Here is a 54,979-nt window from a genome sequence, read left to right as displayed (position 1 = left end):
ATTCAGCCGGTCGAAATCGACCAGCCGCAGCAGCGTGTCGCGCAGCGGGCTGGTGTCGTAAAAGCTGGTGGCGGCGTCGCCGGCGAAGGGCGACAGGTAAGGCGGCGGGAAGCGCGGCTTGAAGAAGCCGGGCTGGCCCTGGAACAGCGCCCGCATTGCCGCCGCGGCGTTGTGCACCGAGCGCGTGTCGAAGGCGAAGGGCAGCGCCTCCGCCAGGCCCTCGCTCGACGGCCACTCGACCGGGACGGCGCAGATCGTTTCCCAGAACTCGCGCAGCCGGTCCACCCGCTGCGCCTCGGGCGAGCCGGCGATGATCGCGGTGTTGAGCGCGCCGATCGAGATGCCGGCCAGCCAGGTCGGCCGGATGCCGGCCTCGTGCAGCCCCTCATAGACGCCGGCCTGATAGGCACCGAGGGCGCCGCCGCCCTGCAGCACCAGGGCGACGACGTCGTAGGGCGGCACCTCGATATGGCCGGGGGCGCTGCGCGCCTGCTTCCGTTTCACGCCACGCATTCAGCCTTCTCCTCCCGCCTGTCAGGCGAGGTAATCGTGCACGACGGTGCCGAGGCCGAGCGTCAGGTCGGCGACGAGATGCTTGGCCGACAGCACCTCCAGCACCGGCAGCTCGGCGATCGGCGCCAAGGCGTGCGGATAGAGGTCCAGCGCCGCCGGGCCGGTCCAGGCGCCCTTCACGGTCACGTCCTCGAGATAATAGCGCACCAGCTCGCAGATCCGCGGGCTGCCGTCGACATGCGGTATGATCTTGAGCAGGAAGTTCGGCGCGCCCAGCCCCTTGGCCTCGGCGGCCAAATCCAGGGTGCGGTGCTTGTAGCCCATGGTGCCGGTGGCGATGCGGATCGAGCCGTAGTTCAGCGTGCCGACCAGCGTATCGGTCTCGACCGCGAGCGTCGGCTGGGCCAGCTTCTTCGGAAAGCCCCACAGCTCGCGCCCGCCGGCGATCGGGGGATGGTCGTTCAGGAACATCTGGTGGGTGTAGCCGCCGGTCTGGCCCTGGTAGCGCACCGGGATCACCTGGCCGCTCTCGGTGTAGTCGCCGAAGCCGGTCGAATCCGGCATGCGGATGAACTCGTAGCTCACCACCGGCTCGATGATCTCCAGCGGCTCCGGCACCACCCGGCGCAGCGCCTCGGGGTCGGTGCGGTAGCGGATGATGAAGTACTGGCGGTCGACGAAGCGGTACGGGCCCGGCGGGAAGGCCGGGCTGGTCAGCGGCATGGCGAAGGCGGTCTTCCGCACGGTCTCGGCATCCATTGCCTGCATCCTCGCTGTTGTGCGCTGCACAAGACTAGCCGAGCGAAGCGGTGGAAGGAGTCGGAAACCGTCGCGTTAAGGAAATTTCACGTCCGTGACGCGGCGGATTGCACAGGGCGACCGATTGTCCCGCATCCGTAACAGGAATAGATGCCACGTTGACTTGCAACCGCCATCGGGGCGTAACATATGGGAAAGAGGAGGGGCTGAACCACTGTCCAGCTTTCAACAGAGGAGCGAGAGATGGCTGTCGCAGAGCGTATTGAAGCGCTTCGGACCAAGCACGCCGCCCTGGATCGCACATTGGAAGACGCGGTCCACCGCCCCCTACCCGACGAGCTCGAGATCGTACGGCTGAAAAAGGAAAAGCTGAGACTGAAGGATGAAATGGCGCGATTGGATCACGCCTGACGGAGAGATCACGGATCTCCGAATCCTAAGGGCGGTGCCGGGGGGCGCCGCCCTTGTCGTTTGTGGAGACCGAGTCGCGCCTCAGTCCTCCTGGGTTTCCTCGGCGTCCTCGTCGAAGCTGATGGTCGGCGTCGGGATCGCGCCCGGCGGCAGGTTGGCCCGGGCCTTGGTCAGGGCGGCATCCAGCTCCAGATAGGAGCAAAGACCCACCATCACCGGGCTGCGCGGCTTCAGGTTCGGCGAATTCCAATGGCTCTTGTCGCGGATCGCCTGGATGGTCGGCTTGGTGGTGCCGATCAGCTTGCAGATCTGCGCGTCCGACAGCTCCGGATGCTCCTTCAGCAGATAGGCGATGGCGTCCGGCTTGTCGCCGCGCTTGGTCACCGGCGTGTAGCGCGGGCCCTTGGAGCGGGCGACCGGCTGCGGCATGTCCGACACCGCCATGCGCAGCCGGGCGTTCGGGTCGGCCTGGCAGCGATCGATCTCCGCCTGGGTCAGCTGGCCGTTGACGATCGGGTCCAGCCCGACCATGCCGATCGCGACCTCGCCGTCGGCGATGGCCCGGATCTCCAGCTCATGCAGGCCGCAGAAGGCGGCGATCTGGTCGAAGCTCAGCGATGTGTTCTCGACGAGCCAGACGGCGGTCGCCTTCGGCATCAGGGGTTGTTTGTTCATTCTTCGCGTACTCCTCTGCGCAAAGCGATCCCGCCGCGACCGGCCGGGGCGGCCGACCTGTCCTCTCGCACTCGTATTTAAGGGAGGGGAGCGGGGTCGGCGCGGCGCCGCCCACTGTGCTCGACCTAGGGATGTCGCGCGCCCGAGTCAAGCGAGGAGTACGATTTTCCCGACATGCGCGCTCGATTCCATCAGCGCATGCGCCTCCGCCGCCTGGGCCAGCGGGAAGGTGGCGTGAATCACCGGCCTGACCCGGCCGGCCTCGATCAGCGGCCAGACCTCGGCCTGCAGCGCCGCGGCGATGGCGCCCTTCTCGGCGACGCTGCGCGGCCGCAGGGTCGATCCGGTCAGGGTCAGCCGCTTGGCCATCACCTTCTGCAGGTCGATCTCGACCTTCGAGCCCTTGAGGAAGGCGATGCTGACCTGCCGGCCGTCCACCGCCAGCGCGTCGATGTTGCGGGCGACATAGTCGCCGCCGACCATGTCGAGGATCAGGTCGACGCCGCGGCCGCCGGTCTTCTCCTTGACCACGGCCAGGAAGTCCTGCTCGCGGTAGTCGATCGCGACATCGGCGCCCAGGTCGCGGCAGGCGCGGCACTTCTCGGCGCTGCCGGCGGTGGCGAAGACGATGGCGCCCCAGGCCTTGGCCAGCTGGATCGCGGTGGTGCCGATGCCGCTCGACCCGCCATGCACCAGGAAGCGCTCGCCGGTCTGCAGCCGGCCGCGCTCGAACACATTGGTCCAGACGGTGAACAGGGTCTCGGGCAGGCCCGCCGCCTCGGCCGCGGACAGGCCCTTCGGGATCGGCAGGCATTGCGGCGCCGGGGCGACGCAGAATTCGGCATAGCCGCCGCCGGCGACCAGGGCGCAGACCGGGTCGCCGACCGACCAGCCCGTCACCCCCGGGCCGATGGCGGCGACGCTGCCGGCGACCTCCAGCCCCGGCAGCGGGCTGGCGCCCGGCGGCGGGTTGTACAGGCCGCGGCGCTGCAGCACGTCGGGCCGGTTCACCCCCGCGGCTTCGACTTTGATCAGGATCTCGCCGGTCCCGGGCGACGGCACCGGCAGGGTCGCCGGCTGCAGCACCTCGGGCCCGCCGGGGGCCTGGATCACGATCGCGGTCATGGTCTCTGGGAGGGCGCTGGTCATCGGCTCACGCTTCCGTCTCGGGAATGGGCGGATGATGACCGAATTGTCACTCGGCCGTCATCCGGGCGTCGGATGGAGCGGCCTAAGGTCGCCCGTCGACAGTGTAGGCGCTCCGGCACGCTTGCGCTCCGGGCTTGCCGATCCTCGCGCCGCCCGCGAGGATTGTCCATCCGCTGCCGAAGGAGATGGCCGATGGACCCGGAAGACCTCGAACCGCGCCTGCGCAAGGCGCCCCCGAAGCCGCTCGACGGCCTCTCGATCGCCGAGCTCGAAGAATATGTCGCCGAGCTGGAGGCCGAGATCGTCCGGGCCCGCGGCGTGATCGCCGGCAAGCAGAGCCACAAATCGGCGGTGGATGCGCTGTTCAAGCGCTGAGGCGCCCTCGAAGACTTTTCTCCCCGTCATCGTAAGGAACGGACCCATGTTGAAGGGCAAGGTTGCGATCGTCACCGGATCGACCAGCGGCATCGGGCTGGGCATCGCCCGGGTGCTGACAGGCCAGGGCGCCGACATCGTGCTGAACGGCTTCGGCGATGCCGGCGAGATCGAGGCGATCCGCAGCGGCATCGAGCGCGAGCACGGGGTGCGCGCGGTCTATGACGGCGCCGACATGTCGAAGGGCGACGCCGTGCGCGGCCTGGTGGCCGCCACGGTCGAGAAGCTCGGCCGGGTCGACATCCTGGTGAACAATGCCGGTATCCAGTTCACCGCGCCGGTGGAGGAGTTTCCGGCCGAGAAGTGGGATGCGATCCTGGCGATCAACCTGTCGGCGGCGTTCCATGGCATCGCCGCGGCGGTGCCGGTCATGAAGAAGCAGGGCTGGGGCCGGATCATCAACATCGCCTCGGCCCACGGCCTGGTGGCTTCGACCCACAAGGCGGCCTATGTCGCGGCCAAGCACGGGCTGATCGGGCTGACCAAGGTGGTCGGGCTGGAGAATGCCGGCAACGGTATCACCTGCAACGCCGTCTGCCCGGGCTGGGTGCGCACGCCGCTGGTGGAGAAGCAGATCAGCGCGATCGCGGCCGAGAAGGGCATCAGCCAGGAGGAGGCGTCCCGTCAGCTCCTGGGCGAGAAGCAGCCGTCGATGACCTTCGTGACGCCGGAGCAGCTGGGCGGCACCGTCGCCTTCCTGTGCTCGGACGCGGCGGAGCAGATCACCGGCACCAGCGTGTCGGTCGACGGCGGCTGGACGGCGCAGTAACCGGCCGTTTCGCTTGGTCGGGCGCCGCGGAGCGCCCCTTGAACCGGGTTTCATCCTCCCCAGATACAGGTCGTGGCGGCGCCCAGAAGGGGTCGCCACGATCGCTCACCGCGGCGCGACCATGATGGTGCGCCGCTCAGGTATCGCTCACTGGAGGATATCCATGCGTACTCTCGACCTTTCCCCGCTGTTCCGCTCGACCATCGGCATCGACCGCCTGTCGCGGCTGCTCGATTCCGCGCCGCAGTTCGACGCCGCGGCGCCGTCCTACCCGCCCTACAACATCGAGAAGACCGGCGAGGATGCCTACCGCATCACCATGGCGGTGGCGGGCTTCGGCGAGGACGACCTCGAGGTCGTGACCTCCGAGAACACCCTGACTATCCGCGCCAAGGCGACCTCCGACGACGAGGAGAAGAGCCGGGTCTTCCTGCATCGCGGCATTGCCGGCCGGGCCTTCGAGCGGCGCTTCCAGCTGGCCGACTACATCAAGGTCGGCGGCGCGACGCTGGTGAACGGCCTGCTCAACATCGACCTGGTCCGCGAGGTGCCGGAGGCGCAGAAGCCCCGCACCGTGAAGATTGCGGTCGGCCAGGGCGAGGCGCCGAAGCAGATCGCCGCCTGACGGGCCGGAAGGGGCGCCGCCGCCGCGGCAGCGCCCCCTTCCCGAGCCGCAGAGACAAAAAAAGAGGGCCGCTTTCTGCGGCCCTCGTTTTTTGAAGCCTCGCCTGCTCAACTCGAGCATTGCGCGACGATAAGAGCGCTTTTGCCGCTGCGTCAAGAACTCGTTTGGGTCAGAAAAACCCTTTGTTTTGAAGGGTTTTCAGTTGTTCGCCGGCAGCCGACGGGACGCGCTGAATCGCAAGAGCGCTAAATGATCTTAAAAATGTAATATTTCTGGGGGCTTGCCGTTCGGGGCTTAGACCAAGTGGAAACGGGAACGTTACCCGCGATTATAGCCCGATCGCCGCAAGGTCACACGAATTTCATCGAGAATCGTCGGATCGTCGATCGTCGCCGGCACGGCGAAGGGAAGCGAATCGGCGATTCGGGCCATCGTGCCGCGCAGGATCTTGCCCGACCGGGTCTTCGGCAGGCGGTCGACGATCATCGCCGTCTTGAACGCCGCGACCGGGCCGATGCCGTCGCGCACCCGCTGCACCGCCTCGGCCGCGATGGCCTCGTGCGGCCGCGCCACTCCCGCCTTCAGCACCAGGAAGCCCAGCGGCACCTGGCCCTTGAGGTCATCCGCCACCCCGATCACCGCGCATTCGGCGACATCGGGATGGCCGGCCAGCACCTCCTCGATCTGCCCGGTCGACAGTCGGTGGCCGGCGACGTTGATGACGTCGTCCACCCGGCTCATGACGAAGACGTAGCCGTCCGCGTCGACCAGCCCGGCATCGCCGGTCTTGTAGTGGCCCGGATACTCCTCGAGATAGGCGCTGCGGAAGCGAGCATCGGCCCGCCACAGCGTCGGCGCGGCACCGGGCGGCATCGGCAGCCGGCAGGCCAGCGCCCCGATCTCACCGCGCGGCATTTCCCGCCCGTCCGGCCCCAGCGCGCGCACGTCCCAGCCCGGCATCGGCCGGGTCGGAGAGCCCGGCTTCACCGGCATCGGCTCCAGACCCAGCGGGTTGGCGCAGATCGGCCAGCCGGTCTCGGTCTGCCACCAATGGTCGATCACCGGCACCTGCAGCAGCTTTTCGGCCCAGCCCAGCGTGTCGGGGTCGCAGCGCTCCCCGGCCAGGAACAGGGCGCGGAAGCTCGACAGGTCGCGGCCGGCCAGCAGCCGGCCCTCCGGATCCTCGCGCTTGATGGCGCGGAAGGCGGTCGGCGCGGTGAACAGCACCGACACGCCATGCTGCTCGACCACCCGCCAATAGGCCCCGGCGTCGGGCGTGCCGACCGGCTTGCCCTCGTACATCACGCTGGTGCAGCCGGCCAGCAGCGGCCCGTAGACGATGTAGGAATGGCCGACCACCCAGCCGACATCCGAGGCGGTCCACATCACCTCGCCGGGCTTGACGCCGTAGATCGCGGCCATGCTCCAGGCCAGGGCCACGGCATGGCCGCCCTGGTCGCGGACGATGCCCTTGGGCTGGCCGGTGGTGCCGGAGGTGTAGAGGATGTAGAGCGGGTCGGTCGCCGCCACCGGCACGCAGGCCGCCGGGTCGGCCGCCGTCTCGAGTTCGGCCCAGTCGTGGTCGCGGCCGGGCGTCATCGCTGCCTCGCATTGCGGCCGCTGCAGCACCACCGTCGCCGGCACCTTGTGCCTGGCGAGGCCGAGGGCGGCGTCGAGCAGCGGCTTGTAGGCGACGATGCGGCTGACCTCGATGCCGCAGGAGGCGGAGACGACCAGCTTCGGCTCGCAATCGTCGATCCGCGCCGCCAGCTCCGGCGCCGCGAAGCCGCCGAACACCACGGAATGCACCGCGCCCAGCCGGGCGCAGGCCAGCATGGCGATCGCGGCCTCCGGCACCATCGGCATGTAGATCACCACCCTGTCGCCGGCGCCGACGCCCAGGCCGCGCATGGCGCCGGCGAAGCGGGCGACCCGGTCGGTCAGCTCGGCATAGGTGAAGCGCCGCACCGTGCCGGTGACCGGGCTGTCATGGATCAGGGCGACCCGGTCGCCATGGCCGGCGGCGACGTGGCGGTCGAGCGCGTTGAAACAGGTGTTGAGACGGCCGCCAGAGAACCAGCGGAAGAAGGGGGCGTTGCTGTCATCCAGCACCCGGTCCCAGCGCCGGTCCCAATCGATCGCGGCGGCGGCCTCGCCCCAGAACCCCTCCGGGTCGGCGAGCGCGCGGCGATAGGCCTCGGCATAGGCTCCCATGGCGTCCTCCCGGACCCTTGCTTTCCCTGAGCCTAGCGCCGCAGGCTCTCGGGAGCGAGGCCGGTGTCGCGTTCCGGCCACCGCCGGGCGCGGCCGGCGGAGCCCGATCCCGGCGTTCCGCCGGAGACTGGGCGGTGCCAGAATGTCTCCGCACAGGGAGGCCCGCCGATGCCGCACACTTACGACACCGATCTCGACCGCAACGCCGCCAACTATGTGCCGCTGACGCCGATCTCCTTCCTCGGCCGGGCCGCCCTGGCCCATCCGGACCGGACGGCGGTGGTCTATGGCGAGGTGAAGCGGAGCTGGCGCGAGACGGCGGAACGCTGCCGCCGCCTGGCCTCGGCTCTCTCGCACCGCGGCATCGGCAAGAACGACACGGTGGCGGTGATGGCGCCGAACATCCCGGAGGCGTTCGAGGCGACCTATGGCGTGCCGATGGCCGGCGCGGTGCTGTGCGCCCTCAACACCCGGCTGGACGCCGGGGCCATCGCCTTCCAGCTGCGCCACTCCGAGACCCGGGTGCTGCTGGCCGACCGCGAATACGCCGCGGTGGTGCGGGCGGCGCTGGCGCAGCTCGACGCGCCGCCGCTGGTGGTCGACATCGTCGACCCGGCGGTGCCGGGCGAGCCGGTCGGCGGCCTGACCTATGAGGATCTCCTGGCCGAGGGCGACCCGGCCTATGCGGGCATGATGCCGGGCGACGAATGGGATGCCGTCGCGCTCAACTACACCTCCGGCACCACCGGCGACCCGAAGGGTGTGGTCACCCATCACCGCGGCGCCTATCTCAACGCCCTCGGCAACGTCGTCACCTGGGCGATGCCGCACCATCCGGTCTATCTCTGGACCCTGCCGATGTTCCACTGCAACGGCTGGTGCTTCCCCTGGACCATCACGGCGATGGCCGGCACCCATGTCTGCCTGCGCCGGGTGGCCGCGCGCGACATCTACGCCGCCATCGCCGACCACGGCGTCACCCATCTCTGCGGCGCGCCGATCGTGATGGGCATGCTGCTGAACGCTCCGGCCGGGGAGCGGCGCGACTTCCCGCAGTCGGTGCAGATGATGACCGCGGCCTCGCCGCCGCCCGCGACGGTGCTGGAGGGCATGGCCCGGCTCGGCATCAAGGTCACCCATGTCTATGGCCTGACCGAGGTCTACGGCCCGGCCGTGGTCTGCGACTGGAAGCCGGAATGGGATGCGCTGCCGGCGGGGGAGCAGGCGCGGCTGAAGTCGCGCCAGGGCCTGCCCTATGTGGTGCAGGAGGGGCTGATGGTGGCCGACCCCGACAGCCTGGCCCCGGTGCCGCCGGACGGCGAGACGCTGGGCGAGGTGTTCATGCGCGGCAACATCACCATGAAGGGATATCTGAAGAATCCGTCGGCCACCGCCAAGGCCTTCGCCGGCGGCTGGTTCCACACCGGCGACCTCGGCGTCATGCACCCGGACGGCTATATCGAGCTGAAGGACCGGTCGAAGGACATCATCATCTCCGGCGGCGAGAACATCTCGACCATCGAGGTCGAGGGCGTGCTGTACCGCCACCCGGCGGTGCTGGAGGCGGCGGTGGTGGCGCGGCCGGACGAGAAATGGGGCGAGACCCCCTGTGCCTTCGTCACGCTGCGGCCGGGCGCCAAAGCGACGCCGGAGGAGATCATCGCCTTCAGCCGCCAGCATTTGGCGGGTTTCAAATGCCCGAAGACGGTGGTGTTCGGCGAGCTGCCCAAGACCTCGACCGGCAAGATCCAGAAATTCGTGCTGCGGGACCGGGCACGGGCGCTGTAGGCGCCAGCTAACGTGACGGGCCTAGCACCTGTGCGGCCGGGCTGGTGCCGCCGCCTTCCTCCACCGCCGCCAGGTCGGCGCCGCGGGTCTCGCGCGAGAGCAGCACGCACAGGATGCCCGGCACCGCCATCAGCGCGGCATAGATTGCGACGGATTGCGGCGTGCCGGTCCAGCCCAAGAGCGCGGTGCCGATCAGCGGCGCCACCGACCCGCCGACCACCGAGGCGACTTGGTAGCTGACCGACATGGCGGTGTAGCGCACCCGGGTCGGGAACAGCTCGGTGAACCAGGCCGACATGCTGCCGACGATGATGCCGTGGCAGGTCAGGGTCAGCAGCGTCACCCGCAGCACCGTCTCCGGCGCGTGCCGGGCGGCAGGGTGAACAGCAGCGCGCTGGCGCCGATGCCGGCAACCAGGCCCAGCAGCATCACCGGCCGCCGGCCGACCAAATCCGAGACCCACGCGGCCGCCATGATCACCGCGACCTCCAGGATCGAGCCCCAGAACAGCGCGTCCGACCCGACGCCGCGGGCGAGGCCGAGGAACTGCACCACCAGCACCAGGAAGAAGGTGGTGAACAGGTAGAACAGCGTGTTCTCCGCCGCCTTCACCAGGAACACCTGGCCCATCGGCCGCCAGTGGCTGCGGACGGCCTCGGCCAGCGGCGCCGCCGGCACCTCGCGGCGCTTGGCGGCGAGCTCGGCGAAGACCGGCGATTCCTCGACCCGCCGCCGGACCCAGAGGCCCAGCAGCACCAGCACGATCGAGAACAGGAAGGGCAGGCGCCAAGCCCATTCGGCGAAGCCTTCCTCGCCGTAATGCGCGGTCAGGGCGCCGATGGTGGCGGCGGCCAGGACATTGGCGGCCGGCCCGCCGATCATCGGGAAGCTGGTCCAGAAGCCGCGCCGCCGTCCCGGCATCGATTCAGCGACGATCAGCAGGGCGCCGGTGGCCTCGCCGCCAACGGCGATGCCCTGCAGCACGCGCAAGCCGACCAGCAGGATCGGCGCCAGCACCCCGGCCGTGGCGTAGGTCGGCAGCAGGCCCATGGCGAAGGTGGCGGCGCCCATCATCAGCAGGCTGACCACCAGCGCGTTCTTGCGCCCGATCCGGTCGCCCAGCGCCCCGAACAGGATGCCGCCCAGCGGCCGGGCCAGGAAGCCGATGGCGAAGGTGCCCAGGACAGCCATGGTGCCCGCCAGCCGGTCCTCGCCCGGGAAGAAGGCCTTGTCGAACACCAGCACGGCGCAGAAGGCGAAGATGAAGAAGTCGTACCACTCGATGATGGTGCCGACGGCGCTGGCGAACAGCAGGCGCACGCGCTCCGCGATCGTGGTGGTCATGGATCCTCCCTTCGTCCTTTGGTCGCTTGATCCGGCCATCCGCCCTGCGCCGGGCTTGCCGCGGCCGCGCCCTCGCGTATGGTCGGACATTCCATCGGCCGCGCGCTTCCTCGCGGCAGGCGGCTGACTTGAACGGAAGCCAATCTCGTTTCATATGAAACGAATGTCAAGTGGGCGGGGAGGCCGGCGATGCGGGACCAGGCGGTGCGGGCAGAGTTCGATCTCGAGGCGTTCCTGCCCTATGAGCTGTCGGTGGTCAGCAACCGGGTCAGCCGCACCTTCGCCCGGCGCTATGCCGATTCCTTCGGGCTCAGCATCCCGGAATGGCGGGTGATGGCGATGGTCGGCCGCTACGCGCCGCTGTCCTCGAACCAGATCTGCGAGCGCACGGCGATGGACAAGGCCAAGGTCAGCCGGGCGGTCAGCCGGCTGATCGCGGCCGGCTATCTCAGCCGTGGCACCCACCCGGCCGACCAGCGGCTGATCCAGCTCGGCTTCACCGCCGCCGGCCGCCGGATCTACGATTCGATCGTGCCGCTGGCGCAGGAGATCGAGGCCGAGCTGATGGCCGCCTTCGAGCCCGGCGAGCGCGAAATGCTGCGGCGCCTGCTGCGCAAGCTCGACGCCCGCGTCTCCAGCCTCGGCACGCCGGCGGACGCGGCCGGGGAGGATTAGGTCACGGATGCAGCGACAGGCCCTTCAGCACGCGGTCGACATCCTTGCGGTCCTCATGCATGGCGAAGCCGACCAGGTCCAGCGCCTCGCCCGGCACGGCCTTGACCGCGGCGCGGTTGGCGTCGTCATAGCCGGTGGCGAACAGCTCGGCGGTGTAGATCGCGATGCGCATGTTGCGGGCCAGCGCCCTTGCATGCGCCGCCTTCAGCGCCTCGGCCGTGCCGGCGAAGACCAGCACCGGCTGGCGGAACATCGGCAGATACAGGTTGCCCGACCCGTCCTCATAAGGCGCGCCGACCAGCTCCGGCCGGGTGGCGGAGAGGCCGCTGACCGTGAAGGCGGTGACGTTCAGCTTCTGCCACACCGGCAGGTCCTCGCGCAGGGCGACGGCGATCTTGGTGTCGAACCGCATGCATGCTCCATCCATCTTCCGTCATCCCCGCGAAAGCGGGGATCTCTCTGGATTCCGAAGAGATTCCCGCTTGCGCGGGAATGACGACTCAAAATTCGATGCCCAGGCTATGAATCAAGCCGCCGCCCGGCTTGTACGATCGTGCTGTGGCGGTGGCCCCCGGCGCGGCCTAACATGTGGCCATGGACAGCGGCGAATGGGTCACGGTCGGGCTGGACCGGCGCTTCGGCGTCGAGCGGTTCCGCGCCCATTTCACCGCCCATTGCTATGAGCGGCACGCGCACGAGACCTATGCCATCGGCCTGACCGAGGCGGGATCGCAGAGCTTCTTCTGCCGCGGCGGCACGCATCGCACCCGGCCGGGATCGGTCATCACCTTCAACCCGGCCGAGATCCATGACGGGCACGCGACCAATGCCGAGGGCTTCCTGTACCGGATGCTCTATGTGGCGCCGGAGACGGTCGCGGCCGTGCTCGACGACGCCGGCATCCTCCCGCCCTGGGCCCTGGCCTTCCCCGACATCCTGTCCGAGGACCCGGTCCTCGCGGCGCTGATCGCCCGCACCGTCGACGCTTTCGCCGAGCCGGGCGCGACGCTGGCGCGGTCCGAGGCGCTGGCGGCGATGGTGGTGGGGCTGGCCCATCGCCAGGCCGGAGCGCCGGCGCCGGATCTGTCCCGGCCCGCCGATGCGGCGCTGGCGCGGGTGCGCGACCATCTGCACGCCCATCTCGGCGACGACGTCACCGCCGACGACCTCGCCGCCGTGGCGGGGCTCAGCCGCTTCCACATGTCCCGCGCCTTCACCCGCCGCTATGGCGCGGCACCGGCGACCTATCTGCGCTGGATCCGGCTGGAGCGGGCCAAGCGGATGCTGGCGGCAGGCGAGGCCCCGGCCCAGGTGGCGGCGGCCACCGGCTTCACCGACCAGGCCCATCTGACCCGCCGCTTCAAGGGCGCCTACGGGGTCACCCCGGCGCGATTCCAGAAGGCGGCACGGGCGGCTTAGGCGGCCAGCCCCAGCCGCTGCACCACCTCATCGGCGATCGACAGGCTGGAGGTCAGGCCCGGGCTTTCGATGCCGAACAGGTTGACCAGGCCGGGCACGCCATGCCCCTCCGGCCCCTGGATCACGAAATCCGCGGCGGCGGCGCCGGGCGGGGTGATCTTCGGGCGGATGCCGGAATAATCCGGCAGCAAGGCCCCGTCCGGCAACGCCGGCCAGTAGCGGCGGATGGCGGCGTAGAAGCTTTCGGCCCGCGCCGGGTCGACCCGATAGTCCAGCGTGTCGACCCATTCGACATCGGGGCCGAAGCGCACCCGGCCGCCCAGGTCGATCGTGGCATGGGTGCCGAGGCCGCCGGGCACCGGCACCGGATAGATCAGGTGGCGGAAGGGCGGCCGGCCGGACAGGCCGAAATAGTTGCCCTTGGCCAGGAAGGGCTGCGGCACCGATGCCTCGGGCACCCCGGCGATGCGGCGGGCGATGGCGGGCGCCGACAGGCCGGCCGAGTTCACCACCCGGCGGGCCACCAGCTCCATGCCGCCCTCCTCGGTGGCGACCTGCAGATGCAGCCCCTCGGGCGTGACCGCGGCTGATTCCAGCCGGCTGTGATAGGCGATCATCGCGCCGCGGGCCTCGGCGTCGCCCAGCAGCGCCAGCATAAAGCCGTGGCTGTCGACGATGCCGGTGGAGGGCGAGAACAGCGCCGCGGTGCAGGCGATCTCCGGCTCCAGCGCATGCGCCTCGTCGGCGGTCAGCGGCCGCAGCGCGTCGTCCTCGCCGGTCAGGCCGTTGGTCCGGGCCGCGGCTTCGATCCGGACCAGCGTCGCGGCTTCCTGCTCGTCGGTGGCGACGATCAGCTTGCCGCAGCGCTTCGCGGTGACACCGTGCTCCTCGCAATAGCGGTAGAGAGCCCGCCGGCCGGCGACGCAGTGCCGGGCCTTCAGGCTGCCCTGCGGGTAGTAGATGCCGGCGTGGATCACCTCGCTGTTGCGGGCCGAGGTCTCGGTGCCGAAGGCATCCGCCGCCTCCAGGATGATCACCTCCTGCCCGGCCAGGGCCAGCGCCCGGGCGACGGCCAGGCCGACCACCCCGGCGCCGACGACGACGGCATCGACGGTGTCGGTCATGCCGCGCCGCGCAGCTGGCCGATCGCCCGGGCCACCCCGCGCAGCTCCGCCAGCCCCTTCAGCCGGCCGATCAGGGAATAGCCGGGGTTGGTCTTCTTGTGCACGTCATCGGCCAGCAGATGGCCGTGGTCGGGCCGCATCGGGATCTCCCAATCCGTCCGCCCGGCGGCCTTGCGCGACCGCTCCTCCGCCATCAGCGCGTCGATCACCGCCACCATGTCGGCGCCGCCCTCGAGATGCTCGTCCTCGAAGAAGGAGCCGTCAGGCTCGACCGTGACGTTGCGCAGATGGGCGAAGTGGATGCGCGGCGCGAACTCCCGCGCCATCGCCGCCAGGTCGTTGTCGGCGCGCGAGCCGTAGGAGCCGACGCAGAGCGTCAGCCCGTTCGCCGGGCGGTCGACCATGGCCAGGACGGCACGGGCATCGGCGGGGGTGGAGACGATGCGCGGCAGCCCGAACAGCGGGAAGGGCGGGTCGTCCGGGTGGACCGCCAGGCGGGCGCCCACCTCCTCCGCCACCGGCACGACGGCGGCCAGGAAGGCCTTGTAGTTCGCCCGGAAATCGTCGGCGGTGAGGCCGTCATAGAGGGCGAGGCGGCGCTCGAACCCAGCCCGGTCGTTGACCGCGCCGGCCACGCCCGGCAGGCCGGCGATGATGGTCTTCTCCAGCTCGGCCTGCTCGCTCTCGCTCATCGCCGCGACACGGTCGCGGGCGCGGGCCAGCACCTCCGGCCGGTGGTCGGCCTCGGCCCCTTTCCGCTTCAGGATGAAGGTGTCATAGGCGGCCATGTCGACCGCGTCGAAGCGCAGGGCATAGCCGGTGGTGGGCAGCCGCCACAGCAGGTTGGTGCGGGTCCAGTCGACCACCGGCATGAAGTTGTAGCAGATGGTCGTCACCCCGGCCGTGGCGACGTTGCGCAGTGACTGGGCGAAGGTGGCGATGGCCTCGGCCGCGCCGGCACCGCCGGTCTTGACCGCGTCGGGCAGGGGGATGCTCTCGACCACCGACCAGGCCAGGCCCGCGCCCTCGATCACCGCGCGGCGCTCGGCGATCTCCGCCTCCGGCCAGACGCTGCCGTCCTGGCGGTGGTGCAGGGCGGTGACGATGCCGCTGGCCCCCGCCTGCTTGACATGGTCCAGCGTCACCGGGTCGTTCGGGCCGAACCAGCGCCAGGTCTCCTTCATCGTCTCCAGCCCCTCATCGCGTGTTGATCTTGTTGCGGCCGACCATCGGATACTGCTCGACCTCGTACACTTGGCCGGTGACCGGCGCCGACCGGTCGGACAGCCAGAACACCGCATGCTGCGCCACCTCCTCCGGCCGCAGGATGCGCCCCGTGGGGGCCAGGGCCGGCGGGATGTGCTCGGCCCAGTCGTCGGGCCGGCCCTCGCGGCGCTGGATCGCGCGCTCGGTCTCGGTCAGGGTCCAGCCGACATTCAGCTGGTTGACCCGGATGCGCTCGGCCGACAGCCCGTCGCCCAGGTTGCGCGTCATGGTCATCAGCGCCGCCTTGGACATCGAATAGACCAGCAGGTTGTCCTGGCCGCACAGGGCGTTGACCGAGCCGATATTGACGATGGCGCCGCCGCTGCCCTGGGCGCGGAAGGCGCGCACCGCCTCGCGGCACAGCAGCAGCGGCGCGCGGGCGTTGACGGCGAAGATGGCGTCGAAGGCGGCCTCGTCGGCCTGCTCCAGCGTCGTGCGGGCCAGGGACGCGGCGTTGTTCACCAGCCCGTCGATCCGGCCATAGGTGCGCAGGACGGTGTCGATGATGGTCGCCGCCGCATCGGGCACGGTCAAATCGGCCAGCACCGAGGCGGTGCCGCCGAGATCCACCGCGGCCTGGGCCAGCGCCTCGGTCTCGATGCCGTGCAGCACCACGGTGGCGCCTTCGGCCTGCGCCGCCCAGGCGATCGCCAGGCCGATGCCGGAGGAGGATCCGGTGACCAGAATGACCTTGCCCTGAAGCATCTTGCGACGTGCTCCCGTCCCAACCGACCCGGCTTTCATAGCGGCATCAGAGGGCCTTCCGAAAGGTCAGGTTTATCCGCTGCCGGCCCAGAATCGCATGGCTGCCGTCCGGCAGCGGGGCGATGCCGTGGAAGGCCAGCCGCGCCGGGCCGCCCCAGACCGCGACATCACCATGCTCCACCCGCACCCGGCGGGTCGGGTCGCCACGCTGCAGCCCGCCGAACAGGAAGGTCGCGGGCAGGCCCAGCGAGACCGAGACGATCGGCGCGCCGGTGTCGCGCTCGTCACGGTCCTGGTGCAACGACAGGCGCGAGCCGGGCTCGTAGCGGTTGATCAGGCAGGCGTCGGGCACGAAGGGGCCAAAGCCGGCCTTGATCGAGGCGGCTTCGGCCAGCGCGGCGAAGACCGGCGGCATCGCCGGCCAGGGGCGGCCGGCGATCGGGTCTTCGGGGTCGTAGCGATAGCCGCTGCGGTCGCTGACCCAGCCGACCCGGCCGCAATTGGTCATCGCCACCGACATGCGGTAGCCGCCGGGCGTAACCAGGTGGCGGAACGGCGCCGCGGCCTCGACCGCCCGCACCGCCGCGACCAGCGCCTCGGCCCGGTCGCGGGCGAAGCCGCGCAGCAGCACCGCGCCCTCGGCCAAGGTCTCCTCATCCGGCCCCGGGCCGGGAAGGTTGTCGAACAGATCGGCCGTCATGCTCCGGCTCCCTCAACACCATCAATCAACGTCATTCCCGCGAAAGCGGGAATCTCTTTCCGTTGGGTGGCCACGAGATCCCCGCTTTCGCGGGGATGACGGAAAGGGTTTGCACGGATCTACAGGACCGTTTTGCTCGACGTATTCCATCCCTTGCGGTCAAATTGGGCGCAAGAAGCGGAGTGTTGCGCACGGCCGGGTAGCGAGACACTGGATTATCACCGCTCAGGCCCAAGGCTGCCCATGATCACCCTCTACGACTACCTGCCGTCGCAGAACGCCTACAAGGTCCGGCTGCTGCTGTCGCATCTGCAGCGGCCTTACCGCACCGAGATCATCAGCATCTTCGAGGGCGAAGGCCAGCGGCCCGAGTACCTGGCGGTCAACCCGACCGGCGCGGTGCCGGCGATCAAGCTGGACGACGGCCGGGTGATCGCCGAGTCCAACGCCATCCTGGTCTTCCTGGCCGAGGGCACGCCCTACCTGCCGGAGGACCGCTTCGCCCGGGCCAAGGTGCTGCAATGGCTGTCCTTCGAGGGCGACTACGTCCAGTCCACCATCGCGACGCTGCGGCACTGGGTCATGACCGGCAAGGTGGGGCGCCGCCCGGCCGCGCTGGTCGAGGCCAAGCGCGAGGGTTCGCTGAAGACGCTGGCGATCCTGGACCGCGAGCTGTCGCAGCGCGCCTGGCTGGCCGGGCCGGCCTACAGCGTCGCCGACATCGCCGTCTTCGCCTATGTCCACCGGGCGGAGGAGGCGGAGCTGCCGCTGGCCGATTTCCCGAACGTGACGGCCTGGATCGACCGGGTGCGGTCGCAGCCGAACTTCCTGGCCGAGACTTTTCCGTATTCGATCGACCCGCACTCCGCCAAGGAATTGCCCTGAGCCCTCACTCGGTCGAGCGGAACCAGCGCTCGCCGACATCCTCGGCGCGGCGCCGCTCCAGCTCCTCGCTGTAGCGGCGCAGGGCGTAGGCCTCGCTGACATAGCCGATGATCCGCCGCTCCTGGGCGTCGCTGACCACCGGCAGGGTCTCGGTCTCCGCCGCCTGGAACAGCTCCAGCGCGGTGCGGATGGTCTGGCCGGGCAGCAGGATGTAGGCGGCGGCGTGGCGCAGCGTGCCGATCTCGGTCGTCTCCGCCTCGGCGTCGTGGTCGGCATTGTGCGCGTCCGACACCTGCACCACCCCGGCGGCGCGGCCGGCGGAATCGGTGACGAAGACGCGTTGGGTCGACCCGACCGGGAATTGCCGGCGGAAATCGGCCACCGTCGTCGTGTCCGGCACGCTGCGGGCGTCGCGGCGCATCAGCCGGGCGACGGTCAGGTCGCGGATCCAGCCGACATCCTGGGCGCCGCGGATCGCCTCGCCGCGCAGGTGGAAGCGCCAGGTGGCGAAGGAATAGCCGAACAGGTGCCGCACCACCGCGGCCGCGACCACCACCCCGACCATGACGCCGATGGTGACGGAGAAGTCGCCGCTCAGCTCCAGCGCCAGGAACGTCATGGTCAGCGGCCCGCCGATCACCGCGGCGGCCATCGAGGCCATGCCGACCAGGGAATAGGCGAGGTGCTCGACCGGATGGCCGGGCAGGGCCAGCGCCGTCAGCTGGGCCAGGATGCCGCCGAACAGCGCGCCGGTCAGCAGCGAGGTGAAGAACAGGCCGCCGCGGAAGCCGGCGCCGAGCGAGATTGCCGCCGCGGCGGTCTTGGCCACCAGCAGCAGGACCAGCGCGGTCAGGGGCGGCGCCAGGGTGAGGTCGGCATAGAGCGCCCCATGGCCGGAGCTCAGCACCTCCGGGAAGCGCAGCGCCATCAGCCCGACGATCAGCCCGCCCACGGCAGGGCGCAGGATCTGCGGCAGGGCCAGCCGGCGCATCGCCCGCTCGGTCCAGGTGACGCCCTGCATCATCAGGATGCCCAGGCCGGCGCAGGCCAGGCCGATCAGGACGAAGAGGGCATAGTCGGCGGCGTGCAGGCCGGTGGTCCAGGTCACCGTCAGGAACGGACCCTCGTCCAGCAGCACCCGCTCGACCGCCGTGGCCGCCAGCGCCGCCGCCACCACCGGCGCCAGCGTCGCCGCGGTGTAGGCGCCCATGATCAGCTCGAAGGCATAGAAGGTGCCGGCCAGCGGCGCATCGAAGGCGGCGGCGATCGCGGCCGCCGCGCCGCAGCCGACGATGGTGCGCAGATCGGCCCGGCGCAGCCGGAAGATCTGGCCGATACGCGAGGCTAAGCCGCCGCCGATCTGGGTGTAGCCGGCCTCCATGCCGACCGAGGCGCCGACCCCGCTCGACATCAGCGTGGCGCCGGCGACGACGAAACCGTCGCGCAGCGACATCCGGCCGCCATACAAGGCGTTGGCCTCGATCGGGTCGACCGGCGGCCGCGGGCGCCAGCGGCTGATCGCCCACATCACCCCGCCGAAGGCCAGGCCGCCCAGCACCGGCACCAGCACGGTCAGCAGCGGGCTGGTGTCGATGCTGGCGCTCAGGCGCTGGCCGCTCGGCAGGGCGAACAGCAGCTCGTGCATGATCTGCAGCGCCCAACGCAGGGCGACGACGCCGAGGCCGACGATGACGCCGATCGCCACCGCCAGCAGCGGCAGGGCGACCTCGTTGGCGCGCACGGCGCTGCGCAGCCGGGTCCACAGATGCAGGCGCAGCAGCTGCCGGCGCAGGCCGCGTGGGGGCGGGGAGATCGTCACGTCTTCGGCCTGTGGCGTGGCCATGGTCGCCGCCGTGTCGGGAGGTCCCGTTCTTGTGGCCGAGCCCGGCGGGGCGCGCAAGGGATCCAGGCTCGACGAATGGTCGCAACTGGGTTCTAAGGAATGCAGGGGGCGATGGGGATGACGCGATGGTTCTGATCGGCTGCTTCCTACCTTTCATCCTGGCGCTCGTCGGCGCCGTGGCCGGCCACCTCCTCGGCAGCGGCAGCATCGGGCTGTGGGGCATGGGCATCGGCTTTGCCGCCGGGCTGGCCCTGGCGGCGGTGATCGGCGCGCTGGCGCTGCAGTCCAAGCGCGACTGAGCGGCCCGGCCGGCCGGAACTGAAATTTCCCAACTCGTATTGAGGGAATCAGCGCGAACAACGGCGAGGTGCCGTCATGGGTATCGGAACCATCCTGCTGATCATCCTGATCGTCCTCTTGATCGGCGCCTTTCCGTCCTGGCCGTACAGCAGCGGCTGGGGCTATGGGCCGAGTGGCTTGCTGGGCGTGATCGTCGTCGTCCTGTTGATCCTGGTCCTGATGGGGCGGGTATAGGCGCCGGCCTCAGGTCCCGCGCGGCTTGGCCCGTGCGGTGGCGGGGGCGGCCAGCGGGTCGTCCGGCCAGGGGTGGCGGGGATAGCGGCCGCGCATGTCCTTGCGCACCTCGGCATAGCTGCCGGCCCAGAAGCCGGCGAGGTCGCGGGTCACCTGCAGCGGCCGCCCGGCCGGGGACAGCAGGTGGATCGCCACCGGCACCCGGCCGTTGCCGACGCGCGGCGTCTCGGCCTGGCCGAACATCTCCTGCAGCTTGACCGCCAGCACCGGTTGGGCCGGGTCGGCATAGTCCAGCGCCGCGCGGCGGCCGCTGGGAATCGGGATCGTGGCCGGCGCCAGCGTGTCCAGCGCGCGCTGCCGCTCCCAGCCCAGCGCGGTGGACAGGATCTGCGCCAGGTCCAGCCGGTCGAGATCGCTGCGCCGCCGCATCCCGCCGAGATGCAGCCCCAGCCAGTCCTCCAGCGTCCCGGTCAGCACCGCATCCGACCAGTCGGGCCAGGCCTCGCCCTCCAGCGCCCGGGCGAAGCCGACGCGCCGGCGCAGCGCCACCGCACCATCGCGCCAGGGCAGGGCGTCGAGACCCAGCCGCCGCACCCCGTCCAGCAGCGCCGCCGCGACGGAAGCGGGGTCCGGGTTCGGCAGCGCCGCGTCGGCCAGCACCAGCGCGCCCAGCCGGCGCTGGCGGCGGGCGGCCACCGCCTGCTCGGCCGCGTCCCAGGCGACCGTCTCGACCCAGGCGATGCGGTCGCCCAGCACCGCCTCCAGCGTCGCCTCGTCCAGCGGCGCCGCTGCGAGGATGCGGGCCTCGCGCCCGGCATCGTCGGTCTCGGCCACGGCGAGGTAGTCGGCACCGGCCAGCGGGTCGCTCTCGCGCAGCGCCGCGCCGCGGCCATTGGCCAGCAGGAAGCTGCCGCGCCCGCCGGGGCGGCGCCGGGCGACGCGGTCGGGATAGGCCAGGGCCAGCAGGGCGCCGGCATTCCCCGCTCCGCCGCCGGGGCCGAGGCCGAAGCGCCGGGCGATGTCACGCGCCGCCTCGCGCAGCCGGGCGACCGCCGGGTCGCCGCGGTCGCGATGCAGCGCCTCGATCGAGGCGCGCAGATCGGTCTCCGGCGAGGGGCGGCGGCCTTCCAGGATCGCCGCCAGCTCCGCCGCCGTGCCGCCGATCCCATCGGCCTTGGCGCGCAGCACCATGTGGGCCAGGCGCGGATGCAGCGGCAGCCGGGCCATCGCCTTACCATGCGCGGTGGGGCGGCCATCCGGATCGATGGCGCCGAGATCGGCCAGCAGCGTCCGCGCCTGGGCCAGTGCCGCGGCCGGCGGCGGGTCGAGCCAGGCCAGGTCGCCCCCGTCCTCGCCCACACCCCACAGCGCCAGCTCCAGCGCCAGCGGCGCCAGGTCGGCGACCAGGATCTCGGGCGGGTCGAACGGCGCCATGGCGCCCTCGCCGGCCCTGGCCCACAGGCGCCAGCACACGCCGGACCCGGTCCGCCCGGCGCGGCCGCGGCGCTGGTCGGCGGCAGCGCGGGCGATGGTCACCGTCTCCAGCCGGCTCATGCCGGTGCGCGGGTCGAAGCGCGGCGCCCGGGCCAGGCCGCTGTCGATCACCACACGCACGCCCTCGATGGTCAGGCTGGTCTCGGCGATGTTGGTGGCCAGCACCACCTTGCGCGTCCCCACCGGCGCCGGGCGGATCGCCTGGTCCTGCGCCGCCGCCGGCAGGTCGCCGTAGAGCGGGGCCACGGCCACGCCGTCGCCGAGGCCGGCCAGCTTCGCCTGCACCCGCCGGATCTCGCGCGCGCCGGGCAGGAACACCAGCAGGCTGCCGGTCTCCTCCGCCAGCGCGTCGCGCACCGCCCGGGCGACGGCATCCTCGATCGCCTCGCCGGGACGGGGCGGGCGGTGATGCGTCTCCACCGGCCAGGCCCGGCCCTCCGAGGTGACGACCGGCGCATCGCCCAGCAGGCGCGCCACCGGCCCGCCATCCAGCGTCGCCGACATCACCAGCAGGCGCAGGTCGTCGCGCAGCACCGCCGTCTCCAGCGCCAGGGCCAGGCCGAGATCGGCGTTCAGGCTGCGCTCGTGGAACTCGTCGAAGATCACGGCGCCGACGCCTTCCAGCGCCGGGTCGTCCTGCAGCATCCGGGTCAGGATGCCCTCGGTCACCACCTCGATCCGTGTGTTCGGGCCGACCTTGCGGTCCATCCGGATGCGGTAGCCGACCGTGTCGCCGACCCGTTCGTGCAGCAGCGACGCCATGTGGCCGGCGGCGGCACGGGCCGCGATCCGCCGCGGTTCCAGCATGATGATCCTGCCGCCGCCCAGCCAGGGCTGGTCCAGCAGCGCCAGCGGCACCCGCGTGGTCTTGCCGGCGCCGGGCGGCGCCTGCAGTACGGCGCGGCCGTGCTCGGCCAGCGCGGCGCGCAGCGGCGGCAGGGCCGTGTCGATCGGCAGAGGGGCCAAGGTCGGAATCACAGGTGGGGTCACGCGGTGAAGGGCCAGATGATCGGGATCAAGAGGACCGAGACGACGATGATGATGGCGTCGAGCGGCAGGCCGACGCGCCAGAAATCCGACACCTCATAGCCGCCCGGCCCCATGATGAGGGTGTTGTTCTGGTGGCCGAACGGGGTCAGGAAGTCGCAGCTGGCGCCGATCGCCACCGCGATCAGGAACGGGTCGGGGCTGAGGCCGAGCTGCTGGGCGATGCCGATCACGATCGGCGCCATGATCACCACGGTCGCGGCGTTGTTCAGCATCGGGGTGACGGCCATGGTTGCGGCCAGCACCACGGCCAGGACCAGATGCGGCGGTATGTCCTGCGCCACGGCGGCGATGCCGTCGGCCAGCAGCTGCGCCGTGCCCGTGGTCTCCAGCGCGCCGCCGACCGGTATCATGGCGCCCAGCAGCACGATCACCGGCCAGTCGATGGCGGTGTACAGGTCGCGCAGCGGGATGGCGCGGGCGGCCAGCATGCCCATCACCGCCAGGGCGAAGGCGATGGTGGCCGGGAGGTAGCCGGTCGCGGTGGCGGCGATGGCGGCGACGAACAGGGCCAGCGGCAGCCACAGGTTGCGGCTGCGCAGGCTCAGGCGGCGCTGGGCCAGCGGCAGGCAGCCCAGCGCCTGCAGCGTGTCCGGCAGGGTGTCGGCGTCGCCCTGCAGCAGCAGCACGTCGCCGGGCTCGATCGCGATGTCACGCAGCCGCTGCCTCACCGGATGGCCGTGCCGCGACACTGCCAGCATGTTGACCCCATGGCGGCGGCGCAGCTCGAGATCGGCCGGGCTGGCCCCGCGGATCCAGGCATTGGCCGGCACCACCGCCTCGGACGTCACCAGGTCGCGCAGGCCGCCGGCCTCGGGCGGGCGCTCGGCCGCCAGGGTGATGTCGCCATCGCCCAGCGCCTGCTCCAGCGCCTGGGTGTCGGCCTGCACCATCAGCAGGTCGCCGGGCACCAGATGCTCCAGCCTTATCAGCCCGGCGATGCGGCGTTTGCCGCGGACGATGCCGAGCACGACGATCCGTCCCTTCTGCGCCTCCTCGAAGGCCATCACCGAGCGCCCGGCCATCTTCGACTTCGGGGTGACCTCGACCTCGGTGGCGTAGCGGCTGATCTCGAAGCTCTCCTCCTCCGCCCTTTGGCCACGGCGGCTGGACGGGATCAGCCGCCAGCCGATCAGCAGCATGTAGGCCAGGCCGGCGACGGTCAGCGCCAGGCCGACCGGGGCGAAGTCGAACAGGTGGAACGGCTCGCCCACCGCCTTCTCGCGGAAGGCCGAGATCAGCAGGTTCGGCGGCGTGCCGATCAGCGTGACGGTGCCGCCCAAGAGGGTGGCGAAGGACAGCGGCATCAGGATCGCCGAGGGCGAATAGCCGGCGCTGCGGGCGCCCTGGATCGCCACCGGCAGCACCAGCGCCAGCGCCCCGACATTGTTCATGAAGGCCGAGATCAGGGCGCCGAAGCTGCACAGCACCACCATCTGGGCGAAGCGGCCGTCGGCGATGCGCGCCAGCGCCGCGACCATACGGTCGACCGCGCCGGACAGGGCCAGGGCCCGGCCGATCACCAGCACCGCGGCAACGGTGACGACGGCGGGGTTGCCGAAGCCGGAGAAGGCATCGTCGGCCTTGACCAGCCCCAGCAGCACGGCGGCCAGCAGCGCGCCGACGGCGACCAGATCGAAGCGGATGCGGTTCCACACGAACAAGGCCAGCGTCGCGGCCAGCAGGGCGACGATCGCGATCTGGTCCTGGGTCATCCGGGCTGCGGTCCGTTCGGCGGTCTCGGGACTCTGTCTACACCCCGACGCGCCGGATCGTGCCTGTGCGTCGCGGCGGGCGGTTCTTCCTACACCGGATGGACCGTCCGTCAGTAGCCCAGCGTCACCATCGAGTAGATGTCGGTGCCCATCTCGACCGCCTCCAGCACCGGGTTCCTGCGACCCCCGGCGACGGTGCCGCGCACCACGATCGGCCGGCCGGGGGCCAGGCGGCTGCGGTCGGGGTCCATGGCCAGGGCGAAGGCCGGGGCGAAGCGGATCACGGTCTTGTCCTTCAGGATCACGCCGTCGGGCCGGCCGGCGCCGTCGGTCAGCACGAAGTCGATCAGGCCGCTCTTCTCGGTCAGCATCGGCCGGGCCGGGACATAGACGGTGGTCGCGGCGGGAACCGAGATCACGGGCGCGGGCGCCGGGTGCACCACGCGTGGGGGGGCCGCGGCGACCACGCGCGGTGCCACGACCGCCGGGGGCGGCGGCGGGGCCATGACCACCGGGGCCGGAACGGTGCGCGGCGGCGCATAGGTCACGGTGGGCGGCGGCGGCGAGACGCGGGCGGGCGTGGTCGCGATCACCTGCGGTGCGGTGTAGGCCGGCGACACGGCCACCGGCTGCGGCTCGGTCCTGGTCATGGCGGGACGCTCGGCAGTGGCCCCGGGTTCAGTCGAATAGGCCCAGGGGGTGGTATCGGTACAGCCTGCCAGACCGGCCGCGGCGACGGTCGCTGCCATCGCCACGCGGGATACGCTCTCTCTCATCTCGAACGTCCTCACTGCTCACGGCCGCCGGTCGGTTGCGATGCCGGCTTCAATACGAAAGTATGACTCAATTTCTCATAAACAGGTGTGGAACATTCGGATATCGAAAACGGCCGCTGCCTTGGGAAGAAGAAGGGGGCCATGCGCGGAACCGGCTTGCACCCCCGGGGTGCGGCGAGTAGAGGACGCGATCCCCGTTTGTCCGTCTTGTCGTTCCCTGCCCTGGAGTCCCGATCATGTCCGACAGCGTCGAGAGCGTCCGCGCCCCGCACGACGATGCCGACAACCCGCTGAAGACGCCGCGGCTGGAGAAACTGCGGGCGCTGCGGGCGAAGGGGATCGACCCTTACCCCTACCACTACGAGAAGACGGCCGACGCCGCCGGGCTGCAGGCGCGCTACGCCGAGCTGCCGGCCGAGGCGGAGAAGCCGGAGGACGTGGTCCGCATCGCCGGCCGCATCCGGGCGTACCGCAACAGCGGCATGTTCATCGACCTGCACGATGTCAGCGGCAAGATCCAGGTGTTCTGCCACAAGGACTATGCTGACCCGGCGACGCTGGAGCTGGTCGGGCTGCTCGACATCGGCGACCTGATCGGCGTCGAGGGCTTCATCCGCCGCACCAAGCGCGGCGAGCTGACCATCAACGTCCGGCACGTCACCCTGCTGGCCAAGACGCTGCTGCCGCTGCCGGAGAAGTATCACGGCCTGACCGATGTCGAGGCCCGCTACCGCCAGCGCTATCTCGACCTGATCATGAGCGAGGAGAGCCGCGAGACCTTCCGCGCCCGCAGCCGGATCGTCGCCGACATCCGCAGGCTGATGCAGGACCGCGGCTTCCTCGAGGTCGAGACGCCGATGCTGCATCCGATCCTGGGCGGTGCCTCGGCCAAGCCGTTCGTGACGCATCACAACACGCTCGACATGGACCTGTACCTGCGCATCGCGCCGGAGCTGTACCTGAAGCGGCTGATCGTCGGCGGCGTGTCGGAGCGGGTGTTCGAGATCAACCGCAACTTCCGCAACGAGGGCATCTCGACCCGGCACAACCCGGAGTTCACGATGCTCGAGCTGTACCAGGCCTATGCCGACTACACCGACATGATGGCGCTGGCCGAGGATATCTTCGCCGCCGCGGCGAAGGCGGCCACCGGCGGCACCACGGTGACCTTCGGCGAGCACCGGATCGAGTTCGGCGGCCAGTACCGCCGTGCCCCGATGACCGAGCTGGTGAAGGAGGCGACCGGCGTCGACTTCCTGCAGATCGAGGGCGCGGAAGCCGCACGCGAGGCGGCCCGCGGCCTGCAGCTCAAGGTCTCCGGCAAGGAGAATTGGGGCCAGGTGGTGGAGCTGGTGTTCGGCGAGACGGTCGAGCACACGCTGGTCCAGCCGACCCATGTCACCGACATGCCGAAGGAGATCTCGCCGCTGGCCAAGGCGCATCGCAGCGACCCGCGCCTGACCGAGCGGTTCGAGACCTATGCCAATGGCTGGGAGATCGCCAACGCCTTCTCCGAGCTCAGCGACCCGCAGGACCAGTATGAGCGCTTCGCCGCCCAGGTCGCGGCCCGCGATGCCGGCGACGACGAGGCCCAGATGATGGACCGCGACTACGTCACCGCGCTGGAATACGGCCTGCCGCCGAGCGGCGGCATGGGCGTCGGCATCGACCGGCTGGTGATGCTGGTCACCAACTCCGCCTCGATCCGCGACGTCATCCTGTTCCCGACCCTGCGGCCGCGGAAGTAAGGCGCTTACCCCTCCCGCCAGGAGCGGGGGCTGTGATGGAATTGGCGGTGCCCTTCGCGTTGCCTCTCCCGCGTGGCGGGAGAGGTCGGGCTCGCGCAGCGAGACCGGGTGAGGGCTGGCCCAGGCCTCGACAAACCCCCTCACCCGGAGCCGCTTCGCGTCTCCGACCTCTCCCGCAAGCGGGAGAGGCAACGCCGCCTGCTGAAAAGCTCCATAGAATGCAGCGATTGCCTCGTTTCCGCGGCGGCGCTTGACAGCGCGACGGCTCGGCGAGAGATTACGCCAAATTGTATGAGGATTGGATCGGCAGGGCCGGCCCCCAACAACCACAAGGCGTCGCAGTCGCGTTCACAGGGAGGAGCACATGGATTTCACCACATCGACGAGGCGTCGGGCTTGATCCATCGGCGGCAGGCTGTCCGGCGTTCCGCGAGGAGCGCGCGCGGAGGTTTGCCCGCCGATCGGCGTTTCGCGGGATCGCCGGCGCCGGATTCACAGGGAGTTCGTGACCGCGGACGGGCCGGCTGGAATGGCCGGGACTGCGGCGGCATCATGGGCCATCATGCGGCAACAGCGCGCCGGGATTTCACCGGAACGGCCGGCCCGGGCGCAGAAGAGTGTAGCAGAGGGAGAAAACGGTGAAGCTGATCACATCCATCACGGCGCTGGCGCTGGGGCTGTCCGCCTTCGCGCTGTCGGCGCAGGCCGCCGAGAAGGGCCTCGTCGGCGTCTCGATGCCGACCAAGACCTCGGCGCGCTGGATCGCCGACGGCGACAACATGGTCAAGTCGCTGCAGGCCAAGGGTTACGAGGCCGACCTGCAATATGCCGGCGACGACATCCCGACCCAGCTGTCGCAGATCGAGAACATGGTCACCAAGGGCGCCAAGGTGCTGGTGATCGCCGCGATCGACGGCACCACGCTGTCCTCGGTGCTGCAGCAGGCGCATGACGCCGGGATCAAGGTCATCGCCTATGACCGCCTGATCCGCGACACGCCGAATGTCGACTACTACACCACCTTCGACAACTTCCAGGTGGGTGTGCTGCAGGCAGGCTCGCTGGTCGATGCGCTCGGCCTGAAGGACGGCAAGGGCCCGTTCAACGTCGAGCTGTTCGGCGGCTCGCCGGACGACAACAACGCCTTCTTCTTCTACGACGGCGCGATGTCGGTGCTGCAGCCCTACATCGACAGCAAGAAGATCGCGGTGCCGAGCGGCCAGATGGGCATGGACAAGGTCGGCATCCTGCGCTGGGACGCCGCCACCGCCCAGGCCCGCATGGACAACCTGCTGTCGGCGTACTACGGCGACAAGAAGGTCGACGCCGTGCTGTCGCCCTATGACGGCCTGTCGATGGGCATCATCGCCTCGCTGAAGGCGGTGGGCTACGGCTCGGGCGACCGGCCGCTGCCCTTCGTCTCCGGCCAGGACGCCGAGGTCCCGTCGGTCAAGTCGATCCTCGCCGGCGACCAGTACTCGACCGTGTTCAAGGACACCCGCGACCTGGCCAAGGTCACCGTCGACATGATCGACGCCGTGATGTCCGGCGCCGAGCCGAAGGTCAACGACACCAAGACCTACAACAACGGGGTCAAGGTGGTGCCGTCCTACCTGCTGACGCCGGTCCCGGTCACCAAGGACAACGTGCAGAAGGTGCTGGTCGACAGCGGCTACTACACCGCCGACCAACTGAAGTAATCTGACGTGCCCCCAAGGGCCCCGTGCCTCCGGGCGCGGGGCCCTGCCGTTGCGTCTGCCGCGGTCGGGCGGCAGGCCGGCGCCCGTGGCGAGCGGAGCCCAGAGGTGGATACGATTAATCCAGTCGATACGATCCTGGAGATGCGCGGGATCACCAAGACGTTCCCGGGCGTGAAGGCGCTCAGCAACGTCAACCTTGCGGTCAGGCGCGGCGAGATCCACGCCGTGGTCGGCGAGAACGGCGCCGGCAAGTCGACGCTGATGAAGGTCCTGTCCGGCGTCTACCCCCACGGCTCCTATGAGGGCGAGATCCATTTCGAGGGGCAGGAGCGGCACTTCCGCTCGATCGCGGACAGCGAACACGCCGGCATCATCATCATCCATCAGGAGCTGGCGCTGGTGCCGCTCCTGTCGATCGCCGAGAACCTGTTCCTCGGCAACGAGGTCGCGTCCAGGGGTATCATCGACTGGAACGAGACGCTGGTCCGGGCCCGGGCGCTCCTGACCAAAGTCGGGCTGAAGGAGAACCCGGCGACGCTGGTCACCAATATCGGCGTCGGCAAGCAGCAGCTGGTCGAGATCGCCAAGGCGCTGTCGAAGGAGGTCAAGCTCCTGATCCTCGACGAGCCGACGGCCAGCCTGAACGAGAGCGACAGCAACGCGCTCCTGGAGCTGCTGCTGGAGTTCAAGCGCCAGGGCATCTCCTCGATCCTGATCTCGCACAAGCTGAACGAGATCACCAAGGTCGCGGATTCGATCACCATCCTGCGCGACGGGTCGACGATCGAGACGCTGGATGCGCGGGGCGGCGAGGTCAACGAGGACCGGATCATCAAGGGCATGGTCGGCCGCGACCTGACCGACCGCTACCCCGAGCGTGAGCCGAAGCTGGGCGAGACCTTGTTCGCGGTGAAGGGCTGGAGCGTCTACCACCCGCTGCATTCCGAGCGGCAGATGATCAAGGGCATCGACCTCGATGTCCGCGCCGGCGAGGTGGTGGGCATTGCCGGGCTGATGGGGGCGGGGCGGACCGAGTTCGCGATGAGCGTGTTCGGCCGGGCCTACGGCCAGAAGATCACCGGCACCGCGACGATGCGGGGGCAGCCGGTCGATCTCGCCACCGTGCCCAAGGCGATCGCCGCCGGCCTCGCCTATGTCACCGAGGACCGCAAGTCGCTGGGCCTGGTGCTGGGCGATTCGATCCAGCACAACATCCCGCTGGCCCATCTTCCCGGCGTGGCGCGCCGCGGCATCGTCGACGAGATGCGCGAGCTCAAGGTCGCCTTCGACTACCGGCGCAAGCTCAACATCCGTTCCTCCGGCGTGCAGCAGCAGACGGTCAACCTGTCCGGCGGCAACCAGCAGAAGGTGGTGCTGAGCAAGTGGCTGTTCGCGGAGCCTGAGGTGCTGATCCTCGACGAGCCGACCCGCGGCATCGACGTCGGCGCCAAATACGAGATCTACACGATCATCAACCAGCTGGTGGCGTCCGGGAAGGGCGTCATCATGATCTCCTCGGAAATGCCCGAGCTGCTCGGCATGTGCGACCGGATCTACGTCATGAACGAGGGCCGCCTCGTCGCCGAGATGCCGGCCCGGGACGCATCCCAGGAAAACATCATGCGGGCGATCATGCGCTCGAGAGAGATTGGGCCTAGGGAGGCCAGGCAATGACCACCGAAACCACCGCTCTGCAGGAGCGCGCGAACACCCGGATCGGCGAGTTCCTGAAGAACAACATCCGCGAATACGCGATGCTGCTCTCGCTGGTCGCGATCATGATCATCTTCCAGATCGCGACCGACGGCCGGCTGTTCACGCCGCTGAACCTCAGCAACCTGATCCAGCAGAACGCCTACGTCATCGTGCTGGCCTTCGGCATGCTGCTGGTGATCGTCAGCGGCCATATCGACCTGTCGGTCGGGTCGGTGGCGGGCTTCGTCGGCGCGGTCGGCGGCGCGCTGATGGTATGGCAGGGCATCAACCCCTGGCTCGCGGCCATCGCCTGCCTGGTGCTGGGCGCGGTGATCGGGGCGGCCCAGGGCTATTTCATCGCCTACCGCAAGATCCCGTCCTTCATCGTCACCCTGGCGGGAATGCTGGCCTTCCGCGGCCTCTGCATCATGGTGCTGAACGGCGAGCGCGCCGGTCCGGTGCCGGTCGACTTCCAGAAGATGTCCTCGGGCTTCATCTTCGAGCCGTTCGGGTCGCTGCCGGAGCTGTTCACCGGCAACGGCAAGGTCTGGATCACCACGCTGCTGATCAGCCTGGCCGTGCCGCTGATCCTGGTGTGGTTCAACGTCCAGAAGCGGCGCAACGAGATCCAGCACGGGGTCGAGCAGGAGCCGCTGCTGTTCTTCGTGATCAAGAACGTGGCCACGGTGGTGGCGCTGGCCGGGCTCGGCTATCTGCTGGCCACCTATAACGGCTTGCCCAACATCCTGATCCTGATGGGCGTGCTGGTCGTGCTCTACGCCTTCGTCACCACCCGCACCACGCTGGGCCGCCGCATCTACGCCGTCGGCGGCAACGAGAAGGCGGCCAAGCTGTCCGGCATCGACACCGAGAAGCTGGTGTTCCTGACCTTCGTCAACATGGGGGTGCTGGCGGCGCTGGCCGGGCTGATCACCACGGCGCGCCTGACCTCGGCGACGCCGCAGGCCGGCAACCAGTACGAGCTCGACGCCATCGCCGCCTGCTTCATCGGCGGCGCCTCGGCCTCGGGCGGCGTCGGCAAGATCACCGGCGTGGTGATCGGCGCCTTCATCATGGGCGTGATGAACAACGGCATGTCGATCCTCGGCCTCGGCATCGACCTGCAGATGGTGATCAAGGGCCTGGTGCTGCTCGCCGCCGTCGCCTTCGACGTCTACAACAAGAACAAGGTCGGCTGAGCGGCCGCAGCAGCGGGGGTGGCCGGCTCGGTCACCCCCACCATGCATGGAAATGGTGCAGCGGCCCGTGGCCGCCGCCGACGGACAGGCGGTCGGCCGCGGCCAGCGCCCCGGTCAGGTAGGTCTTCGCCTCGCGCACCGCCGTCTCCAGGTCCGGCCGCTGCGGCAACAAGGCCGCGATGGCGGAGGACAGGGTGCAGCCGGTGCCGTGGGTGTTGCGGGTGGCGATCCGCGGCGCTGCCAGGGTCAGCGACCCCGCCGCCATGAGCAGCAGGTCCGGGCTCTCCGCCTCCGCCAGATGGCCGCCCTTCAACAGCACGGCCCGGGGACCGAGATCGAGCAACGCCGCGGCGATCTCCGGCATCTCGTCCCGGTGCTCGGCCGGCGTGCGGCCCAGCAGGTCGGCGGCCTCGGGCAGGTTCGGGGTAACCACAGTGGCCAGCGGCAGCAGTTCCTCGCGCAGCGCCGCCACGGCGTCGGGATCCAGCAGCCGGTCGCCGCTCTTCGCCACCATCACCGGGTCGACCACCACCCGGGTCAGCCCGTGCCGGCGCAGCGCGTCGGCCACCACGCGCACGATCTCGCCGGTCGCCAGCATGCCGATCTTGACCGCATCGATCCGGACATCGGCCAGCAGGCAGTCGATCTGCTTGGCGACGAAGGCCGGCGACACCAGCTCCACCGCCTGCACCCCACGGGTGTTCTGGGCGACCAGGGCGGTGATCACCGCGCAGCCATAGGCGCCGAGGGCGGAGAAGGTCTTCAGATCGGCCTGGATGCCGGCGCCGCCCGAGGGGTCGGTGCCGGCGATGGTCAGGACGTTGGGGATGGTGCGGGGCGGGATCATCGCGTCCGCCCCTCCGTCACCGCAGCGGCGATCGCCCGGGCCGCCGCCTCCGGGTCGGGCGCGGCGCAGATCGCCGACACCACGGCGACGCCGTCCGCCCCGGCCGCGATCACCTCGGCGGTCCGGGCCGCGTCGAGGCCGCCGATGCCGACGGCGGGCAGCGGCAGCAGCCGGCGCAGCGCCCGGAAGCCCTCGACCCCGATCGCCGGCCGGGCTTCGGCCTTGGTGGTGGTGGCGAAGACCGGGCCGATGCCGGCGTAGTCGGCGACGCCGGTGTCGACCGCCCGCGCCTCGGCCGCGTCATGCACGGTGACGCCGACGATGCGGCCAGGGCCCAGCAGGCGCCGCGCCGTCGCCGCCGGCATGTCGCGGTCGCCGAGATGGACGCCGTCGGCGCCGACCGCCAGGGCCACGTCGACCCGGTCGTTGATCACCAGGGGCACGCCGTGCGGCGCCAGCACCGCCTGCAGCGCCCCGGCCGCGGCGATCAGCCCGCGCGTCGTGGCGTCGGGGTCGCGCAACTGCACCATGGTGACGCCACCTTGCGCCGCCGCCGCGGCCACGGCGGCAACGCCGCGCGGACCGCTCAGCCGCGTGTCGGTGACGAGATAGACCGACAGGTCGAAGCGCCGCCTCGATTCCGGTGCCGCAACAGCCATTCCGCTCCTCCTCCAGTGGAGGGAGCAGTCGGCGATCGATCCTGGGGATCGGGGCCCGATGGGCATCGCGTGACGGCTCCCTTCGCTGGCATGACCCAGATCAGGTTCGACGGGTATGATCTCAGCCCCCCGGATCGAACTTCGGCGGGCACCCCGTGTCACTTCCGGGTACAGGCTCGCAAGCCGGGAAGGCCGGTGTCAAGCGCACCGGCCTCGCGCTCACCGCGCCGGCACCGTGACCAGCACGCTGCGGCCGGTGTGGCGGGTCACCACGATCCGGGCGCCGAGGAAGGCCTCGATCACCGCGATGTTGGTGCGGGTGTGCGGCGTCGGCGGCACCGTGACGAACCGGCCGCCCGCGCCCAGCGCCATCGGCAGCAGCAGCTGGTCCGCCAGATGCGGCCCGACCGGGGCGCGGCTGGCGAGATACTGCCGCACCGCCTTTGCCGTCGCGGCGGCGACATCCTCCGCCGGCAGGCCGGGCTGGCCGTGACCGGTGAAGACCTCGGTCGCGTGCTCATGCGCCACCGTCACGGTCAGGCAGTTGCCCGGCCCCTCCGCGGCGACGGCGCGGACCGGGGCCAGCGCCTCGTCCCGCCAGCGCAGGGCCTTGGCGACGGTCGCCGTCTCCCGCGCCGCGATATGCAGCGGCAGATGGGTGACCACCGCATCCACCTGCTGCGACACCAGGGCGCCGCGCCGCTCCAGCACCAGCGGCGCCGGCTGGCCGCGCGGCATCACCTCGACCTCGACCACGCCGCCGCCCGCCGGATAGAAGCCGTGCCGGCGCAGCACCGCCTGGGCATGGAAGCCCATGCGGTGCAGCAGCGGCAGGAAGGCGCGGTCGGCGAAATCAAAGCTCGGCGCGCCCATGGCATGGGTGCCGCCCTGCAGCCGCAGCCGCGACGGCGCGTTCGCCAGGGCCAGCGGCAGCAGCACGGTCTGCAGCACCAGCAGGGTCGACCCGGCCGAACCGATGGCGAAATCATATTCGCCGGCCGCGACCGTGCCCGGCGCGAAGCCGAGCGCGGTCGAGCCCAGCTCGGCCCCCGTCACCGCGGCCCGGCCGATCTCGGCCGCCGCCTTCACCGCGGTCAAATGCTGGCGCAGCAGCCCCGGCTTGGCGCGCCCCGCGCGGATCCTCTCGATCCGAAACGGGGTGCCGGTCGCCAGGGACAGGGTCAGGGCCGAGCGCAGGATCTGCCCCCCGCCCTCGCCCTCGGATCCGTCGATCGTGATCATGGTCGGTTCTTTCTTATCGTTCTTGTCGGTCGACCACGAGCAACGGCAGGCAGCGGTCCGGCTGCCCGGACCGCTGCCCGTGGCGTTCGCTATCCCTTGACGCAGACGATCTGGCGCAGCGTGTGCACGACCTCCACCAGATCGGACTGGGCGGCCATCACGGCGTCGATGTCCTTGTAGGCCTTGGGCGTCTCGTCGATGACGCCCTCGTCCTTCCGGCATTCGATCCCCGCGGTGGCCGCTTCATGGTCGGCGACCGTGAACCGCCGTTTCGCCTCGGTCCGCGACATCACCCGCCCGGCCCCGTGGGAGCAGGAGCAGAAGCTGTCGGGGTTGCCCTTGCCGCGGACGATGAAGGATCGCGCCCCCATCGATCCCGGGATGATGCCCAGGTCCCCCTCGCGGGCGCGCACGGCGCCCTTGCGGGTGACCCAGACGTTCTCGCCGAAGTGATGCTCCCGCTCCACGTAGTTGTGATGGCAGTTGATCGCCTCGTCGGTGACGCCGAATTCGGTGAAGGCGGCGGCCATCGCCGCCAGCGCCTGCTTCAGCATCACGTCCCGGTTGGCCCGGGCGTAGTCCTGCGCCCAGCCGACCGCGTCCATGTAGTCGTCGAACAGTGCCGAGCCCTCGGCCAGATAGGCCAGGTCCCGGTCCGGCAGGTGGATGAACAGCCGCTCCATCTCCCGGCGCGCCGCGGCGATGAAGAAGCTGCCGATGCGGTTGCCGACCCCGCGCGAGCCGGAATGCAGCATCACCCACACGCGGTCGTCCTGGTCCAGGCAGACCTCGATGAAGTGATTGCCGCCGCCCAGCGTGCCGATCTGCCGCGCTGGCGAATGCCGGGTGGAGATCGCCGGGTACTTGTGCTGCAGCGCGTCGTAGCGCTGCTTGAACGACGAGTACCAGGCGTTCTCCGCCGCGCGCGGCACGTCCTGCCCGTGATCGGCCATCCCGACCGGGATCACCGCCTCGAGCGCCGAGCGCAGCCCGGACAGGCTGTCCGGCAGCTGGTGGCTGGTCAGGGTCGTGCGCACCGCGCACATGCCGCAGCCGATGTCGACGCCGACCGCCGCCGGGATGATCGCCCCGCGCGTCGGGATGACCGACCCGATGGTCGCGCCCTTGCCGTAATGCACGTCCGGCATCGCCGCGACATGCTTGTGGATGAACGGCAGGGTCGCGGTGTTCAGCAGCTGCTGGCGCGAGCCGTCGTCCACGGGCACGCCGCGGGTCCACATCTTGACCGGCTTGGCGCGCGTGCCGCGCGCCGGGGCGAAGCTTTCGGTGAGGAGGTCGTAAGTCCGGTCCATGATGCGTGTCCTTAAGTCCAGAAGGCCGCATGGCGACGAGGGTGATGAAACGCGTGCCCGCCCGGACCGAGGCCCGGGCGGGCTCCTGCTCTACCGCTGAGCTACGGGCCGGTCCCGTGAGGGATAGGCCCGGCGGGATTCGAACCCGCGGCTAGGGGATTAAGAATCCATGGAGTTCCATCGGCATTCGCCATGCGTTCGGGTGCAGCGACAAGGGATGGCGGGATCTCCCGCGCCGCGGCGAACCGCTATGCGGGCGAGGACTTGAACCTCACGGCTTGCGCCGCTACCCGATGGAATCCCGGCCGGCATTCGCTGCGATCTGTGGTCCTTTCAAACGGTTGTATGGGGGCGGCGACGAGGGTTCGCGAGAGCGTTTCCTGAGCTACCGGACCTCGCGGCCCGGGGCGGAGTCGAACCGCCGCCACCTGCCTTGCGGCAGGTGCTCTGACCAATGGACTCCCGCAGGCATTCGCCGCGCGAGGCTGTGACGACGAGGGATGGCGAAACCATTGCTCTACCCTCTGAGCTACGGGCCCGCAGTGAGGTGGTGGACCCGGCAGGATTCGAACTTGCGACAGATGGAATTCCGCCGGCATTCGTCACGAAACACGGTTGGCCATGGCGACGAGGTGGTGCGGGAGGCGAGCTTCCGACACGGGGTCGGAGGCGTGTTTCCGGCACGCCACGCTCTGGGGTGGATGTACTCCCGCACGGCATTCGCCATGGTTCCAACCAGGAGGACGAGGGGTGCCGGGACAACCCGCCGAAGCGGTGCCCCGAGCGCAGCCGGTTGCCCGGCCCGCCTGCGGGGTCCTGCATGTAGTCCCGACGGCATTCCTCCCGGCCGGAGCCGGGCGCCCGGTCTTCTGGACGTCCGGCCCCGATCCGTCAGAGCACGATCCGCTCGATCTCGTCGACCCAGCGCTCCGTGCCCGTCCCGGCCTCGGCGAAGGCGGCGATCGCGTCGAACACCGCGTCGGAGAAGCCCCCGACGTTGAGGATGTCCGCCCGCTCCTGCGCCTGCGTCGTGGCATAGGGCTGGATGTCGATGCAGACCAGCCTGGCCTCGGGATTGCGCTCCTTCAGCCGGGCCCAGGCCTGCATCAGCCCGGTGCCCTGGTGCGGGTGCTTCGCCGCATCGACCCAGGACTGGTTGTCCGAGACGAAGACGACGAGGTCGACCGCTGCGCGCTCCGCCACCAGCCGCTCGACCGGGGCCGAGCAGTTGGTGCCGCCACCACCGATGGCGGCCAGCTTCCGCGCGTTGGTCATCACCGCATCGCGCGGGTTGAGGTCGATCTCGACCACATCCCGCTCGAATGGCATGACCCGGGCCGACCGGTTGGCCCGCAGCACCGCCGCCGCCACCAGCGCGGCGACGTCGATGCAGCGCACCGAAGTCGTTCCGCCGGCGCGGTGGCCGGTGACCGGGGAGCTCATCGACCCCGACACGTCGGGGCAGATCACCACCCGGCCGGCCAGCGTCGGGACGTTGCCGACCGCGACTTCCATCGCGTCCTGCAGCGCCTCACGCACCACCGTCGGCACCCCCGTGCCAGTCATGGCGTAGGCCGCCATCAGCTGGTACGGGAACACCCGGGCGCGCCGGATCGCCTCCGGGTCGCGCAGCCTTGCCGCCACCCGCTCGGCGAACCCGTCCACCTCGAACACGCCGTGGCGCGCGAAGGTGTTCAGGTTCATCCGCAGCATGTGCCAGCCGGCCTTCTCCCCGATCGCCGCCCAGTGCTCCCGCGTCAGCGGCAGCGCCGTCAGCATCTGGAAGGGCACGTCCGGCACCGGCGCCGACGGATCCCGCTTGAAGGCCTCGAAGGCCCGCACCACCTCCGGCAGCGCCGCGGCGTCGTAGGGCCGGCCGATCAGCCAGCCATACAGCGCCTGGCGCGACGGGTTCGCCGGCTTCGGGTGGACCATCCTGATCACATCGGCCAGCGAGGGATCCTGCCCCACCGCGGCCCGCATGATCTCGAGGTCCGAGGCCTGCTCCAGCCACTCCTGCACCAGCCGCTTCGGCCGGGTGCCGAGCGACTTCCGCCCGACGGCGCCCGACCGCATGATTTGCACGAAGCTGCGCAGCATGCGGCCGTTGTCGACCACGCGCCGGAAGGCCGGCGTGACGTCGGGCGACGGCAGGGTGGACAGGAGGGCGACCAGCAGGGCCGGCATGTCCTTCATGTGCCCCCGCTCCCGGGCGTAAACCGCGGTGCGGGCGATGAATCCGGGCTCGACCTCGCGGGCGAGGGCGAGCACCTGGTCCAGCTGCTCCCGCGCATCGGCGTAGAACGTCCGATGGAGCGTCCCGGTCGCCGCCAGCTGCGCCAGCGCGTGGCGCGGCGTCAGGGCATAGGCCTGGGCCCCCTCGTGGTTCACGGCGTCGCTGCGCGGAAGCAGCCTTCCCATCAGCGAAGCAAACACGGACTTGTTTGCCATGATCGTCATCCTTCGGTTGCGTCCCTCCATAAGCGAAGCGCGTGCCAACTTCGAAGGACCGATCGGCCGGTTTCACACAACTGATTGATAACAAACGGATAAAAAATTTTCAGGGTCGCGATTTACAGGTCTCTGGTCATCGACCATGATAGGAAAATGCGATCCTGTAGGATCAATATTTATCTTATAGGATAGAGCATGTCGAAGCGTCGGGTCGTCATCGGCTTCGTCGGCACCACCATGGATGCCGGCAAGCTCGACAGCCGGTGGGAGCGCTGGCGGCCGACCGTGGCGCTGTGCCAGCACGAGGACATGCTGGTCGACCGGCTGGAGCTGATCCACGACACCCACTCCGCCGCGCTGGCCAAGCGCGTCGCCGGCGACATCCAGGCCGTGTCGCCGGACACGGTGGTCCGCTTCACCGTGATCAACCTGCGCAACGCCTGGGACTTCCAAGAGGTCTATGCGGCGATGCTGGACTTCGCCCGGGCCTACGATTTCGACACCGAGGACGAGGAGTACCTGGTCAACATCACCACCGGCACGCATGTGATCCAGATCTGCTGGTTCCTGCTGACTGAGGCGCACTACCTGCCGGCGCGGCTGCTGCAGCTGACCCCGCCGAAGCGGTGGGAGGCGGGGAACCCTGGCGGCTACGACGTCATCGACCTCGATCTGTCGCGCTACGACGGCATCGCCACCCGCTTCGAGGCGGAGCGGGAGGAGGCTGCGTCCTTCCTGAAATCCGGCATCGCCACGCGCAACGCCGCCTTCAACCGCATGATCGACCAGATCGAGCAGGTGGCGATCCGGTCGAAGGCGCCCCTGCTGCTGATCGGCCCGACCGGGGCCGGCAAGTCGCAGCTGGCGCGCCGGATCTACGACCTGAAGAAGGCGCGGCACCAGGTCGAGGGACCGTTCGTCGAGGTCAATTGCGCCACGCTGCGCGGCGACGGCGCCATGTCGGCGCTGTTCGGCCATGTGAAGGGCGCCTTCACCGGCGCGCTGCAGGACCGCGCCGGTCTGCTGCGCTCGGCCGATGGCGGCATCCTGTTCCTCGACGAGATCGGCGAGCTCGGCGCCGACGAGCAGGCGATGATCCTGCGCGCGGTGGAGGAGAAGCGGTTCCCGCCGGTCGGCGCGGACAAGGAGGTGGCGAGCGACTTCCAGCTGATTGCGGGCACCAACCGCGACCTGTCGGTCGACGTCGCCCGCGGCCGGTTCCGCGAGGATCTGCTGGCCCGGCTGAACCTGTGGACATTCACTTTGCCGGGGCTGCGCGACCGGCGCGAGGACATCGCCCCGAACCTGGAATTCGAGTTGCGACGGTACGCCGAGCGGGAAGGGGTGCAGATCACCTTCAACCGCGAGGCGCGGGACCGCTACCTGGCCTTCGCCACCGCGCCCGAAGCGGCCTGGAGCGCGAATTTCCGCGACCTCGGCGCCTCGATCACGCGGATGGCCACCTTCGCCCCGTCCGGCCGCATCAACGAGGCGGTGGTGGAGGAGGAGATCGACCGGCTGAAGCGCACTTGGTCGCGCGGCGGCGAGGATGCGGGCGAGGCGCTGCTGGCCGGGCTGCTGGGGTCGGAGCGGCTGGCGCAGATCGACCTGTTCGACCGCGCGCAGCTGGCCGCGGTGATCGGCGTGTGCCGCGCCAGCAGCTCGCTCAGCGCCGCCGGCCGCACGCTGTTCGCCGCGTCGCGGGCGCAGAAGACCAGCGCCAACGACGCCGACCGCCTGCGCAAATACCTCGCCCGCTTCGGCCTGGACTGGCAGGCGGTGACGGGCGGGGCTTGATAAGGGCGGTTACGGGCCAGATGATGGTCCAGTCCAGGGATTCACGATCGATGCGACCGATGCCTCGAAATCCGAGACATTGCGGGTCACCAGCGTGAGGCCGTGGACCTGGGCGGTCGCGGCCATGAAGGCATCCATGGCGCCGATCGGCCGGCCCAGGGCGGCTCGCCGCGCGATGATGATGCCCCAGGTATCCGCTACAGCCGGATCGACCGGCAGGATCCGGGATTCAAAGCGCGTCGGGAGGTCGTGCGTCAGCCAGTGATCAAGCAGGCTGCGCCGCTTTCCATCAGGCAGGCGGTCTATGCCGTATCGCAGCTCCGCCAGGGTGATGACGCTCAGAAACGTCCGGTCTTCATCGGCGTTGGTCAGCCAAGCAATGACGCCGGCATCTGGAGAGGGCTTCTTCCACTCCGAAACGACGTTGGTGTCGAGAAGGAAGGTCAAAGGCCGGTCTCGCGGGGACCGTCGTTGAGTCGCTCCGTGTCCAATTCCGAGCCACGGAGGGGAGAGGCGGCAAAAAAGTCCGCAAGGGTACCGACGCGCTTCGTTTTCCGCTCCCATTCCTCGGCGGACACCACCACGACCGCGGACTGCCCGTTCCGGGTGACAGTCTGCGGCCCTTCGCGGCGGGCACGATCGATGACTTCGCTGAACTTCGCCTTGGCTTCGGCGACGCTCCAGGTTCCTGCGCTCAAGACGAACTCCATCGCTCGATGGTCATGATGGTCATATTGGTCATCTCGTTCCAAACCGCAAGCACCAATGCGAATGGAAAGGGCCCAGCCGTCGCCGGCCGGGCCCTTCCGAATCGCTCTCAGACCGATCAGCCCGGGAAGGTGTAGGCGGTCTTGACCACGGTGTAGAACTCCGCGGCGTAGCGGCCCTGTTCGCGCGGGCCGTAGCTGGAGCCCTTCCGGCCGCCGAACGGCACGTGGTAGTCCACACCCGCGGTCGGCAGGTTCACCATCACCATGCCGGCCTGGCTGGCCCGCTTGAAGTGGCTGGCGTGCTTCAGGCTCGAGGTGGCGATGCCGGCGGACAGGCCGAATTCGGTGTCGTTCGCCGTGGCCAGCGCCTGCTCGTAATCCTTGACCCGGATCACCGAGGCGACCGGCCCGAAGATCTCCTCGCGGCTGATCCGCATGTCGTTGGTGGTCTCGGTGAACAGCGCCGGCGACAGGTAGAAGCCCTCGGTCTCGCGGTTCAGCCGTTCGCCGCCGAAGGCCAGCTTGGCGCCTTCCTTGACGCCGATGTCGATGTAGGACAGGTCCTGGTCCAGCTGGCTCTGGTCCACCACCGGGCCCATCTCGGTGCCCTGCTTCAGCGCGTTGTCGACCTTCAGCGACTTCAGCTTCTCGGTCATCGCCGCGACGAAGCGGTCGTGGATGCCCTCGGTCACGATCAGGCGCGACGAGGCGGTGCAGCGCTGGCCGGTGGAGAAGAAGGCGCTGTTGGTCGCGGCCCCGACGGCGGTGTTCAGGTCCGCATCGTCGAGGATGACCATCGGGTTCTTGCCGCCCATCTCGAGCTGCACCTTCTTGCCGATCTCGGCGCAGCGCAGGGCGATGCTGCGGCCGGTGCCGACCGACCCGGTGAAGGTGATGGCGTCGACGTCCTTGCTGGCGACGAAGGCCTCGCCGACCACCGAGCCGCGGCCCATCACCAGGTTGAACACGCCGGCCGGGACGCCCGAATCGACGATGATCTGCGACAGCGCCCAGGCGCTGCCCGGCACCAGGTCGGCCGGCTTGAACACCACGCAATTGCCGTAGGCCAGGGCCGGGGCGATCTTCCAGGCCGGGATCGCGATCGGGAAGTTCCACGGCGTGATCAGGCCGATGACACCGATCGGCTCACGCGTGATCTCGACGTCGATGCCGGGGCGGACCGAGGCCAGCTTCTCGCCCTGGATGCGCAGCACCTCGCCGGCGAAGAACTTGAAGATCTGGCCGGCGCGGGCGGCCTCGCCGATGCCCTCGGGCAGGGTCTTGCCCTCCTCGCGCGACAGCAGCCGGCCCAGCTCCTCCTTCCGCGCCAGGATGGTGTTGCCGATCTTGTCGAGCAGGTCGTGCCGCTCCTGCAGCGTGGTCATCGACCATTTCGGGAAGGCGGCGCGGGCCGCGGCGATCGCCTGCTCCGCCTGGGCGCGGTCGGCGCGGCTGTACTCGCCGACCACGTCCGACAGGTCCGACGGGTTCACGTTCTTCGCCGCGTCCGGGCCTTCGACCCAGGAGCCGGCGATGTAGTTGGCGTGGACGCTCATCTGGTTTCCTCTTCTCGACCTATTGTCGGATGAATGATGACTGGATAGGGCCCGCGGCCTTCCGATGCAACAGGGCTATGGCGTCTCTTCTTCCGCTGTCGGCATCTCGGCCTCGGGAGCATCGAGTTCCAGGATCGGCGCGGCCTTGTCCATCGGCAACTCCTCCACCTCGCGCAGCTTGCGGTGGATGGCACGGCTGCGGATGCCGATCTGGTGGATCACGTTCTGGCCCTCCTGCAGCTTCTTCTCGACCTTGGTCATCAGCTCGCCATAGGTGCGGAACTCGGTCTTCACCGCGCCCAGCACCTGCCAGATCTCGGCCGATTTCTCCCGGATCGCCAGGGTGCGGAAGCCCATGCGCAGGCTGGACAGGAAGGCGCCCAGCGTAGTGGGGCCGAGGATAGTAACGCGGTGCTGCTCGCGGATCGATTCGCGCAGGCCGGGGCGGCGCAGGATCTCGGCGAACAGCCCCTCGGTCGGCACGAACAGCACGGCGAAATCGGTCGTGGCCGGCGGGCAGATGTACTTGGTGGCGATCTTCTTCGCCTCGTCCTGGATCCGCCGCTCGAGCTGCCTGCCGGCGGCGTCGACCGCCAGGGCATCGCCGGCCTCCACCGCCAGGATCAGCCGCTCGTAATCCTCCTGCGGGAACTTGCTGTCGACCGGCAGCAGCACGCCTTCCGGCAGGCGGATGGCGAACTCCACCGTCTCGGCGCTGTCCGGCCGTGGCCGGGCGTTGCGCACCAGCTGGTCCTCGGTCAGCACCTGCTCCAGCAGGGCATCCAGCTGCTCCTCGCCGAAGGTGCCGCGGGTCTTCACGCCGGACAGCATCTTCTTCAGGTCGCCGACGCCGCCGGCCAGCACCTGCATCTCGCCCAGGCCCTGATGCACCCGCTCCAGCCGCTCGCTGACGGTCTGGAACTGGGTCTGCAGCCGCGCCTCCAACGTGGCCTGCAGCTTCTCGTCGACCGTGGCGCGCATCTGCTCCAGCTTGGCCTCGTTCTCCTTGCGCAGCGACTGCAGGTTCAGGTCCAGCGTCTCGCGCAGCCGGTTCTGGCTCTGCGCCATGGATTCGGACAGGGCCTGCAGCCGGGCGGCGACGGTGTCGAGGCGGGTCTGCTGGGTCTCGCCGATCGCCTTCATGGCGCCGACCAGGGTCTCGCCGGTGTGGCGCAGCGACGACGCGATCTCCTGCCGCTGCCGGCTGTCCCGCGCCTCGGCCGAGGCCTCGCCGCGCCGCTCCGCCGTCTGCAACTCCTGCTCCACCCGCGCCAGGTCGCGGCGCAGATCCTCGATAGCACCGCCCAGGGGCGCGAGATCCAGCCTCGGCCGGCGGATCGCCACGACCAGCAGGGTCAGCAGCGCCACCAGCAGGATGGCGAGGCCGAGGATGCGGAGATCGATCTGGGCGAGCAGCGAGGCGAGGTTCATGGACTCATCCGGTTGCGGGACGGGCAGAACAGCCCAGACCGGCTAGCCGCGCAAGACGCTTCGCCCGGCGAAGCGGGCACGGGGGCCGAGCGCCTCCTCGATCCTGAGGGCCGCGTTCCACTTCGCCATCCGCTCCGACCGGGCGAAGGACCCGACCTTCAGCTGGCCGACGCCCCAGCCGACCGCGAGATCGACGATGGTGGTGTCCTCGCTCTCGCCCGAGCGGGCGGAGACGATGCCGCCCAACCCGGCCGCCTGGGCCGCCTCCCAGGCCGCCTTCGCCTCGGTCAGGGTGCCGCGCTGGTTCGGCTTGATCAGCACGGTGGTGCAGGCCTTGGCCACCGCGGCGTCATGCACCCGCGCGGCGTCGGTGACCAGGAAGTCGTCGCCGACCACCTGCACCCGGTCGCCGATCGCGGCGGTAATGGCGCGGAAGCCGGCGGCGTCGTCCTCCGCCACCGGGTCCTCGACCGACACGATCGGCCAGCGCCGGGTCCAGCCGGCGACCAGCTCGACCATCTCGCCGGTGTCGAGATCCTGTCCTTCGAAGCGGTAGCGGCCGTGGCGGCCGAACTCCGAGGCGGCGACGTCCAGCGCGATCGCCACCTCCTCGCCGGGCCGGCGGCCGGCTTTCTCGATGGCGCGGAGCAGCATGTCGAGTGCTTCGGCGGCGTCGGCGAAATCCGGCCAGAAGCCGCCTTCATCGGCGACGCCGTACAGCTTGCCGGCCTCGGCCATCAGCGACCCGGCGGCGCGGTAGACCTCGGCGGTCCAGTCCAGCGCCTCGGCGAAGCTGCCGGCGCCGGGGCAGACCACCAGGAAGTCCTGCACGTCCAGCCGCCGCCCGGCATGGGCGCCGCCGCCGAAGATCTGGATCTCGGGCAGGGGCAGCAAGGTGGCGCCGTCGCCGCCCAGATGGCGCCACAGCGGCAGGCCGGCGGCGGCAGCGGCGGCGTGGGCCGCGGCCATCGACACGGCGATGGTGGCGTTGCCGCCCAGCCGGGCCTTGTCCGGCGTGCCGTCGAGGTCGATCAGCGCCCGGTCCAGCCCGGCCTGGTCGGCGGCGTCGAACCCGGCCAGGGCGCGGGCGATCTCGCCGTTCACCGCGGCGACCGCCCCCTGCACGTCATGGCCGCCGAAGGCGGCGCCGCCGTCGCGCTTGTCCCGCGCCTCGCCCGAACCGGTGGAGGCCCCCGCCGGGGCGATAGCGCGGCCGGTGGCGCCGCCCTCCAGCCGGATCTCGGCCTCGACTGTCGGCCGCCCCCGGCTGTCCCAGACGCGCCGGCCGCGGATCCCGGCGATGGTGGTGCGGGTCATGCGTTCAGTTCCTTCGTCCAGACGGTCCGAATCTCGGCCAATGTCACCGGCGGGTCCAGCAGCAGGGCCCGGGCCACGCGGCGCACCCGGTCCTTCTGGACCGCATCGGTCAGGTACTCGGCCGGCGACTTGCCGTCGACCCGGGCCAGGAACAGGCCGGGCAGCAGTCGGGCGGCGCGGGATTCGAAGGCGTCGGCGGGCTCCCAGTCCACGGCGGCGAGATAGGCGGCGGCCAGGGCGTCGAAGCAGGCCAGGAAATCAGGCACCGAGGCCGGCCGCCACAGGCCCTTCAGCAGCAGGTGGTTCAGGCAGAAGGCCAGGTCGAAGGCCGGGTCGCCCCACCAGGCGCATTCGGCGTCCAGGAACACCGGCCCGTCCGGCCCGGCCAGGATGTTCTTCGGGCTGACATCGCCATGCACTACCGCCCGCTTCGTCGTCCGCGTGGTCTCGACCAGCGCGTGCAGCGCCGCGGCGCAGTCCGGATGGGCGGCCGCGGTCGCCACCAGATAGGGCTCGAGGCGAATGTCATAGAAGATGGCGTCGGTCGGGAACTCGGCGGCCAGGGCCGGATACGCCGCCGTCGCGGCATGGATGGCGGCGAGGCGCCGGCCGACCTCGGCGGCAAACGCCGGATCGGCACGGCCGTCTCTCAGCTCGGCCTTCCACACCGGATGGTCCTCCGGCGCCAGATAGGCCATGGCCAGCGCGCCGGCCGCCTCGTCCTGGCCCAGCAGCCGCGGCACCGCCGCCGGCACGATGCCGGCCGCGACCCGCATCCAGCGCGCCTCGTAGAGGTTGCGCATCACCGGCGCCCGCCAGTCGGCGGCCACCCGCAGCTTGGCCAAGGCGCGCTTGACGCAGATCGGGCCCGCGGCAAGGTCGACCCGGAAGATGTCGGAAGAGACGCCGCCGGTCAGCGCGGTGAAGCGCGGCGCCTCGTCCGGCCCGGCCAACCCCATCCGGCGCAGCGCCGCCAAGAGGTCGGCGTCGGCCATCGGCTCAGTAGGTCGCGCGGCCGCCCGACAGGTCGAAGACGGAGCCGGTGGTGAAGCTGTTCTCGGCCGAGCACAGCCAGGCCACCATCGACGCCGCCTCCTCGACCTTCAGGAAGCGGGCGCGGGGGATGCGCGACAGCATGTAGTCGATGTGTTCCTGGCTGATCTGCTCCAGGATCCGGGTCTTGGCGGTGGCCGGGGTGATGCAGTTGACCGCGATGTCGTGGCCCGCCAGCTCCTTGCCCAGCGACTTGGTCAGGGCGATGACGCCCGACTTGGCGGCGGAATAGGCGCTGGCGTTGGGGTTGCCTTCCTTGCCCGCGATCGACGACACGTTGACGATGCGGCCGTAGTTGCGGGCGATCATGCCCGGCACCACCGCCCGGCAGCAGTAGTAGACGGCGTTCAGGTCCAGCTCGATCACCTGGCGCCAGGTGTCGATCGGGTAGTCCCAGGTCTTCACCGAAGGACCGGCGATGCCGGCGTTGTTGATCAGGATGTCGATCCGCCCCTGGGCCTCCACCGCCGCGGCCACGGCCGCTGCGTCGGTGACGTCGATGGCGACGCCCGTGGCGCCGATCGCCTTCGCCGTCGCCTCGACCAGGTCCTGGTCGCGGTCCCACAGCACCACCTGGGCGCCCGAGGCGATGAAGCGCTCGGCGACCGCGCGGCCGATGCCCTGCGCCCCGCCGGTGACCACGGCCAGCTTGCCGTCGAGATCGATCCTGTTCATCCGCGTTTCCTCATCGTCCGGCCCGCTTTGGGGCGGGGTTTGTCTATTCCCCTCCATTGTCATCCTCGGGCTTGACCCGAGGATCCAGGGGCGGCCAGAGCGGCTCCTCGTGCCCCTGGATGCCCGGGTCAAGCCCGGGCATGACAGAAGAGGGAAGCGTCTTCCCTACGCGCCCGAGCCTACAGCGCGCGGACCGTCACCGTCTCCTCCGCCGCGCGCGCCAGTGGGTTGCGCAGGGCGCGGCCGAAAGCCTTGGCTTCGATCTCGAAGCGGTCGCCCGGCTCTGGCTTGATGCCATCGGTGACGCTCAGCGTCGCCGTGCCGAAGAAGTGCAGATGCACGTCGCCCGGCCGGCGGAACAGCGCGTATTTGAAGTGGTGGTGCTCGAGATTGGCGATCCAATGGCTCATATTGGCCTCGCCGCTCAGGAACGGCTTTTCCCAGATCGTCTTGCCGTCGCGGGTGATGCGGCTGGTGCCGCGCACATCCTCCGGCAGCTTCCCGACCAGCAGCTCCGGCCCGACCGAACACTGGCGCAGCTTGGAATGCGCCAGCAGCAGGTAGTTCTGCCGCTCGGTGATGTGGTCGGAGAACTCGTTGCCGATGGCGAAGCCGACGCGCCAGGGCGTGCCGTCCGGGCCGATCAGGTAGCAGCCGGTGATCTCCGGCTCCTCGCCGCCGTCCAGCGCGAAGGACGGCATCGTCAAGGGCTGCTCGCCGGCGACCACGATCGAGCCGTCGCCCTTGTAGAACCACTCCGGCTGCACGCCCGGCTTGGCGCCCGTTTCGCCCCCGGCCGGCTTGCCGCCGGTCAGACCGTCGCGGAACATCTTCATGCTGTCGGTCAGCTTTTCGGCTTCGCCGAGATTCTTGTGCATCTGATCGCGGGCGTCGGCGCTGCCGAGATGGGTCAGGCCGGTGCCGGTGACGATGCAATGCGCCGGATCGGGATGGTCGAGCGGCGCCAGCAGGCGGGCCTCGGCGATCACCGCGTCGTAGGAATCGGTGCCGGCGCCGTCATCGGCCGCGGCCAGCTCGGCGATCGACTTGCGCGACGCGATCGCCGCCTGGGCCAGGTCGTAGGTGGTGTCGAAGGCGGACAGCAGCTTCAGCGTGTCTCCGCCCGAGACGATGCCGACGCGCCGGTCGCCGGCCTTGGTGCGCAGTTGGATCAGGTTCATATCTGCCTCACAGTCCCGACGCCCAGCCGGCGTCCACAACGAAAGTCTGGCCGGTGCACATGGCGCTGTCGTCCGCCGCCAGCCACAGGGTCATCTGCGCCAGATGCACGGGCAGCACCTGGTCGGGGATACACTGCCCCTTCCGGCGCTCCTCATCCGCCTCCGGTGTCAGCCAAAGATCCTTCTGGCGCTGGGTGATGACCCAGCCCGGCATCACCGTGTTGACCCGGATGTGCTGCGGGCCCCAGTCGCGCGCCAGCCCGCGGGTCAGCCCCTCCACCCCGGCCTTGGCCGAGGTGTAGGCCGGCATCCCGCCCTGGCGCAGCCGCCACGAGACCGAGCCGAAATTGATGATCGAGCCGCCACCGGCGTCGCGCATGCCCGGCTGCACCGCCTGGGCGGCGAAGAACTGGTGGCGCAGGTTCACCGCCATGCGCTCGTCCCAATAGTCGGGCTCGACCGTCTCGGGCGCGTGGCGCTGGTCGTGCGCCGCGTTGTTGATCAGGATCCGGATCGGCCCGATCGCCTTCTGCGCCTCGGCCACCGCGGCGCGCAGATCGGCGATGTCGCGCAGGTCGCAGTGCCGGAACTGCGGCACCGCCAGCCCCTCGGCCTTCAGCCGGTCGACCAGCGCGGTCGATGCCGCGTCGTTGATGTCGACGAAGTACACCCGCGCCTGCTGGCGGCAGAGATGCTCGACGATGCTTTCGCCGATGCCGCTGCCGCCGCCGGTCACGAAGACCGGCTTGTCGCGCAGCGACGGATAGATTGCGTATTCGGTCATGATGTCCGCCTGGAGAGAAAGGGCCCGTCCCGGCGGGGACGGGGCCCGGATCGTGTTCAATGGCTGTCGCGCGGCACGGCGTGGCCGCGGCTGCCGACCAGGAAGTCCAGGTCGGCGCCCTTGTCGGCCTGCATCACGTGCCGGACATATAGCTCCTGGTATCCGCCCTTCATCGTCGGCTCCGGCGGCGACCAGCGGCGGCGGCGCTCCGCCAGCTCCGTCTCGGGCACGTCGAGATGCAGCCGCCGGCCGGCGACGTCCAGCTCGATCATGTCGCCGTCCTGCACCAGGGCCAGCGGGCCGCCGGCTGCCGCCTCCGGCGCCGTGTGCAGCACCACCGTGCCGTAGGCGGTGCCGCTCATCCGGGCGTCGGAGATGCGGACCATGTCGCGCACGCCCTTCTTCAGCACCTTCTGCGGCAGCGCCATGTTGCCGACCTCGGCCATGCCCGGATAGCCCTTCGGGCCGCAGTTCTTCAGCACCATGACGCAGGTCTCGTCGATGTCGAGATCCGGGTCGTCGACGCGGGCCTTGTAGTGCTCGATGCTCTCGAACACCACGGCGCGGCCGCGGTGCTGCATCAACTCCGGGGTGGCGGCGGAGGGCTTCAGCACCGCGCCGTCCGGCGCCAGGTTGCCCTTCAGCACCACGATGCCGCCCTGCTTCACCAGCGCGTTGTCCCAGGGGCGGATCACCTCCGGGTTCCAGTTGGCGGCGTTCTGGACGTTCTCCCACATCGACTTGCCGGTGACGGTCGGGGCGTCCTTGAACAGCATGCCGTTCTCGCCCAGCGCCCGGGTCACCGCCGGGATGCCGCCGGCGTAGTAGAGATCCTCCATCAGGAAGCGGCCGGACGGCATCAGGTCGACCAGGGTCGGCACGTCGCGGCCGAACTCGTCCCAGTCCTTCAGGGTGAAGTCGACGCCGACGCGGCCGGCCAGGGCCAGCAGGTGGATCACGGCGTTGGTGGATCCGCCGATGGCGCCGTTGACGCGCACCGCGTTCAGGAAGTTCTCGCGGGTCAGGATCTTCGAGATGCGCAGATCCTCATGCACCATCTCGACGATGCGCCGGCCGGTCATATGGGCGATGACATAGCGGCGGGCGTCGACCGCCGGGATCGCGGCGCAGCCGGTCAGGCTGGTGCCCAGCGCCTCGGCCATCGAGTTCATGGTGCTGGCCGTGCCCATGGTCATGCAGTGCCCGGCGGAACGGGACTGCGCGGCCTCGGCCTCCATGAACTGCTGCAGGCTCATCACCCCGGCCTTGACGTCGGCGTCGAACTGCCAGACCGCGGTGCCCGAGCCGATGGTGCGGTCCTGGTAGCGGCCGTTCAGCATCGGGCCGCCGGACACGACGATCGCCGGCACGTCGCAGCTGGCTGCGCCCATCAGCAGCGACGGCGTGGTCTTGTCGCAGCCGGTCATCAGCACGACGCCGTCGATCGGGTTGGCGCGGATCGCCTCCTCGACATCCATCGCCGCTAGGTTGCGATACAGCATCGCCGTCGGCCGCAGGTTGGTCTCGCCGGTCGAGAACACCGGGAACTCCACCGGGAAGCCGCCCATCTCCCAGACGCCGCGCTTCACATGCTCCGCCAGCTTGCGGAAATGGGCGTTGCAGGGGGTCAGCTCGGAGTAGGTGTTGCAGATGCCGATCACCGGCCGTCCATCGAACACATGGTCCGGCAGGCCCTGGTTGCGCATCCAGCTGCGGTGCAGGAAGCCGTCCTTGTCATGGGTGCCGAACCAATGGGAGGAGCGGTAACGCTTCTTGTTGTTGTTGCTGCCGGCGGCGTCGTCAGCCATTGCGAAGAATCCTTGTTGGCTAGGCTGTGGTCAGGATTTCGGTTTGATCTGCGGCAGGACGCGGCGCATGTCCTGCGCCGCGTCCTCGAGCAGGATCCGCATCGACTGGCGTGCCGTCTCCGGCTCATGCGCCAGGATGGCGTCACGGACCGCGCGGTGGAGCGGCAGCGACACCTGCAGCGCTCCCGGCGCGTTGTTGGTGATGCGGAAGCTCGACGCCATCGCGGTCTCGATCAGGGCGCCCAGCGGCTGCAGGAACTCGTTGTTCGACGCGACCAGGATCGATTGGTGGAAGCGCAGGTCGGGCTCGACCGAGGCGTCGCCGTCCGGCGCCGTCTCCATGTCGGCGAAGGCGCGGCTGATCGCCTTGCGCTGGTCCTCATCGGCGCGGTCCGCCGCCATGGCCGCGGCCGCCGGCTCGATGATCTGGCGGATCTCGAACAGGTCCTTGGCCAGTTGCTCCATCGGCTGGGTCGCGAACTGCCAGGCCAGCAGGTCCGGGTCCAGCATGTTCCATTCGCCGCGCGGCCGCACCCTGGTGCCGGTCTTGGGGCGGGATTCGACCAGTCCCTTGGCGGCCAGCACCTTGATCGCCTCGCGCAGCGCGGTGCGGCTGACCGAGAACTGGGTCGACAGGTCGGATTCGTTCGGCAGCACCGTGCCGGGCGGGATGTCGCCGCGCACGATCCGGGTGCCGATGTCGTAGGCGATCTGGCCGTGCAGCGAGCGGCGGGAAAAGGTCTTGCTGCCGCCCTGCGGCTGGTCGGCGATGCCCGCGGCCTCCGCCGGGTGCCGGCCGCGCCGCAGCACCGGGGCCCCGGCCATTGTCGCATCCGCATGGCCTGACGCAGCGGCCATCGCGATCGATCTCCCCCCGATGGGTCTTTCCGGGCCGGACATCTGTTCCCCTTTCCTGCTACCGGTCAGACGCGGCCGAAGCCGCTCGGGCGCCGCAGCGTCCCGGCTCCACCGTCTTCCGTCGGTCCGACGATCTCGTTCCGGTCGATACGCAGGTCGGGGCTGGGCCGGGCAGTGCTGCTACGGGCCATCCGCATGCCGTCCGCACGAACGACATTCTCTCCGCTCTTCTCGACCACGGCCTTTCCTCAGCGGTGCGATCTGGCTTGCCGACCGCACTCCTTGTTATTCATCATACAAATGGAGTATTGAGCCCTCGGCGGATCGGCGTCAAGCATTGCCGAACATTGCTGACCAGGGCAGCCGCACGGGAGGATGGAATGACGGTCGAGACGGTGCAATTGCGCGCGGGCGACAGCGGGGTCGACATCGTCCCGGCGATCGGCGGCGGCATCGCCGCTTGGTGGAGCGGTTCGGGCCCGGACCGGCGCGACTGGCTGCGCCCGGCCACCGACGAGGCGCTGGCGGCGGGCAGCCCGCTCGGCCTCGCCAACTTCCCGCTCACCCCCTTCTCGAACCGGATCCGCGAGGGCCGCTTCCGCTTCCGGGGGCGGGAGGTGACGTTGCCGCTGAACACGCGTGAGCGCCATCAGCTGCATGGCCATGGCTGGCAGCGGCCCTGGACTGTGCTGGAGCGGTCGGCGACGCGCTGCGTTCTGGTCGACGACTACGCCGCCGATGCCTGGCCGTTCCCGTACCGGGCGCGGCAGGAATTCGAGCTGACCCCGGCCGGCTTCGATCTCGTGCTGTCGGTCGAGAACACCGGCCGCGAGCCGATGCCGGCCGGGCTGGGCCAGCATTTCTACTTCCCGCGCACCCCGGAGACGATGGTGACCGCCGGGATCGAGCGGATGTGGCTCAACGATTCCGAGGTGATGCCGCTGGAGCTGGTCGAGCCGCCGCCGGAGAAGGATTTCCGGAGCGGCGTCCGGCCGGAAGCGGTGCGGATGGACAACAACTTCACCGGCTGGGACCGCCGGGCGGTGATTGCCTGGCCGGAGCATCGCGCCCGGCTGGTGATGGAAGCCGACGCGCCCCTCGACTTCCTGGTCTGCTACTCGCCGGACGACCCCTATGTCTGCGTCGAGCCGGTGAGCAACGCGACCGACGCCTTCAACCTCGCCGAGGCCGGCCGCACCGACACCGGCATGGCGGTGCTGCAGCCCGGCGAGGTGCTGCGCGGCGTCGTCCGCTTGCGGCCGGAGACGACAGCGTAGGTTGGTTTCGCGGCACGCGAACCCAACCTACCTCGAAGAATCAGTGTTGAATGAGCTTTTGGCCACAAAATCCGGTCGGCTAATTATCTTTCCCGCTTCCTCCGATCCACCGGCGACTCGAAGGCCGCCGAGCCTCCGCGCGCACCTTCCGGAACGCCCGAACACAAGGCTTTCTGCGGCTTTCCGGCGGGTGTAGAGACGCTCCATCCGAACCGCCCTGGTGCCGCCGGCCCCGGGGCGTTCGTCTGAAGGAGACGGCGTCATGACCAAGGTTCTGCTGCTCGGCGGGGGCAAGATCGGCACCTGCATCACCGCCCTGCTGACCGCCACCGGGGATTACGACCTCACCGTCGGCGACCAGGACCAGGGCATGCTCGACCGGCTGGAGGGCAGCGTCGCCAAGCGCCAGCTGCGCTTCGACGATCCGCAGGCGCTGCGTGACGCGGTATCCGGCCATGACGTGGTGATCTCGGCCGCGCCGTTCCACCTGACGCCGCTGATCGCCGAGGCGGCCAAGGATCGCGGCGCCCACTATTTCGACCTGACCGAGGACGTCGAGAGCACCCGCCGGGTCAAGGCCCTGGCCGAGGGCGCGAAGACCGCCTTCACCCCGCAATGCGGGCTGGCGCCGGGCTTCATCTCGATCGTCGGCTACGACCTGGCCAAGCGCTTCGACGAGCTGCACACGCTGCATATGCGCGTCGGCGCCCTGCCGGTCTATCCGTCGAACGCGCTGAAGTACAACCTGACCTGGTCGACCGACGGGCTGATCAACGAGTACTGCAACCCCTGCGAGGCGATCCATGAGGGCGAGCTGCGCGAGGTGCTGCCGCTCGAGGGCATGGAGCACATCTCACTCGACGGCATCGACTACGAGGCGTTCAACACCTCGGGCGGCCTCGGCACGCTGTGCGAGACGCTGGACGGCAAGGTCAAGTTCCTGAACTACAAGACCGTGCGCTATCCGGGCCACCGCGACATCGTCAAGCTCCTGGTCAACGAGCTGCAGCTGGGGCGGCGCCGCGACATCCTGAAGGACGTGCTCGAGGCCTCGATCCCGATGACCAAGCAGGACGTGGTCCTGATCTTCGTCACCGCCTGGGGCAAGAAGGAAGGCCGGCTGATGCAGGAGACCTATGCCAAGAAGGTCTACGCCAAGGAGATCGCCGGCCAGCTGTGGAGCGCGATCCAGGTGACGACCGCGGCCGGCATCTGCGCCATGGTCGACTTGCACCGCGCCGGCAAGCTGCCGCAGCAGGGCTTCGTGCGGCAGGAGCAGGCAAACCTGTCCGACGTCCTGGCCAACCGCTTCGGCCAGCACTACGCCTGAGAATAACCGGGTTCAGGGACGGAAACGGGAAGGGCGCGGCTGAGGCTGCGCCCTTTTCACTTGGCTCAGGGCGATTTCAGTAATCGGTGCCGCAGCAGGCTCTGCATGTCGCGCCGTCCGTCGAGAATGCAATGGACGACGACCGCGTCCTCGCGAACCCGATAGATGATGCGATAGGGCTTGTAATGTGCCTCGCGGAACTGAGTCAGTCCGAGATCGCGCAGTTCCTTCGAGATGTTGCCGCGTGACGGCAGGTTTGCCAGCCGCCGGATCACATCGTCCAGCGATTGGAGGATATGGCGAGCATTCTCCGCCGAATCGCAATCCGCGATGAAGTCGACGATGTTTTCGAGGTCCCGTTCCGCTTCCCGCAGCACGATGACCGGCAGGGACACGGGATCAATCCTTGAGACGGGCCTCGAGGCGGGCTCTCAGGTCGGCAAATACGTCCTCAGCCGGCCGGAACTTACCCGCTTCATAGTCGCGCTCCCCCAGCGCCAGGATCTTCAGCAGCGCCAGCGTCTCCTGGGTCTCTTCATAGCTGTCGATGTCCTGCAGCACCGCCTTGGCCTCGCCGTTGACGGTGATGATGAAGGGCTCCTGCCCCTCCCGCAGCCCCTGGATCACCTCAGGGGCATGGGCCTTCAGGTAGCTGATCGGCTTGACGCGGTCGGACAGCTTCATGGCGGCCTCCCAGGTTCGGTCTGAATATAGACCGAATTCGGACTTCCGGGAAGCCGGCTCACTCCCGCCCCAGCACCCGGTCCACGATCATGGTGGCGAGGCCGCTCGGGGTGAACGAGGCCTTCACCTTCTTGCGGTCATAGGCGGTGTCGACCCAGTCCCAGAAGGCGATCGGCTCGCGCGCATTGGCTTCGGCATAGGCCTCGATGAAGCGGTCCAGCAGGCCGGTCGGCGACTTCTTGAAGTGCAGGTAGCGCCAGTGCAGCTGCTTCAGCGCCTCGGCCGGCGGGGCGTTCTCCCGCGTCATCAGGATCAGCGCCGCGACCAGCCCGGCCCGGTCGGAGCCCGACTTGCAATGCACCAGAATCGGGTAGTCCGCGGCGTCCAGCGCCCGCCTGATCTGGTGCAGCACGCTGACCTTTGGCGCGTCGCGCGACTTGGTGGTGACGTCGACCAGCGTGATGCCGTAGCGGCGGCAGGCCTCGGCCTCGCGGCGGTAGGAGCCGCAGTCGCGCGGGCCGCGCAGATTGATAATGGTGCGGATACCGTCGCGCGCCATGCCGCGGATTTGGTAGGGTAGCGGCTGGCCGGAGCGCCAGACGCCCGGCGCGACCTCGACCCGGGTGTTGACGAAGGTCCGGAACACGCAGTGGTCGACGATCCAGCTGTCCAGTGCGTCGGCCAGGCGGCCGCGGCCTTTTCGGGACTGGTCGGGAACGGCTTCGGTCATGTCCATATCGATGGCGCGATCCGGAAAAGCGAAGCCCCGCCGCCCCAGCCGCCCGGCAGTGCGTCA

At 69.8% G+C, this 54,979-nt stretch carries 53 protein-coding genes, 1 tRNA gene and 1 riboswitch (1 of these 55 cut by a window edge); of the genes, 17 read left to right on the top strand and 37 right to left on the bottom strand.

Annotation, left to right across the window (positions count from 1 at the left end; genetic code table 11):
• Positions 1-513, bottom strand: partial view of a patatin-like phospholipase family protein gene (locus AAHM41_RS09960; protein ID WP_342236378.1) — the beginning only. Its footprint begins 669 nt before the window's first position; 513 of the gene's 1,182 nt are visible here — the first part of the coding sequence; the start codon lies at positions 511-513; its stop codon lies beyond the left edge, outside the window.
• A 21-nt stretch (positions 514-534) separates the two neighbouring features.
• Complete coding sequence (locus tag AAHM41_RS09955; RefSeq protein WP_342236377.1) at positions 535-1,272, bottom strand: acetoacetate decarboxylase; 738 nt, start codon at positions 1,270-1,272, stop codon at positions 535-537.
• Between the two features lie 243 nt (positions 1,273-1,515).
• On the opposite strand from AAHM41_RS09955, the gene AAHM41_RS09950 reads away from it, so the two are divergent.
• Positions 1,516-1,683, top strand: coding sequence for a YdcH family protein (locus AAHM41_RS09950; RefSeq protein WP_342236376.1), 168 nt, complete (start codon positions 1,516-1,518; stop codon positions 1,681-1,683).
• Positions 1,684-1,764: 81 nt separating this feature from the next.
• Here AAHM41_RS09950 and AAHM41_RS09945 read toward each other — a convergent pair whose 3' ends face one another.
• Positions 1,765-2,358 carry a DUF1013 domain-containing protein gene (locus AAHM41_RS09945; RefSeq protein WP_342236375.1) on the bottom strand — a complete coding sequence of 198 codons (594 nt, stop codon included), beginning with the start codon at positions 2,356-2,358 and terminating at the stop codon, positions 1,765-1,767.
• A gap of 147 nt (positions 2,359-2,505) precedes the next feature.
• Positions 2,506-3,507, bottom strand: a complete 1,002-nt coding sequence (locus tag AAHM41_RS09940) for an NAD(P)H-quinone oxidoreductase (RefSeq protein WP_342236374.1) — start codon at positions 3,505-3,507, stop codon at positions 2,506-2,508.
• A 192-nt stretch (positions 3,508-3,699) separates the two neighbouring features.
• Between AAHM41_RS09940 and AAHM41_RS09935 the strand changes: the two genes are divergently transcribed.
• From AAHM41_RS09935 to AAHM41_RS09925, 3 genes are all read left to right on the top strand, one after another.
• Positions 3,700-3,882, top strand: a complete 183-nt coding sequence (locus AAHM41_RS09935; RefSeq protein WP_342236373.1) for a DUF1192 domain-containing protein — start codon at positions 3,700-3,702, stop codon at positions 3,880-3,882.
• Positions 3,883-3,928: 46 nt separating this feature from the next.
• Positions 3,929-4,711: a 3-hydroxybutyrate dehydrogenase gene (locus tag AAHM41_RS09930; protein ID WP_342236372.1), complete on the top strand. Its 783-nt coding sequence runs from the start codon at positions 3,929-3,931 to the stop codon at positions 4,709-4,711.
• Positions 4,712-4,874: 163 nt separating this feature from the next.
• Positions 4,875-5,336, top strand: coding sequence for an Hsp20 family protein (locus AAHM41_RS09925; RefSeq protein WP_342236371.1), 462 nt, complete (start codon positions 4,875-4,877; stop codon positions 5,334-5,336).
• A 318-nt stretch (positions 5,337-5,654) separates the two neighbouring features.
• Here AAHM41_RS09925 and AAHM41_RS09920 read toward each other — a convergent pair whose 3' ends face one another.
• Complete coding sequence (locus AAHM41_RS09920) at positions 5,655-7,550, bottom strand: propionyl-CoA synthetase (protein ID WP_342236370.1); 1,896 nt, start codon at positions 7,548-7,550, stop codon at positions 5,655-5,657.
• Between the two features lie 168 nt (positions 7,551-7,718).
• Between AAHM41_RS09920 and AAHM41_RS09915 the strand changes: the two genes are divergently transcribed.
• Complete coding sequence (locus AAHM41_RS09915; RefSeq protein ID WP_342236369.1) at positions 7,719-9,338, top strand: acyl-CoA synthetase; 1,620 nt, start codon at positions 7,719-7,721, stop codon at positions 9,336-9,338.
• Between the two features lie 7 nt (positions 9,339-9,345).
• Here AAHM41_RS09915 and AAHM41_RS09910 read toward each other — a convergent pair whose 3' ends face one another.
• Positions 9,346-9,681 carry an MFS transporter gene (locus AAHM41_RS09910; RefSeq protein ID WP_342236368.1) on the bottom strand — a complete coding sequence of 112 codons (336 nt, stop codon included), beginning with the start codon at positions 9,679-9,681 and terminating at the stop codon, positions 9,346-9,348.
• Entirely contained in the window at positions 9,678-10,682 is a 1,005-nt protein-coding gene (locus tag AAHM41_RS09905; protein ID WP_342236367.1) for an MFS transporter, read from the bottom strand. The genes AAHM41_RS09910 and AAHM41_RS09905 overlap by 4 nt, the downstream gene beginning before the upstream one ends.
• Positions 10,683-10,871: 189 nt before the next feature.
• Between AAHM41_RS09905 and AAHM41_RS09900 the strand changes: the two genes are divergently transcribed.
• A complete protein-coding gene (locus AAHM41_RS09900) occupies positions 10,872-11,357 on the top strand; it encodes a MarR family winged helix-turn-helix transcriptional regulator (RefSeq protein ID WP_342236366.1) in 486 nt (161 codons plus the stop codon).
• A gap of 1 nt (position 11,358) precedes the next feature.
• Here the strand turns inward: AAHM41_RS09900 and AAHM41_RS09895 are convergent, their stop codons facing one another.
• Positions 11,359-11,769 (bottom strand): DUF2000 domain-containing protein, encoded by a 411-nt coding sequence (locus AAHM41_RS09895; RefSeq protein ID WP_342236365.1) that lies wholly within the window; start codon positions 11,767-11,769, stop codon positions 11,359-11,361.
• A 182-nt stretch (positions 11,770-11,951) separates the two neighbouring features.
• Between AAHM41_RS09895 and AAHM41_RS09890 the strand changes: the two genes are divergently transcribed.
• The gene (locus AAHM41_RS09890) at positions 11,952-12,776 is read left to right on the top strand and encodes an AraC family transcriptional regulator (protein ID WP_342236364.1); all 825 of its coding nucleotides are present in this window, start codon (positions 11,952-11,954) and stop codon (positions 12,774-12,776) included.
• Here AAHM41_RS09890 and AAHM41_RS09885 read toward each other — a convergent pair.
• The 4 genes from AAHM41_RS09885 to alkB are packed head-to-tail and all read right to left on the bottom strand — an operon-like array spanning position 12,773 to position 16,571.
• Positions 12,773-13,900, bottom strand: a complete 1,128-nt coding sequence (locus AAHM41_RS09885) for an NAD(P)/FAD-dependent oxidoreductase (RefSeq protein ID WP_342236363.1) — start codon at positions 13,898-13,900, stop codon at positions 12,773-12,775. The genes AAHM41_RS09890 and AAHM41_RS09885 overlap by 4 nt on opposite strands.
• Positions 13,897-15,084: a mannonate dehydratase gene (gene uxuA, locus AAHM41_RS09880; RefSeq protein WP_342236362.1), complete on the bottom strand. Its 1,188-nt coding sequence runs from the start codon at positions 15,082-15,084 to the stop codon at positions 13,897-13,899. Before uxuA ends, AAHM41_RS09885 begins: the two co-directional genes overlap by 4 nt.
• Before the next feature lie 13 nt (positions 15,085-15,097).
• The gene (locus AAHM41_RS09875; RefSeq protein ID WP_342236361.1) at positions 15,098-15,871 is read right to left on the bottom strand and encodes an SDR family oxidoreductase; all 774 of its coding nucleotides are present in this window, start codon (positions 15,869-15,871) and stop codon (positions 15,098-15,100) included.
• Positions 15,872-15,917: 46 nt separating this feature from the next.
• Positions 15,918-16,571: a DNA oxidative demethylase AlkB gene (gene alkB / locus AAHM41_RS09870; protein ID WP_342236360.1), complete on the bottom strand. Its 654-nt coding sequence runs from the start codon at positions 16,569-16,571 to the stop codon at positions 15,918-15,920.
• 243 nt (positions 16,572-16,814) lie between these two features.
• On the opposite strand from alkB, the gene AAHM41_RS09865 reads away from it, so the two are divergent.
• Complete coding sequence (locus tag AAHM41_RS09865; RefSeq protein WP_342236359.1) at positions 16,815-17,456, top strand: glutathione S-transferase family protein; 642 nt, start codon at positions 16,815-16,817, stop codon at positions 17,454-17,456.
• Between the two features lie 4 nt (positions 17,457-17,460).
• Here AAHM41_RS09865 and AAHM41_RS09860 read toward each other — a convergent pair whose 3' ends face one another.
• The gene (locus AAHM41_RS09860) at positions 17,461-19,299 is read right to left on the bottom strand and encodes a chloride channel protein (RefSeq protein ID WP_342236358.1); all 1,839 of its coding nucleotides are present in this window, start codon (positions 19,297-19,299) and stop codon (positions 17,461-17,463) included.
• Between the two features lie 125 nt (positions 19,300-19,424).
• On the opposite strand from AAHM41_RS09860, the gene AAHM41_RS09855 reads away from it, so the two are divergent.
• Together AAHM41_RS09855 and AAHM41_RS09850 are read left to right on the top strand one after the other, a co-directional pair.
• Positions 19,425-19,598 (top strand): hypothetical protein, encoded by a 174-nt coding sequence (locus AAHM41_RS09855; protein WP_342236357.1) that lies wholly within the window; start codon positions 19,425-19,427, stop codon positions 19,596-19,598.
• A 76-nt stretch (positions 19,599-19,674) separates the two neighbouring features.
• Positions 19,675-19,833: a DUF3309 family protein gene (locus tag AAHM41_RS09850; RefSeq protein ID WP_342236356.1), complete on the top strand. Its 159-nt coding sequence runs from the start codon at positions 19,675-19,677 to the stop codon at positions 19,831-19,833.
• Between the two features lie 9 nt (positions 19,834-19,842).
• Here the strand turns inward: AAHM41_RS09850 and hrpB are convergent, their stop codons facing one another.
• The 3 genes from hrpB to AAHM41_RS09835 form a co-directional block, all read right to left on the bottom strand.
• Complete coding sequence (gene hrpB / locus AAHM41_RS09845) at positions 19,843-22,293, bottom strand: ATP-dependent helicase HrpB (RefSeq protein WP_342236355.1); 2,451 nt, start codon at positions 22,291-22,293, stop codon at positions 19,843-19,845.
• 20 nt (positions 22,294-22,313) lie between these two features.
• The gene (locus AAHM41_RS09840; RefSeq protein ID WP_342236354.1) at positions 22,314-24,089 is read right to left on the bottom strand and encodes an SLC13 family permease; all 1,776 of its coding nucleotides are present in this window, start codon (positions 24,087-24,089) and stop codon (positions 22,314-22,316) included.
• A 110-nt stretch (positions 24,090-24,199) separates the two neighbouring features.
• Positions 24,200-24,739 carry a hypothetical protein gene (locus AAHM41_RS09835; RefSeq protein WP_342236353.1) on the bottom strand — a complete coding sequence of 180 codons (540 nt, stop codon included), beginning with the start codon at positions 24,737-24,739 and terminating at the stop codon, positions 24,200-24,202.
• Positions 24,740-25,101: 362 nt separating this feature from the next.
• Here AAHM41_RS09835 and lysS point away from each other — a divergent pair, with 362 nt between their 5' ends.
• The 4 genes from lysS (at position 25,102) to mmsB (ending at position 31,207) form a co-directional block, all read left to right on the top strand.
• Positions 25,102-26,613, top strand: coding sequence for a lysine--tRNA ligase (lysS, locus tag AAHM41_RS09830; protein ID WP_342236352.1), 1,512 nt, complete (start codon positions 25,102-25,104; stop codon positions 26,611-26,613).
• A gap of 638 nt (positions 26,614-27,251) precedes the next feature.
• Positions 27,252-28,313, top strand: a complete 1,062-nt coding sequence (gene chvE, locus AAHM41_RS09825; RefSeq protein WP_342236351.1) for a multiple monosaccharide ABC transporter substrate-binding protein — start codon at positions 27,252-27,254, stop codon at positions 28,311-28,313.
• A gap of 105 nt (positions 28,314-28,418) precedes the next feature.
• A complete protein-coding gene (gene mmsA, locus AAHM41_RS09820; protein WP_342236350.1) occupies positions 28,419-29,987 on the top strand; it encodes a multiple monosaccharide ABC transporter ATP-binding protein in 1,569 nt (522 codons plus the stop codon).
• On the top strand, positions 29,984-31,207 hold the full coding sequence (gene mmsB / locus AAHM41_RS09815; protein WP_342236349.1) for a multiple monosaccharide ABC transporter permease: 1,224 nt from the start codon (positions 29,984-29,986) through the stop codon (positions 31,205-31,207). Before mmsA ends, mmsB begins: the two co-directional genes overlap by 4 nt.
• Before the next feature lie 31 nt (positions 31,208-31,238).
• Here the strand turns inward: mmsB and thiD are convergent, their stop codons facing one another.
• The 6 genes from thiD to AAHM41_RS09785 all read right to left on the bottom strand — a co-directional run bounded on the left by thiD (position 31,239) and on the right by AAHM41_RS09785 (position 37,719).
• Complete coding sequence (thiD, locus tag AAHM41_RS09810) at positions 31,239-32,054, bottom strand: bifunctional hydroxymethylpyrimidine kinase/phosphomethylpyrimidine kinase (RefSeq protein ID WP_342236348.1); 816 nt, start codon at positions 32,052-32,054, stop codon at positions 31,239-31,241.
• A complete protein-coding gene (gene thiE / locus AAHM41_RS09805) occupies positions 32,051-32,713 on the bottom strand; it encodes a thiamine phosphate synthase (RefSeq protein ID WP_342236347.1) in 663 nt (220 codons plus the stop codon). Before thiE ends, thiD begins: the two co-directional genes overlap by 4 nt.
• 58 nt (positions 32,714-32,771) lie before the next feature.
• A riboswitch (TPP riboswitch) is annotated at positions 32,772-32,879 on the bottom strand.
• 53 nt (positions 32,880-32,932) lie between these two features.
• Positions 32,933-33,955, bottom strand: coding sequence for an RNA 3'-terminal phosphate cyclase (rtcA, locus tag AAHM41_RS09800; RefSeq protein ID WP_342236346.1), 1,023 nt, complete (start codon positions 33,953-33,955; stop codon positions 32,933-32,935).
• Positions 33,956-34,044: 89 nt separating this feature from the next.
• Entirely contained in the window at positions 34,045-35,268 is a 1,224-nt protein-coding gene (locus AAHM41_RS09795; protein ID WP_342236345.1) for an RtcB family protein, read from the bottom strand.
• A 398-nt stretch (positions 35,269-35,666) separates the two neighbouring features.
• Positions 35,667-35,806 (bottom strand) — tRNA-Cys (locus AAHM41_RS09790).
• Between the two features lie 353 nt (positions 35,807-36,159).
• Positions 36,160-37,719: an RNA-binding protein gene (locus AAHM41_RS09785; RefSeq protein WP_342236344.1), complete on the bottom strand. Its 1,560-nt coding sequence runs from the start codon at positions 37,717-37,719 to the stop codon at positions 36,160-36,162.
• 198 nt (positions 37,720-37,917) lie between these two features.
• On the opposite strand from AAHM41_RS09785, the gene rtcR reads away from it, so the two are divergent.
• Positions 37,918-39,519, top strand: coding sequence for an RNA repair transcriptional activator RtcR (gene rtcR, locus AAHM41_RS09780; protein WP_342236343.1), 1,602 nt, complete (start codon positions 37,918-37,920; stop codon positions 39,517-39,519).
• A 9-nt stretch (positions 39,520-39,528) separates the two neighbouring features.
• Here the strand turns inward: rtcR and AAHM41_RS09775 are convergent, their stop codons facing one another.
• The 12 genes from AAHM41_RS09775 to AAHM41_RS09720 all read right to left on the bottom strand — a co-directional run bounded on the left by AAHM41_RS09775 (position 39,529) and on the right by AAHM41_RS09720 (position 51,131).
• Positions 39,529-39,966 (bottom strand): type II toxin-antitoxin system VapC family toxin, encoded by a 438-nt coding sequence (locus AAHM41_RS09775; protein ID WP_342236342.1) that lies wholly within the window; start codon positions 39,964-39,966, stop codon positions 39,529-39,531.
• Positions 39,963-40,217: a type II toxin-antitoxin system Phd/YefM family antitoxin gene (locus AAHM41_RS09770; protein WP_342236341.1), complete on the bottom strand. Its 255-nt coding sequence runs from the start codon at positions 40,215-40,217 to the stop codon at positions 39,963-39,965. The genes AAHM41_RS09775 and AAHM41_RS09770 overlap by 4 nt, the downstream gene beginning before the upstream one ends.
• 128 nt (positions 40,218-40,345) lie before the next feature.
• A complete protein-coding gene (locus AAHM41_RS09765) occupies positions 40,346-41,785 on the bottom strand; it encodes an aldehyde dehydrogenase family protein (protein WP_342236340.1) in 1,440 nt (479 codons plus the stop codon).
• A gap of 75 nt (positions 41,786-41,860) precedes the next feature.
• Positions 41,861-43,216 carry a DNA recombination protein RmuC gene (rmuC, locus tag AAHM41_RS09760; RefSeq protein WP_342236339.1) on the bottom strand — a complete coding sequence of 452 codons (1,356 nt, stop codon included), beginning with the start codon at positions 43,214-43,216 and terminating at the stop codon, positions 41,861-41,863.
• A 42-nt stretch (positions 43,217-43,258) separates the two neighbouring features.
• Positions 43,259-44,533 (bottom strand): phosphopyruvate hydratase, encoded by a 1,275-nt coding sequence (eno, locus tag AAHM41_RS09755; RefSeq protein ID WP_342236338.1) that lies wholly within the window; start codon positions 44,531-44,533, stop codon positions 43,259-43,261.
• Positions 44,530-45,528 (bottom strand): phosphotransferase family protein, encoded by a 999-nt coding sequence (locus tag AAHM41_RS09750; protein WP_342236337.1) that lies wholly within the window; start codon positions 45,526-45,528, stop codon positions 44,530-44,532. The genes eno and AAHM41_RS09750 overlap by 4 nt, the downstream gene beginning before the upstream one ends.
• 4 nt (positions 45,529-45,532) lie before the next feature.
• The gene (locus AAHM41_RS09745; RefSeq protein WP_342236336.1) at positions 45,533-46,261 is read right to left on the bottom strand and encodes an SDR family NAD(P)-dependent oxidoreductase; all 729 of its coding nucleotides are present in this window, start codon (positions 46,259-46,261) and stop codon (positions 45,533-45,535) included.
• A 179-nt stretch (positions 46,262-46,440) separates the two neighbouring features.
• The gene (gene araD1, locus AAHM41_RS09740; RefSeq protein ID WP_342236335.1) at positions 46,441-47,442 is read right to left on the bottom strand and encodes an AraD1 family protein; all 1,002 of its coding nucleotides are present in this window, start codon (positions 47,440-47,442) and stop codon (positions 46,441-46,443) included.
• A gap of 7 nt (positions 47,443-47,449) precedes the next feature.
• Complete coding sequence (locus tag AAHM41_RS09735) at positions 47,450-48,226, bottom strand: SDR family NAD(P)-dependent oxidoreductase (protein WP_342236334.1); 777 nt, start codon at positions 48,224-48,226, stop codon at positions 47,450-47,452.
• Positions 48,227-48,282: 56 nt separating this feature from the next.
• Positions 48,283-50,034 carry an IlvD/Edd family dehydratase gene (locus tag AAHM41_RS09730; RefSeq protein WP_342236333.1) on the bottom strand — a complete coding sequence of 584 codons (1,752 nt, stop codon included), beginning with the start codon at positions 50,032-50,034 and terminating at the stop codon, positions 48,283-48,285.
• Positions 50,035-50,064: 30 nt separating this feature from the next.
• Complete coding sequence (locus tag AAHM41_RS09725) at positions 50,065-50,892, bottom strand: FadR/GntR family transcriptional regulator (RefSeq protein ID WP_342236332.1); 828 nt, start codon at positions 50,890-50,892, stop codon at positions 50,065-50,067.
• Positions 50,893-50,957: 65 nt separating this feature from the next.
• Positions 50,958-51,131 carry a hypothetical protein gene (locus AAHM41_RS09720; protein ID WP_342236331.1) on the bottom strand — a complete coding sequence of 58 codons (174 nt, stop codon included), beginning with the start codon at positions 51,129-51,131 and terminating at the stop codon, positions 50,958-50,960.
• A gap of 141 nt (positions 51,132-51,272) precedes the next feature.
• Between AAHM41_RS09720 and AAHM41_RS09715 the strand changes: the two genes are divergently transcribed.
• The gene (locus tag AAHM41_RS09715) at positions 51,273-52,169 is read left to right on the top strand and encodes an aldose 1-epimerase (protein ID WP_342236330.1); all 897 of its coding nucleotides are present in this window, start codon (positions 51,273-51,275) and stop codon (positions 52,167-52,169) included.
• Positions 52,170-52,431: 262 nt separating this feature from the next.
• Positions 52,432-53,499, top strand: coding sequence for a saccharopine dehydrogenase family protein (locus AAHM41_RS09710; protein WP_342236329.1), 1,068 nt, complete (start codon positions 52,432-52,434; stop codon positions 53,497-53,499).
• Between the two features lie 65 nt (positions 53,500-53,564).
• On the opposite strand, the gene AAHM41_RS09705 is transcribed toward AAHM41_RS09710, so the two are convergent.
• From AAHM41_RS09705 to AAHM41_RS09695, 3 genes are read right to left on the bottom strand one after another with little or no spacing between them, the layout of a single operon-like run.
• The gene (locus AAHM41_RS09705) at positions 53,565-53,894 is read right to left on the bottom strand and encodes a type II toxin-antitoxin system RelE/ParE family toxin (RefSeq protein WP_342236328.1); all 330 of its coding nucleotides are present in this window, start codon (positions 53,892-53,894) and stop codon (positions 53,565-53,567) included.
• 4 nt (positions 53,895-53,898) lie between these two features.
• Positions 53,899-54,183, bottom strand: a complete 285-nt coding sequence (locus AAHM41_RS09700; protein WP_342236327.1) for a type II toxin-antitoxin system Phd/YefM family antitoxin — start codon at positions 54,181-54,183, stop codon at positions 53,899-53,901.
• A gap of 58 nt (positions 54,184-54,241) precedes the next feature.
• Complete coding sequence (locus tag AAHM41_RS09695; protein ID WP_342236326.1) at positions 54,242-54,913, bottom strand: fused DSP-PTPase phosphatase/NAD kinase-like protein; 672 nt, start codon at positions 54,911-54,913, stop codon at positions 54,242-54,244.
• Between the last annotated feature and the right edge of the window lie 66 nt (positions 54,914-54,979).

The sequence above is a fragment of the Inquilinus sp. OTU3971 genome (assembly GCF_038440215.1).
This window is presented reverse-complemented; position numbering and strand designations above follow the sequence as displayed.

What these genes read in the sequence shown, in the direction of transcription:
- AAHM41_RS09945 (WP_342236375.1), bottom strand. Translation starts at nt 2,358, where the DNA reads ATGAACAAACAACCCCTGATGCCGAAGGCGACCGCCGTCTGGCTCGTC.
- AAHM41_RS09900 (WP_342236366.1), top strand. Translation starts at nt 10,872, where the DNA reads ATGCGGGACCAGGCGGTGCGGGCAGAGTTCGATCTCGAGGCGTTCCTG.
- AAHM41_RS09835 (WP_342236353.1), bottom strand. Translation starts at nt 24,739, where the DNA reads ATGACCAGGACCGAGCCGCAGCCGGTGGCCGTGTCGCCGGCCTACACC.
- lysS (WP_342236352.1), top strand. Translation starts at nt 25,102, where the DNA reads ATGTCCGACAGCGTCGAGAGCGTCCGCGCCCCGCACGACGATGCCGAC.
- AAHM41_RS09795 (WP_342236345.1), bottom strand. Translation starts at nt 35,268, where the DNA reads ATGGACCGGACTTACGACCTCCTCACCGAAAGCTTCGCCCCGGCGCGC.
- AAHM41_RS09860 (WP_342236358.1), bottom strand. Translation starts at nt 19,299, where the DNA reads ATGGCCACGCCACAGGCCGAAGACGTGACGATCTCCCCGCCCCCACGC.
- AAHM41_RS09715 (WP_342236330.1), top strand. Translation starts at nt 51,273, where the DNA reads ATGACGGTCGAGACGGTGCAATTGCGCGCGGGCGACAGCGGGGTCGAC.
- AAHM41_RS09895 (WP_342236365.1), bottom strand. Translation starts at nt 11,769, where the DNA reads ATGCGGTTCGACACCAAGATCGCCGTCGCCCTGCGCGAGGACCTGCCG.
- AAHM41_RS09865 (WP_342236359.1), top strand. Translation starts at nt 16,815, where the DNA reads ATGATCACCCTCTACGACTACCTGCCGTCGCAGAACGCCTACAAGGTC.
- AAHM41_RS09765 (WP_342236340.1), bottom strand. Translation starts at nt 41,785, where the DNA reads ATGAGCGTCCACGCCAACTACATCGCCGGCTCCTGGGTCGAAGGCCCG.
- AAHM41_RS09925 (WP_342236371.1), top strand. Translation starts at nt 4,875, where the DNA reads ATGCGTACTCTCGACCTTTCCCCGCTGTTCCGCTCGACCATCGGCATC.
- AAHM41_RS09735 (WP_342236334.1), bottom strand. Translation starts at nt 48,226, where the DNA reads ATGACCGAATACGCAATCTATCCGTCGCTGCGCGACAAGCCGGTCTTC.
- AAHM41_RS09915 (WP_342236369.1), top strand. Translation starts at nt 7,719, where the DNA reads ATGCCGCACACTTACGACACCGATCTCGACCGCAACGCCGCCAACTAT.
- mmsB (WP_342236349.1), top strand. Translation starts at nt 29,984, where the DNA reads ATGACCACCGAAACCACCGCTCTGCAGGAGCGCGCGAACACCCGGATC.
- AAHM41_RS09950 (WP_342236376.1), top strand. Translation starts at nt 1,516, where the DNA reads ATGGCTGTCGCAGAGCGTATTGAAGCGCTTCGGACCAAGCACGCCGCC.
- AAHM41_RS09710 (WP_342236329.1), top strand. Translation starts at nt 52,432, where the DNA reads ATGACCAAGGTTCTGCTGCTCGGCGGGGGCAAGATCGGCACCTGCATC.
- AAHM41_RS09855 (WP_342236357.1), top strand. Translation starts at nt 19,425, where the DNA reads ATGGTTCTGATCGGCTGCTTCCTACCTTTCATCCTGGCGCTCGTCGGC.
- rtcR (WP_342236343.1), top strand. Translation starts at nt 37,918, where the DNA reads ATGTCGAAGCGTCGGGTCGTCATCGGCTTCGTCGGCACCACCATGGAT.
- AAHM41_RS09730 (WP_342236333.1), bottom strand. Translation starts at nt 50,034, where the DNA reads ATGGCTGACGACGCCGCCGGCAGCAACAACAACAAGAAGCGTTACCGC.
- AAHM41_RS09725 (WP_342236332.1), bottom strand. Translation starts at nt 50,892, where the DNA reads ATGGCCGCTGCGTCAGGCCATGCGGATGCGACAATGGCCGGGGCCCCG.
- AAHM41_RS09920 (WP_342236370.1), bottom strand. Translation starts at nt 7,550, where the DNA reads ATGGGAGCCTATGCCGAGGCCTATCGCCGCGCGCTCGCCGACCCGGAG.
- AAHM41_RS09840 (WP_342236354.1), bottom strand. Translation starts at nt 24,089, where the DNA reads ATGACCCAGGACCAGATCGCGATCGTCGCCCTGCTGGCCGCGACGCTG.
- AAHM41_RS09890 (WP_342236364.1), top strand. Translation starts at nt 11,952, where the DNA reads ATGGACAGCGGCGAATGGGTCACGGTCGGGCTGGACCGGCGCTTCGGC.
- uxuA (WP_342236362.1), bottom strand. Translation starts at nt 15,084, where the DNA reads ATGAAGGAGACCTGGCGCTGGTTCGGCCCGAACGACCCGGTGACGCTG.
- AAHM41_RS09885 (WP_342236363.1), bottom strand. Translation starts at nt 13,900, where the DNA reads ATGACCGACACCGTCGATGCCGTCGTCGTCGGCGCCGGGGTGGTCGGC.
- alkB (WP_342236360.1), bottom strand. Translation starts at nt 16,571, where the DNA reads ATGACGGCCGATCTGTTCGACAACCTTCCCGGCCCGGGGCCGGATGAG.
- thiE (WP_342236347.1), bottom strand. Translation starts at nt 32,713, where the DNA reads ATGGCTGTTGCGGCACCGGAATCGAGGCGGCGCTTCGACCTGTCGGTC.
- rmuC (WP_342236339.1), bottom strand. Translation starts at nt 43,216, where the DNA reads ATGAACCTCGCCTCGCTGCTCGCCCAGATCGATCTCCGCATCCTCGGC.
- AAHM41_RS09875 (WP_342236361.1), bottom strand. Translation starts at nt 15,871, where the DNA reads ATGCTTCAGGGCAAGGTCATTCTGGTCACCGGATCCTCCTCCGGCATC.
- AAHM41_RS09750 (WP_342236337.1), bottom strand. Translation starts at nt 45,528, where the DNA reads ATGGCCGACGCCGACCTCTTGGCGGCGCTGCGCCGGATGGGGTTGGCC.
- AAHM41_RS09955 (WP_342236377.1), bottom strand. Translation starts at nt 1,272, where the DNA reads ATGGATGCCGAGACCGTGCGGAAGACCGCCTTCGCCATGCCGCTGACC.
- AAHM41_RS09930 (WP_342236372.1), top strand. Translation starts at nt 3,929, where the DNA reads ATGTTGAAGGGCAAGGTTGCGATCGTCACCGGATCGACCAGCGGCATC.
- thiD (WP_342236348.1), bottom strand. Translation starts at nt 32,054, where the DNA reads ATGATCCCGCCCCGCACCATCCCCAACGTCCTGACCATCGCCGGCACC.
- AAHM41_RS09905 (WP_342236367.1), bottom strand. Translation starts at nt 10,682, where the DNA reads ATGACCACCACGATCGCGGAGCGCGTGCGCCTGCTGTTCGCCAGCGCC.
- araD1 (WP_342236335.1), bottom strand. Translation starts at nt 47,442, where the DNA reads ATGAACCTGATCCAACTGCGCACCAAGGCCGGCGACCGGCGCGTCGGC.
- AAHM41_RS09695 (WP_342236326.1), bottom strand. Translation starts at nt 54,913, where the DNA reads ATGACCGAAGCCGTTCCCGACCAGTCCCGAAAAGGCCGCGGCCGCCTG.
- AAHM41_RS09785 (WP_342236344.1), bottom strand. Translation starts at nt 37,719, where the DNA reads ATGGCAAACAAGTCCGTGTTTGCTTCGCTGATGGGAAGGCTGCTTCCG.
- AAHM41_RS09935 (WP_342236373.1), top strand. Translation starts at nt 3,700, where the DNA reads ATGGACCCGGAAGACCTCGAACCGCGCCTGCGCAAGGCGCCCCCGAAG.
- AAHM41_RS09940 (WP_342236374.1), bottom strand. Translation starts at nt 3,507, where the DNA reads ATGACCAGCGCCCTCCCAGAGACCATGACCGCGATCGTGATCCAGGCC.
- AAHM41_RS09745 (WP_342236336.1), bottom strand. Translation starts at nt 46,261, where the DNA reads ATGAACAGGATCGATCTCGACGGCAAGCTGGCCGTGGTCACCGGCGGG.
- AAHM41_RS09700 (WP_342236327.1), bottom strand. Translation starts at nt 54,183, where the DNA reads ATGAAGCTGTCCGACCGCGTCAAGCCGATCAGCTACCTGAAGGCCCAT.
- rtcA (WP_342236346.1), bottom strand. Translation starts at nt 33,955, where the DNA reads ATGATCACGATCGACGGATCCGAGGGCGAGGGCGGGGGGCAGATCCTG.
- eno (WP_342236338.1), bottom strand. Translation starts at nt 44,533, where the DNA reads ATGACCCGCACCACCATCGCCGGGATCCGCGGCCGGCGCGTCTGGGAC.
- AAHM41_RS09850 (WP_342236356.1), top strand. Translation starts at nt 19,675, where the DNA reads ATGGGTATCGGAACCATCCTGCTGATCATCCTGATCGTCCTCTTGATC.